At 41.9% G+C, this 51429-nt stretch carries 52 protein-coding genes and 1 pseudogene (1 of these 53 cut by a window edge); 34 read left to right on the forward strand and 19 right to left on the reverse strand.

Annotated features, from left to right (window positions below):
- The 6 genes from V7K25_RS02875 to V7K25_RS02900 form a co-directional block, all read left to right on the forward strand.
- Positions 1-82, forward strand: partial view of an acyl-CoA desaturase gene (locus V7K25_RS02875; protein ID WP_335154870.1) — the end only. 878 nt of this gene lie to the left of the window's left edge; 82 of the gene's 960 nt are visible here — the last part of the coding sequence; its start codon lies off the left edge, out of view; it ends in the stop codon at positions 80-82.
- A 25-nt stretch (positions 83-107) separates the two neighbouring features.
- Positions 108-368 (forward strand): acyl carrier protein, encoded by a 261-nt coding sequence (locus V7K25_RS02880; protein WP_335154872.1) that lies wholly within the window; start codon positions 108-110, stop codon positions 366-368.
- 31 nt (positions 369-399) lie between these two features.
- Positions 400-1635 (forward strand): acyl-CoA dehydrogenase family protein, encoded by a 1236-nt coding sequence (locus tag V7K25_RS02885; protein ID WP_335154874.1) that lies wholly within the window; start codon positions 400-402, stop codon positions 1633-1635.
- 53 nt (positions 1636-1688) lie between these two features.
- Positions 1689-2648: an acyl-CoA desaturase gene (locus V7K25_RS02890; RefSeq protein WP_335154876.1), complete on the forward strand. Its 960-nt coding sequence runs from the start codon at positions 1689-1691 to the stop codon at positions 2646-2648.
- A gap of 248 nt (positions 2649-2896) precedes the next feature.
- Positions 2897-3496 carry an L-threonylcarbamoyladenylate synthase gene (locus tag V7K25_RS02895; protein WP_335154878.1) on the forward strand — a complete coding sequence of 200 codons (600 nt, stop codon included), beginning with the start codon at positions 2897-2899 and terminating at the stop codon, positions 3494-3496.
- Positions 3497-3594: 98 nt separating this feature from the next.
- Entirely contained in the window at positions 3595-4539 is a 945-nt protein-coding gene (locus tag V7K25_RS02900; RefSeq protein ID WP_335154880.1) for a sensor histidine kinase, read from the forward strand.
- Here V7K25_RS02900 and V7K25_RS02905 read toward each other — a convergent pair.
- The 6 genes from V7K25_RS02905 to cimA all read right to left on the reverse strand — a co-directional run bounded on the left by V7K25_RS02905 (position 4502) and on the right by cimA (position 10992).
- Positions 4502-4972, reverse strand: coding sequence for a GNAT family N-acetyltransferase (locus V7K25_RS02905; RefSeq protein WP_335154882.1), 471 nt, complete (start codon positions 4970-4972; stop codon positions 4502-4504). The two genes, V7K25_RS02900 and V7K25_RS02905, sit on opposite strands and share 38 nt — an antisense overlap.
- Before the next feature lie 116 nt (positions 4973-5088).
- Positions 5089-5499: a hypothetical protein gene (locus V7K25_RS02910; RefSeq protein WP_335154884.1), complete on the reverse strand. Its 411-nt coding sequence runs from the start codon at positions 5497-5499 to the stop codon at positions 5089-5091.
- Between the two features lie 72 nt (positions 5500-5571).
- Positions 5572-6549, reverse strand: coding sequence for a protein translocase subunit SecF (gene secF, locus V7K25_RS02915; RefSeq protein ID WP_335154886.1), 978 nt, complete (start codon positions 6547-6549; stop codon positions 5572-5574).
- Positions 6546-7964, reverse strand: coding sequence for a protein translocase subunit SecD (secD, locus tag V7K25_RS02920; protein WP_335154962.1), 1419 nt, complete (start codon positions 7962-7964; stop codon positions 6546-6548). The genes secF and secD overlap by 4 nt, the downstream gene beginning before the upstream one ends.
- Before the next feature lie 138 nt (positions 7965-8102).
- Positions 8103-9086 (reverse strand): alpha-ketoacid dehydrogenase subunit beta, encoded by a 984-nt coding sequence (locus tag V7K25_RS02925; RefSeq protein WP_190892814.1) that lies wholly within the window; start codon positions 9084-9086, stop codon positions 8103-8105.
- Between the two features lie 244 nt (positions 9087-9330).
- Positions 9331-10992 (reverse strand): citramalate synthase, encoded by a 1662-nt coding sequence (gene cimA, locus V7K25_RS02930; protein ID WP_335154889.1) that lies wholly within the window; start codon positions 10990-10992, stop codon positions 9331-9333.
- A 75-nt stretch (positions 10993-11067) separates the two neighbouring features.
- Here cimA and V7K25_RS02935 point away from each other — a divergent pair, with 75 nt between their 5' ends.
- The 9 genes and pseudogenes from V7K25_RS02935 to V7K25_RS02975 all read left to right on the forward strand — a co-directional run bounded on the left by V7K25_RS02935 (position 11068) and on the right by V7K25_RS02975 (position 23227).
- Entirely contained in the window at positions 11068-11406 is a 339-nt protein-coding gene (locus tag V7K25_RS02935; protein WP_335154891.1) for a 2Fe-2S iron-sulfur cluster-binding protein, read from the forward strand.
- Between the two features lie 16 nt (positions 11407-11422).
- Positions 11423-11833, forward strand: coding sequence for a hypothetical protein (locus V7K25_RS02940; RefSeq protein ID WP_335154893.1), 411 nt, complete (start codon positions 11423-11425; stop codon positions 11831-11833).
- Between the two features lie 98 nt (positions 11834-11931).
- Positions 11932-13953: a glycine oxidase ThiO gene (gene thiO / locus V7K25_RS02945; protein WP_335154895.1), complete on the forward strand. Its 2022-nt coding sequence runs from the start codon at positions 11932-11934 to the stop codon at positions 13951-13953.
- Between the two features lie 181 nt (positions 13954-14134).
- On the forward strand, positions 14135-14314 hold the full coding sequence (gene psb34 / locus V7K25_RS02950) for a photosystem II assembly protein Psb34 (RefSeq protein ID WP_335154897.1): 180 nt from the start codon (positions 14135-14137) through the stop codon (positions 14312-14314).
- Between the two features lie 260 nt (positions 14315-14574).
- Positions 14575-16785, forward strand: coding sequence for a tetratricopeptide repeat protein (locus tag V7K25_RS02955; protein WP_335154899.1), 2211 nt, complete (start codon positions 14575-14577; stop codon positions 16783-16785).
- Positions 16786-17231: 446 nt separating this feature from the next.
- On the forward strand, positions 17232-17975 hold the full coding sequence (locus V7K25_RS02960; protein WP_335154901.1) for a choice-of-anchor K domain-containing protein: 744 nt from the start codon (positions 17232-17234) through the stop codon (positions 17973-17975).
- A gap of 561 nt (positions 17976-18536) precedes the next feature.
- Complete coding sequence (locus V7K25_RS02965; protein ID WP_335154903.1) at positions 18537-19250, forward strand: conjugal transfer protein TrbI; 714 nt, start codon at positions 18537-18539, stop codon at positions 19248-19250.
- Positions 19251-20912: 1662 nt separating this feature from the next.
- Positions 20913-21584 (forward strand): annotated as a pseudogene (locus V7K25_RS02970) (S-layer homology domain-containing protein); the annotation flags it as partial.
- A gap of 401 nt (positions 21585-21985) precedes the next feature.
- Positions 21986-23227 carry an S-layer homology domain-containing protein gene (locus V7K25_RS02975; RefSeq protein ID WP_335154904.1) on the forward strand — a complete coding sequence of 414 codons (1242 nt, stop codon included), beginning with the start codon at positions 21986-21988 and terminating at the stop codon, positions 23225-23227.
- 106 nt (positions 23228-23333) lie between these two features.
- On the opposite strand, the gene V7K25_RS02980 is transcribed toward V7K25_RS02975, so the two are convergent.
- Positions 23334-24686, reverse strand: a complete 1353-nt coding sequence (locus tag V7K25_RS02980) for a GAF domain-containing sensor histidine kinase (RefSeq protein ID WP_335154906.1) — start codon at positions 24684-24686, stop codon at positions 23334-23336.
- A 287-nt stretch (positions 24687-24973) separates the two neighbouring features.
- On the opposite strand from V7K25_RS02980, the gene V7K25_RS02985 reads away from it, so the two are divergent.
- Positions 24974-25291: a DUF3155 domain-containing protein gene (locus V7K25_RS02985; RefSeq protein WP_335154908.1), complete on the forward strand. Its 318-nt coding sequence runs from the start codon at positions 24974-24976 to the stop codon at positions 25289-25291.
- Positions 25292-25737: 446 nt separating this feature from the next.
- Here the strand turns inward: V7K25_RS02985 and V7K25_RS02990 are convergent, their stop codons facing one another.
- Together V7K25_RS02990 and V7K25_RS02995 are read right to left on the reverse strand one after the other, a co-directional pair.
- Positions 25738-26268 (reverse strand): cofactor assembly of complex C subunit B, encoded by a 531-nt coding sequence (locus V7K25_RS02990; protein ID WP_335154910.1) that lies wholly within the window; start codon positions 26266-26268, stop codon positions 25738-25740.
- Between the two features lie 52 nt (positions 26269-26320).
- The gene (locus V7K25_RS02995; RefSeq protein ID WP_229484307.1) at positions 26321-26668 is read right to left on the reverse strand and encodes a PadR family transcriptional regulator; all 348 of its coding nucleotides are present in this window, start codon (positions 26666-26668) and stop codon (positions 26321-26323) included.
- Positions 26669-27461: 793 nt separating this feature from the next.
- Here V7K25_RS02995 and V7K25_RS03000 point away from each other — a divergent pair.
- The 6 genes from V7K25_RS03000 (at position 27462) to rpsN (ending at position 32431) form a co-directional block, all read left to right on the forward strand.
- A complete protein-coding gene (locus V7K25_RS03000; protein ID WP_100899706.1) occupies positions 27462-28040 on the forward strand; it encodes a DUF3611 family protein in 579 nt (192 codons plus the stop codon).
- 311 nt (positions 28041-28351) lie between these two features.
- Positions 28352-28669, forward strand: coding sequence for a hypothetical protein (locus tag V7K25_RS03005; RefSeq protein ID WP_335154913.1), 318 nt, complete (start codon positions 28352-28354; stop codon positions 28667-28669).
- Between the two features lie 190 nt (positions 28670-28859).
- Positions 28860-30140, forward strand: a complete 1281-nt coding sequence (serS, locus tag V7K25_RS03010) for a serine--tRNA ligase (RefSeq protein ID WP_335154915.1) — start codon at positions 28860-28862, stop codon at positions 30138-30140.
- A 117-nt stretch (positions 30141-30257) separates the two neighbouring features.
- Complete coding sequence (rseP, locus tag V7K25_RS03015; RefSeq protein ID WP_335154917.1) at positions 30258-31358, forward strand: RIP metalloprotease RseP; 1101 nt, start codon at positions 30258-30260, stop codon at positions 31356-31358.
- A 23-nt stretch (positions 31359-31381) separates the two neighbouring features.
- Positions 31382-32053 (forward strand): endonuclease III, encoded by a 672-nt coding sequence (gene nth, locus V7K25_RS03020; protein WP_335154919.1) that lies wholly within the window; start codon positions 31382-31384, stop codon positions 32051-32053.
- Positions 32054-32128: 75 nt separating this feature from the next.
- Complete coding sequence (gene rpsN, locus V7K25_RS03025) at positions 32129-32431, forward strand: 30S ribosomal protein S14 (RefSeq protein ID WP_335154920.1); 303 nt, start codon at positions 32129-32131, stop codon at positions 32429-32431.
- 121 nt (positions 32432-32552) lie between these two features.
- Here the strand turns inward: rpsN and V7K25_RS03030 are convergent, their stop codons facing one another.
- Positions 32553-32882 carry a hypothetical protein gene (locus V7K25_RS03030; protein WP_012410384.1) on the reverse strand — a complete coding sequence of 110 codons (330 nt, stop codon included), beginning with the start codon at positions 32880-32882 and terminating at the stop codon, positions 32553-32555.
- Positions 32883-32989: 107 nt separating this feature from the next.
- Here V7K25_RS03030 and aat point away from each other — a divergent pair, with 107 nt between their 5' ends.
- From aat to V7K25_RS03050, 4 genes are all read left to right on the forward strand, one after another.
- Positions 32990-33565 (forward strand): leucyl/phenylalanyl-tRNA--protein transferase, encoded by a 576-nt coding sequence (gene aat, locus V7K25_RS03035; protein WP_335154922.1) that lies wholly within the window; start codon positions 32990-32992, stop codon positions 33563-33565.
- A 130-nt stretch (positions 33566-33695) separates the two neighbouring features.
- Complete coding sequence (locus V7K25_RS03040) at positions 33696-33920, forward strand: BrnT family toxin (RefSeq protein ID WP_335154964.1); 225 nt, start codon at positions 33696-33698, stop codon at positions 33918-33920.
- On the forward strand, positions 33883-34161 hold the full coding sequence (locus V7K25_RS03045) for a BrnA antitoxin family protein (protein ID WP_335154923.1): 279 nt from the start codon (positions 33883-33885) through the stop codon (positions 34159-34161). Before V7K25_RS03040 ends, V7K25_RS03045 begins: the two co-directional genes overlap by 38 nt.
- Before the next feature lie 209 nt (positions 34162-34370).
- Positions 34371-34619, forward strand: coding sequence for a UPF0175 family protein (locus tag V7K25_RS03050; RefSeq protein ID WP_335154925.1), 249 nt, complete (start codon positions 34371-34373; stop codon positions 34617-34619).
- On the opposite strand, the gene V7K25_RS03055 is transcribed toward V7K25_RS03050, so the two are convergent.
- The 3 genes from V7K25_RS03055 to V7K25_RS03065 are packed head-to-tail and all read right to left on the reverse strand — an operon-like array spanning position 34559 to position 36583.
- Positions 34559-34789, reverse strand: coding sequence for a hypothetical protein (locus V7K25_RS03055; protein WP_335154970.1), 231 nt, complete (start codon positions 34787-34789; stop codon positions 34559-34561). The genes V7K25_RS03050 and V7K25_RS03055 overlap by 61 nt on opposite strands.
- Before the next feature lie 11 nt (positions 34790-34800).
- Positions 34801-35637 carry a DUF3598 family protein gene (locus tag V7K25_RS03060; RefSeq protein WP_335154927.1) on the reverse strand — a complete coding sequence of 279 codons (837 nt, stop codon included), beginning with the start codon at positions 35635-35637 and terminating at the stop codon, positions 34801-34803.
- A 43-nt stretch (positions 35638-35680) separates the two neighbouring features.
- Positions 35681-36583: a cell division protein FtsX gene (locus V7K25_RS03065; RefSeq protein ID WP_335154928.1), complete on the reverse strand. Its 903-nt coding sequence runs from the start codon at positions 36581-36583 to the stop codon at positions 35681-35683.
- 392 nt (positions 36584-36975) lie between these two features.
- Here V7K25_RS03065 and V7K25_RS03070 point away from each other — a divergent pair, with 392 nt between their 5' ends.
- The 3 genes from V7K25_RS03070 (at position 36976) to V7K25_RS03080 (ending at position 38493) form a co-directional block, all read left to right on the forward strand.
- A complete protein-coding gene (locus V7K25_RS03070) occupies positions 36976-37263 on the forward strand; it encodes a Mo-dependent nitrogenase C-terminal domain-containing protein (protein ID WP_335154930.1) in 288 nt (95 codons plus the stop codon).
- Positions 37264-37715: 452 nt separating this feature from the next.
- Positions 37716-38279, forward strand: coding sequence for a peptide deformylase (def, locus tag V7K25_RS03075; RefSeq protein ID WP_335154932.1), 564 nt, complete (start codon positions 37716-37718; stop codon positions 38277-38279).
- Between the two features lie 10 nt (positions 38280-38289).
- Positions 38290-38493, forward strand: a complete 204-nt coding sequence (locus tag V7K25_RS03080; protein ID WP_335154934.1) for a hypothetical protein — start codon at positions 38290-38292, stop codon at positions 38491-38493.
- Between the two features lie 216 nt (positions 38494-38709).
- Here the strand turns inward: V7K25_RS03080 and V7K25_RS03085 are convergent, their stop codons facing one another.
- Positions 38710-39840, reverse strand: a complete 1131-nt coding sequence (locus V7K25_RS03085) for an EAL domain-containing protein (protein ID WP_335154936.1) — start codon at positions 39838-39840, stop codon at positions 38710-38712.
- A 741-nt stretch (positions 39841-40581) separates the two neighbouring features.
- Here V7K25_RS03085 and V7K25_RS03090 point away from each other — a divergent pair.
- The 3 genes from V7K25_RS03090 (at position 40582) to V7K25_RS03100 (ending at position 44697) form a co-directional block, all read left to right on the forward strand.
- Positions 40582-41382 carry a PD-(D/E)XK nuclease family protein gene (locus tag V7K25_RS03090; protein WP_335154938.1) on the forward strand — a complete coding sequence of 267 codons (801 nt, stop codon included), beginning with the start codon at positions 40582-40584 and terminating at the stop codon, positions 41380-41382.
- Between the two features lie 278 nt (positions 41383-41660).
- The gene (gene recJ / locus V7K25_RS03095; protein WP_335154966.1) at positions 41661-44072 is read left to right on the forward strand and encodes a single-stranded-DNA-specific exonuclease RecJ; all 2412 of its coding nucleotides are present in this window, start codon (positions 41661-41663) and stop codon (positions 44070-44072) included.
- Between the two features lie 145 nt (positions 44073-44217).
- On the forward strand, positions 44218-44697 hold the full coding sequence (locus tag V7K25_RS03100; protein ID WP_335154940.1) for a DUF4351 domain-containing protein: 480 nt from the start codon (positions 44218-44220) through the stop codon (positions 44695-44697).
- Between the two features lie 21 nt (positions 44698-44718).
- Here V7K25_RS03100 and V7K25_RS03105 read toward each other — a convergent pair whose 3' ends face one another.
- From V7K25_RS03105 to V7K25_RS03115, 3 genes are all read right to left on the reverse strand, one after another.
- Positions 44719-45594 (reverse strand): hypothetical protein, encoded by an 876-nt coding sequence (locus V7K25_RS03105; protein WP_335154942.1) that lies wholly within the window; start codon positions 45592-45594, stop codon positions 44719-44721.
- Between the two features lie 221 nt (positions 45595-45815).
- On the reverse strand, positions 45816-46454 hold the full coding sequence (locus V7K25_RS03110; protein ID WP_335154943.1) for a pentapeptide repeat-containing protein: 639 nt from the start codon (positions 46452-46454) through the stop codon (positions 45816-45818).
- A gap of 268 nt (positions 46455-46722) precedes the next feature.
- The gene (locus tag V7K25_RS03115; protein ID WP_335154945.1) at positions 46723-47397 is read right to left on the reverse strand and encodes a cadmium resistance transporter; all 675 of its coding nucleotides are present in this window, start codon (positions 47395-47397) and stop codon (positions 46723-46725) included.
- A 607-nt stretch (positions 47398-48004) separates the two neighbouring features.
- On the opposite strand from V7K25_RS03115, the gene V7K25_RS03120 reads away from it, so the two are divergent.
- Complete coding sequence (locus V7K25_RS03120) at positions 48005-48445, forward strand: Crp/Fnr family transcriptional regulator (RefSeq protein WP_229553802.1); 441 nt, start codon at positions 48005-48007, stop codon at positions 48443-48445.
- 40 nt (positions 48446-48485) lie between these two features.
- On the opposite strand, the gene V7K25_RS03125 is transcribed toward V7K25_RS03120, so the two are convergent.
- On the reverse strand, positions 48486-49907 hold the full coding sequence (locus V7K25_RS03125) for a cobyrinate a,c-diamide synthase (RefSeq protein ID WP_335154947.1): 1422 nt from the start codon (positions 49905-49907) through the stop codon (positions 48486-48488).
- 123 nt (positions 49908-50030) lie between these two features.
- Here V7K25_RS03125 and V7K25_RS03130 point away from each other — a divergent pair, with 123 nt between their 5' ends.
- Positions 50031-50669 (forward strand): glutathione S-transferase family protein, encoded by a 639-nt coding sequence (locus V7K25_RS03130; RefSeq protein WP_335154949.1) that lies wholly within the window; start codon positions 50031-50033, stop codon positions 50667-50669.
- 164 nt (positions 50670-50833) lie between these two features.
- Here the strand turns inward: V7K25_RS03130 and V7K25_RS03135 are convergent, their stop codons facing one another.
- Positions 50834-51202 carry a hypothetical protein gene (locus V7K25_RS03135; RefSeq protein ID WP_335154951.1) on the reverse strand — a complete coding sequence of 123 codons (369 nt, stop codon included), beginning with the start codon at positions 51200-51202 and terminating at the stop codon, positions 50834-50836.
- Positions 51203-51429: the final 227 nt, after the last annotated feature.

A 51429-nucleotide genomic window follows, 5' to 3' on the forward strand; every position in this document is an offset into this window, starting at 1 on the left:
CACTCTGGAAGTATTAGGTTTAGCTTGGGATGTTAAAGTTCCCACACTAGGAATGATTGAAGCGAAAAAAACTGCTAGCTGATTTTAGTCTAAATTTTGGAGGATGTATGCTTTCTCAAAAAACTGAATCTTTGAAAGTATCTACTACAGAAATCAAAGAATGGTTGATTTCTTATCTAGCAGATTTGCTAGAAATCGAACCCGAACAAGTAAATGTAGAAACCACTTTTGCCCGTTATGGTTTAGATTCGTCGGTAGCGGTGGTTTTAACCGGAGATTTAGCAGATTGGCTAGGAAAAGAGCTAGAGCTAAGGCTAGTTTGGGATTACCCGACGATCGCATCTCTTGCACAACATTTAAGCGAATAGTTTTAGTACGAATTTTATGGAGATGCTGGAAATGGTTTTATCTACTTTACAAGAAACAAAAGACTACATTGCTCTAGCTGCATCATTAGGAAAGGAGTTTGCTAAAACAGCAGTCGAACGAGATGCCAAAGGTGGTAGTCCGACCGCCGAACTAAATCGTCTGCGCGAAAGTGGTCTGCTTAAACTCCTAATCCCAGAACAATATGGTGGATTTGGTCAAACTTGGGTTACAGCCCTCAAAGTTGTACGAGAAATTGCCAAAGCGGATGGCTCCCTTGGTCAACTTTTGGGGTATCACTATGTCAATTCTGTCATCCCTGAACTAAATGGGACTCCCGAACAAAAAGCCCGATTTTACAGCGAAACTACTCGCAACAACTGGTTTTGGGGTGATGCTGTTAATCCACGAGATCCTAAGTTGGTGCTAACAGCAGATGGAAAAAATTTCCGGCTCAATGGTACTAAAAACTTTGCCACAGGCAGTACTGGCTCCGACATCATTGTAGTGACAGCAGCGCGAGGATATGTGGAGAATCTTCCCGTTAGCATTGTTGCCAAGCATCGGGAAGCGGTGGAGAATCTTCCCGTTGCCATTGTTCCCACCCATCGAGAAGGAGTGGTTCTCAATGACGATTGGGATTACATTGGACAGCGACAAACCGATAGCGGTAGCGTCACTTTTAATAATGTCTTGATTCACCGAGATGAGATTCTGGGTAATCCTAACTCTACCGATGCGCCTAGCTCGTTTGCCTCATTGGTAACTCCTGCTTTCCAGTCCGTCTTTGTCAATTTCTATCTGGGAATTGCACTGGGCGCCTTTGAGGAAGGCAAGCAATATACACTCTCAAGAAGCCGTCCGTGGATTTTTTCACCTGCCCACACGGCAGCTAAAGATCCTTATATTATTGAGCAATACGGTAATCTCTGGGTGAGTTTGATTTCAACCATTAGCCATGTTGATTATGTCAACTCTGTCTTCCAATCTGCCTGGGAAAAGGGAGAAGACTTGACAGCCACCGAACGCGGTGAAACTGCTGTTAGTATTAGCACTGCCAAAGTCTTGACTACACGAGTGGCATTAGAAGTGACAAGCAAGATTTTTGAAGTGATGGGAACTCGTTCTACTGCGACAAAATATCGCTTTGATCGCTTCTGGCGCAACGTCCGTACTCATACTCTGCACGATCCAGTTGTCTACAAAGTCCACGAAGTTGGTGACTGGGTACTCAACGAACAAATCCCACCCTTCACCATTTATACCTAAGCCAAATGGTACGAAGTTAATAGTGAAGACAAGATTGAAGGATGTAGAATCTAATGCAGTTAGATAATCAAAGTCATGGTTTGGCGACTTTAAGCAAAACAACAAAGATAATAATCCAAAATGATTACTTACAACAAGTACAAAGGCGTTTTGCTATAGCCACAATCATAATTCCTTTGATCGGGACAATGATAGCGCTGAAGTTCGCTTGGGATTTTGGAATTAATCTCATGGAATTAGCATTGCTTTTGGTCTTCTGGTTTCTCACTATGGTTGGAGGGATTACTGTAGGTTTTCATCGCCTTTTATCTCACTGTACTTTTAAGACCCACCCATCTATTCGAGTTGCTTTGGCTATCTTAGGTTCTATGGCGGCTCAAGGCCCTGTTATTAATTGGGTGAGCAATCATAGACGGCATCATCAATACAGTGACCAGATAGGAGATACTCATTCACCCAACCTTCACCAAGGAGGATTTTGGGGAAGTTTAAACGGAATATGGCATAGTCATATTGGTTGGATGCTGAACAGCGAAATCACAAATTCTACAGTGTTTGCGAAGGATTTGCTGCAAGACCCTCTGATCAAAAAAGTCAACCAACAATACCTAGTTCTGGTCTTTTTAGGTCTTTTGATTCCAGCTATTCTTGGAGGACTTTTATCAGGTACTTGGATAGGTATATGGCAAGGACTTTTGTGGGGAGGGCTTGTGCGAATTTTTGTAGTACATCATTTAACTTGGACTATTAATTCCATTACTCATCTGTATGGCAGTCGCCCCTTCAATAGTAGTGAGCAGAGTACTAATAATGTTTGGCTGGCAATTCCTACAGGAGGAGAAGCATGGCATAATAATCATCATGCTTTTCCTAACTCGGCAAAGTTTGGGTTGCAATGGTGGCAACTTGATTTAGGGTACTGGTTAATCCACACTCTGGAAGTATTAGGTTTAGCTTGGGATGTTAAAGTTCCCACACTAGGAATGATTGAAGCGAAAAAAACTGCTAGTTGATTTTAGTCTAAATTTTGGAGGATGTCTAAGATTATTTGAGCATCTCTCTCTGAATATTTAATTTAACCGAGTAATTAAATATCGTGCTACTGGTTGATAAATATTAGACATCTTGCATAAATATATTTATGCAAAAATGGGGGAAAGGATTTTGAGTCCTTTTCCTTTTTGGCTAACTTATGCAAGAATTTGATTTAAGCTCAAATCAAAATATATATTAAATTGTTCTCCTCGACTTACTTAGTAAGATGACGCAAGTTTACCTCGCAGACCTAATAGCTGGCGCACGCGCCGGTCTTTTGGTGAGCTTTCCCACGGATACTGTTCCTGCACTTGCGGCGATACCAGAAAAAGCCGGATTAATTTTTACCGCTAAACAACGTAGTCAGGATAAACCTTTGATTTTGATGGCTGCTAGTGCTGAAGATTTGTGGTTGTATGTCAAAGGTAATGAGAATGAGTATAAAGTTTGGCAAGAACTAGCTGAGAAATATTGGCCAGGAGGGCTGACATTAGTTTTACCAGCTTCAGATCGTGTGCCAAAGGTTATGAACCCTATTGATCCAACAACAATTGGTATTCGAGTTCCAAACAGTGCGATCGCTCAATCTATTTTGGCGCAAACAGGCCCGCTTGCCACCACTAGCGCCAATTTTTCTGGTCAGCCACCTTTGCAAACGATGACAGAAATTGAGGCTCAGTTTCCCAAGGTTCTGACTCTAGAATACCAGGGTGAAATGCCGGGGGTGGGTGTACCTTCCACTGTTGCTAAATGGACAGGAATAAATTGGCAGATTTTGCGACAAGGTGCGATAAAGTTAGATATTTCGAGTGATAACCAAATATAGGTGGCTATAATGTTGTCTTCCTGGTTGTAACAGCTGAACAATTCGGAACTTTAGTTTGTGCTGTTGTGGTCAATTAACAAGTTAATAATTGCCAAATTATGAATTGGAGCAACTGGATATATCTAGGAGCAGGAATAGCACTAGGTATGGTTTTCCGTCAGTTATTTGTGCGATGGCTACGCCCAAAGCAGGCATCGCTTAATGTTTCATCAAGCTCATCCCCAGTAGCGCCATTAGATCAACAGGAGATGCCACCCATATCGCAACAGCTACAGCAAACTCACCTGGCATACCTTATGGCAAGGGAAATGAGCCAGTTTAAAGGTGGTTTTTTGGCGCGGACTACCCATGAATTGCGATCGCCCCTCAGTGGTTTGATAGGTTTACATCAGTTAATTTTGTCGGATCTCTGTGAAGATCCGGCTGAAGAGCGAGAATTTATTGCCCAAGCTTACGAACGAACGCTGAAGCTACTCAAGTTGATGGATGAAATTCTCACCGTTGCTAGAACTGAACACGGTACTAATAAATTAGATATTCAGCCTGGATCATTAGCCCAAGTTTTGGAGGAAGTTTATGAATTAACTTATATGCTGGCGGCCAATCGCAATCTTTCCTTGCAATTTTTACCCGCCGACCCAGAAATTTATGTTTTGGCAGATTTCCTCTGGCTCCGCCAAATATTGATAAGTTTAATAGACACTGCCATTACTCAAATGGAGGAAGGCAGCATCTGTATTTCCAGCAACACAGTGCCTACAAGTAATTTTGTAAACATTTGGTTCGATGTACCAACCCATGCCATACCCTGGAGCGAACCGATTGATTTAATTAAATCTGAAGATCAGCCACCCGGTATTGGCCAAGAAAACGCTGCTCTTTCCCCAGGAATGAGACTATTAATCAATCAAACTCTGGTGAAAGTTATGGGAGGTAAGTTAGAAATCCTGCCCTCGACTATTATTACGAAGGAACCACATCAGGAGATTAGCAGACTACAAATCTCTATCCCCCTAGTGATTCCTGAAAGTGAACTTCCGTAGTAGGAACAAAAGCAAGGTTAGGTTGGTTGTGTAACACCATCGTAGTAGTGGTATTGGGTTGAAAACCAATTTTTTTGTAGAAACCCTGCTGGTGAGTAGTCATCAAGTAAACGCGCTCAACCGACCTCATGCGGGGATGACTCAAAACGGTTTCTACTAATTTGCTTCCCAGCCCACTACTTTGATACTCTGGATGAATCACAACATCCCAGATTGTGGCGCGATATATAGCATCAGATGTTGCTCTAGCAAAGCCAATGAGTCGATCGCGATCGCAGACAAAAATCACTGGCTCACTGTTGGCAATGGCTATACCTAAATCTTCAATACTGCGACCTTTTGCCCAGAAAGCTGAAACGTTTAACAGTTCTTGAAGTTGGTAAAGGTCAATTTCAGACTTGCAATCGCTAAATTGAATCTGAGACTTGTTCATTATGGCATCCACTTTTGGCAATATCTTTGTATATTTAAGCCATATTTTGCTAGAAAATGCTGTACGTGTAGATGTATATGCAACGAGAAAGAAAGTTTAATCATCTATCCCAATATTTAATGACAAACCCACTTCCATAAAGGATGAGTTGGCCCCTGCTGACGTATCCGATAAACTTGTTTTTCTAAACGTTGTTTTTCCTGTTCTGGCAGTCCGAGTAAGATATTTCGACTTTGCCAAACTAAAACAGCAGTAGTCATTCCAATACAAAAGGCTAAACCAAAGGTAGACAGTGGATGGTAGAAGAGTCCATATCGCACCGCTACCCAAGTAAAATATTGTTGCCACAGAGAAATTTCTGTACGTAGACCCCACAAGGAGACAGGCGCAATCGTCAGCCATAAACAGCCCACAAACAGCCACCTGCCATATATTGTTAGCTGATGTAGCTTTTGTACTTGTTGAGCAAAGGATGGGTCAGATTTATCATCTGGGACAGGAGTTAATGGTTCTTCGGGTTGATCCATAGGTGAATAAAATTGCAAGGTGTGGGTGAGCAATTCAAAATGCTTTTACCCAATTGTGAAATATACACAAGTTTAACCATCCTGAGAACTGGCAGATGTATCAATCGGCTCTGCGTTGTCTAGCCTCTGAGATTCACCCCTGCGCTCTCGCCACCAAGCAAGGAGAGTACTGGCGATGAAAATACTTGAATATGCACCCATTGTAAATCCAATAATTAAGGCCAGGGCGAAGTTTCTCAAGGTTTCGCCACCAAATAGAAACAGGGAAAATAATGTTAGCAAAACGGTTAACGTGGTATTAATCGATCGCGTTAAAGTTTGATTGGTTGCATCATCAACAACTTTCTCAATGCGATCGCCAGGATGTTGATTTAGTATTTCCCGAATGCGATCGTAGATGACCACGGTATCTGTTACCGAGAAACCAGTAATAGTCAAAATAGCAACGACGAAAAGGCTATCAACTTCAATACCTACTACTAATCCTAAGATGGAGAAAGCACCCAACGTAATCAAAACATCATGGAACAAAGCAATAATTGCAATTACCGCATAGTCCAGCTGGAACCGCACACTTAAATAGATAACGATCCCAGCAAAGGAGACAACCAGAGCTAATAACCCTTGAGAAAATAACTGACGGCCAAGTGTTGGTCCAACGGTATCAATTTGAGTGCCTTTTGGGTTAAAGACTCCAATTTTTTCACTCAAAGCTGTTTGCAACTGGGTGCGTTGATCGACATTTAATGTCTTTGTCCGAATGGATATTCCCTGTTGTTTTTGACCAACAATTTGGATGCTACTATTATTTAGCTTCTCGGCGTCAACTACTTCTCTGACATCAGAAATATTAATCGGTTGAGTACAGCTGTTTGGTTGTGTACAATCGCGTTCAAATTGTAGTCGCGTACCACCAACAAAATCTAAACTGGGACGTAGTGGTGCGCCTAGTTGTTGCCAAGAAATCACCATTGCCACAATGCTAACGATTATTAGCGTGGCAGAAACTGTCCACCAAAGTCTCCGACGTTTGATGACACTAAATTTCATGACTGCACCTCCGCACGAGACTTAATTGACGTTGAGAGATTGGGACAAAACAACTCTGGCTTACGCAAGTTAGGAAATCCCAATGTTAAGAACAGCAGCGTGCGACTACAAGTAATGGCAGTAAACAAATTCACCCCTAACCCTAGCGCTAATGTTAAAGCAAAGCCTTTAACTAAACCTGCTCCTAAGAAAAACAGTGCTGCACAAGAAATTAATGATGTGACATGACTATCTAAAATGCTAGACCAAGCTCGGTAGAATCCTGACTCTACAGAACGATATAAACTTTTACCACCACGTAATTCTTCACGGGTGCGCTCAAAAATCAATACGTTAGCATCAACTGCCATGCCGATACTAAGGATAAACCCAGCAATACCGGGGAGAGTTAATGTAATGCCTAGCAAAGCGAAGGTGGCATAGGTCAATAGCGCATAGATAATTAAAGAAAAGTCGGCAATTAACCCTGGTAATCGGTAGTAAACTAACATGAAAATTAATACTAACAGCAATCCGCCGATACCAGCATAAATACTGCGTTGAATACTATCTTTACCTAAAGTTGCACCGACGGTACGGTTTTCAACTATTTCTACTGGTACGGGTAATGCGCCACCACGTAGCTGCACGCCTAAATCATTGGCTTGTTGGGCGGTAAACCTTCCTGTAATTATGGCAGAGCCACCAGTAATACCAGTGGCGGCAAATTCTATACCCACGGTAGGAGCGCTGATCAGTTCATTGTCCAGAAAAACACCAATGCTACGCCCAGTACCGGCAAGATTTTTTGTCAAATCGGCAAACAGTTGACCACCCACTTGGTCGAAGCGAATGGCAACATGCCAGTTGTTACCTTGACTGGGTTCACCATAGGCATCCTTGAGGTATTTGCCAATTAGGGGTGGATTGGTGCTTTCAAACAATTCTGCGATCGCTTGATTATTTTTTTGTAAATCTTCTTGATTCTTGACAATTGCTGCTTTATCTGCACTCTTTTTTAACTCTTCTTGCTTGGCTTTCAATTCGGCTCTAGATGCTTGGAAAGCAAGCAGTTGAGTTTCTGTATTCGCCTTTTGGGTACGAAATTCTAACTGCGCCGTACCGCCTAGCACCCGTTCAGCTTGCGCCGGATCGTTTACTCCTGGTAGTTGCACCAAGATTTTATCTGAGCTAACTGTTTGGATCACTGGCTCAGAAACACCCAGACCATTAATCCGGCCTTCGACAACTTTCTTCACACCTTCCAATTCTCGTTCGGTGATTTTGGGAATATCTGCTGATGGTTTCACCTGAATTGTGAGCTGTGAGCCTCCGCGCAAGTCCAGCCCAAGAGGTATCGGAATTGTGGCAATCACCGTAATAGCGGCAATTATCAGGACTAAAATCAAAATTAATAGCGATCGCTGTCTTTGCATACCATAACTCGCAACTGACAAAGGCTATAATAGCGCTCTTTTATGGAGTTATGAGTTGGGAAATGGGGAGTAGGGAGTGGGGAGTGGGGAGTAGGGGTTGAATTTATTACCTATTCCCTACTCCCTATTCGTTACTGCCTATACTCGCAACGCTACCATTTTTTCCACAGCTTCTACGATTTGCTCTGGTTGGATGATTGTTAGTCGTTCTAAGTTGCCGTTGTAAGGTGTGGGGATATCTTGGGAAGACAGGCGCAGTACTGGCGCATCTAATTCATCGAATAAGCGATCGTTGATTGAGGCAATAACTTCTGCTCCAATACCCGCAGTTCGCATCGATTCTTCTACAACAATGACTTTATGGGTTTTACGTACTGATGCACCAATTGTATCAAAATCTAATGGTTTGAGAGATATTAAATCGATAACTTCTGGATCATATCCTTGTTTTTCAAGAGTTTTTACTGCTTGTAGCACATGATGCCGCATTCGAGAGTAAGTAATAATTGTGACATCTTTTCCCTCACGCACCATTTCTGCTTTATCTAGGGGTAGTAAATATTCTTCTTCTGGTAAATCTTCTTTCAAGTTGTAAAGCAAAACGTGTTCAAAGAACAACACGGGGTTATCATCGCGGATAGCGGATTTCAGCAATCCTTTAGCGTTTCTTGGTGTGGAGCAGGCAACAATTTTCAACCCTGGCACAGCTTGGAAGTAAGTTTCTAGTCGTTGGGAATGTTCTGCGCCTAGCTGCCGTCCGACACCGCCAGGGCCACGAATTACCATCGGAATTTTGAAGTTACCGCCAGAAGTATAGCGCAGCATCCCAGCGTTGTTGGATATTTGGTTGAAGGCGAGCAGTAAAAAGCCCATATTCATGCCTTCAATGATGGGACGCAACCCTGTCATTGCTGCTCCCACTGCCATGCCGGTAAAGCTATTTTCGGCAATGGGGGTGTCTAGAATGCGGAGTTCGCCATATTTTTGGTACAGGTCTTTGGTAACTTTATAGGAACCGCCGTAGTGTCCGACATCTTCACCGAGAACGAATACGCTGGAGTCACGCGCCATTTCTTCATCAATAGCTTCGCGTAAGGCGTTGAAGAATAGTGTTTCTGCCATTTAGACCTTTTATTACGATTATAGTTTTAGAATTTTATCGTGCTGCTGTCGCAAATACGGTGAGCGATCGCACTAGTTAGACTTTAGGTTGTTAAAACGAACCGCATATAGCATAGAACGAGTAATTGCCATAACTATATCAAAGCTATTTTCCCGTGAGCTAGAGGTAATTTAGAAGCTGGAATTACCTCTAGCTACAGCTAGGTTCTCATGTAACCTCCAATACACTAAATAGTAACTTTGATCAACTAGGAGCTTTCAAAGCTGCCTCTGCTTGAGAGTGCAATAACAAACCATATTCCAAGCCTTCCACCACAGCTTGATAAGAAGCCTCTAAAATGTTGGTGGAAACCCCTACTGTAGTCCAGCGTTGACGACCATTGCCTGACTCTACCAACACACGAGTTTTCGCCGCAGTTCCCGTATGTCCGTTGAGAATCCGCACTTTGTAATCTGTCAAATCAAAGGTTGCTATTTGGGGATAAAAATTCACTAAAGCCTTGCGTAAAGCCGCATCCAAAGCTGCCACAGGGCCATTACCTTCCGCCGCCTCCAAAATATTTTTCCCGTCAACAGCGAGTTTAACCGTGGCTAAGGCATTGCTAGTTTCTTTCCCCTCAATCAAGTCACAGTGGACTTGAAAACCTTTGACTTCAAAAAACTTCTGGCGGCCTCCCAAAGCTTCATGCATCAACAGCGCAAAACTGGCCTCTGCTGCTTCAAATTGAAATCCTTCACTCTCCAAATCTTTGAGGCGCTGGAGAATTTGCTTGGCTTCAGCCTTCTGTTGATCGAGGTCAATGCCAAAACTGCGGGCTTTGGCTAAAACATTGCTAAGTCCAGACTGTTCAGAAATAACGATGCGGCGATGATTCCCGACTTGTTCCGGCTGAATATGTTCGTAAGTTAGGGGATTACGTTCCACGGCTGATACATGAATACCGCCCTTGTGGGCAAAAGCCGAAAGTCCGACAAAGGGAGCGTGTTCATCTGGCGCGAGATTAACCACCTCACTCACAAAACGACTAGCTTCTGTAAGTTGTGTTAGCTGGTCTTCTGTGATACAACTGTAACCCAGCTTCAATTGTAAATTGGGAATTAACGAACAGAGGTTAGCATTACCGCAACGTTCACCATAACCATTAATTGTCCCCTGTACCATCTTTGCCCCTGCCATCACGGCGGCTATTGCGTTAGCAACCGCCATTTCCGAATCGTTATGAGTATGAATTCCAATTTGGGGAAGTGTCCTTTGTTTTTTGTCCTTTGTCATTGGTTCTTGACTAATGACGAATGACAAATAACTACTGACATCTTGAACAATTTGGCTAATTTCATGGGGTAAAGTACCACCATTAGTATCACAAAGGACTAACCATTCAGCACCAGATGCGATCGCAGCCTCTAATGTCTGTAAAGCATAATCTCGATTGTGCTTGTAACCATCAAACCAATGTTCGGCATCGTAGATAATGCGACGCCCTTGAGAACGGAGGTACTCAATTGTGTCGCGGATCATCGCCAAATTTTCTTCTAATGTCGTCTTGAGGCTGGTTGTGACATGTAAATCCCAAGACTTACCAAAAATCGTTACCCAGCGAGTCCCCGCAGCCAAAATATCCTGTAGCATCGGTTCAGTTGCGGCAGTGGAATTGGGGCGGCGAGTCGAACAAAAAGCCACAATTTCAGCTTGTTTTAGCGGATCTTCTTGAAGTTGCCAGAAAAATTGTACATCCTTGGGATTGGCACCAGGCCAACCGCCTTCAATAAAGGGAATTCCCAGTTGATCGAGTCTACGAGCAATGCGTAACTTATCTTCTATCGATACTGATAGCCCCTCGCGCTGAGTGCCATCTCGTAATGTAGTGTCATAGAGCCAAAGTTGAGGTGAAGAATTTGTGGTCATAAAACTGGGACCGACGAGACAACTTTCGAGGCAATGTGTAAATATACAACAAAACGCCAGTTTGGCAATTTAAAAATGCCTAAGGTACTAGCTCAAGGTAAAACAATTGAGTGCATAAGCAAAAGCAATCTCCGAACAATTTTGCTGCAAAATGGAATTGAACTCTACAATGACGGTGCTAAGTTAATAAACTGTCGGGGCATTGGCAGTTGCGGAACTTGCGCGGTTAAGGTAGAGGGTGAAGTATCAGCAGCGAATTGGCGCGATCGAGCACGGCGTTCGCTTCCTCCCCATTCTCCTACAACAGACTTGCGTTTAGCCTGTCAAACTCTGGTTTTAGGCGATGTGAAAGTGACAAAGTTTGATGGATTTTGGGGACAAGGTTCTCGAATAGTGTGGACACCAAAAGGTTAAAAAGGAGTAAGACAATATGGGTAGATGGACACCCTTAATTTTAATGGCTGGAGGTTTAGCCATTCTGCTTGGTACATTACTGGGCATCAACTTTCCTATGGGAGTACAAACCGCTAACGCTCCAAGTGATAAGAAATCACAAGTCCTGCCAGCTAATATCAATGTTAATAGCAGTGCTGGCAGCAAGAATGAAGAAACTGCAAATGAAGGAAATGAAACAACTGAAACAAACGCAAACAGACGCGGTATTGTAGCTCCAAGACCTGACAACAGAAGTAACGTTGCTCAAAATTCTTCTGATGACTCAACATCACCTGCTGACACTACAACAGACAACAATACAGATTCTTCACAAACAAATACGCCATCTAACGAGACAAATCAAGGCAATAATCAAGGCAATGAACCAATTCGCGCTTTATGGTAACGATAGATCCGTCTATAGTTACGAGTTATAAGTTATAAGTTATGAGTTATTAGTTATGTACTAATGACTAATGACTAATGACTAGTGACTAATGACTAATGACTAGTGAGATTGTAATTATTGGTGGCGGCGTTATTGGTTTAGCGATCGCCATTGAGCTAAAACTGCGCGGGGCAAGTGTCACCGTGCTTTGTCGTGACTTTCAGGCTGCCGCTACCCATGCCGCCGCCGGGATGTTAGCACCAGATGCAGAAAACATCCCTAATGGGGCAATGCATTCTTTGTGTTGGCGATCGCGTGCATTATATCCCGACTGGACGCGCAAACTAGAAGAACTAACCGGCTTAAATACTGGCTACCGTTCCTGCGGTATCCTTGCACCCGTCTTTGAAGAGGCAGGGGGGCAGGGGAGCAGGGAGCAGGGGGCAGGGGGAGCAGGGGGAGCAGGGGGAGATAGGGAAGTAAATTCTTCCTCATCCCCCTCATCCCCGGCTTACTGGTTAAACAAAGAGGCAATTCATCAATATCAGCCAGGATTGGGAGCAGAGGTAGTTGGTGGCTGGTGGTATCCTGAAGACGCACAAGTTGATAATAAAGCTCTAGCTCAAGTATTGTGGACGGCGGCTGAGTCTGTTGGTGTTGAACTCAAAGACGGAATTACAGTAGAAGCATTTTTACAGCAGCAAGGGCAAGTGGTTGGCGTGCAAACCAACGCGGGAATAATTCGCGCCGCGCACTATGTTTTAGCTTCAGGTGCTTGGTCAAATGAGTTATTACCAGTACCCGTGCGTCCCAGAAAAGGACAAATGCTGAGTGTGCGGATACCAGAAATTGCGCCGGAATTGCCCTTGAAGCGGGTTTTGTTTGGGCAGGATATTTACATCGTACCAAGACGCGATCGCCTTGTTATTGGCGCAACCAGCGAAGACGTTGGCTTCATTCCCAACAACACCCCAGAAGGCATTCAAACATTACTACAAGCTGCCATCCGGCTGTATCCCCAACTTAAGCATTATCCCATCCAAGAATTCTGGTGGGGATTTCGCCCAGCTACCCCCGATGAGTTGCCCATCCTTGGGACTAGCCACTGTCAAAATTTAACCCTTGCTACAGGTCATTACCGTAACGGGATTCTACTTGCACCCGTAACAGCCGCCTTAATTGCCGATTTCATCTTAGAACAAAAGTCTGACCCTCTACTTGCTGATTTTCATTATTCGCGCTTCCAGTCCAAGCCATCTACCTCCACACCAATGCTGACTCACTCTGCCAATTTCTCCAACGGGAATCGTCCTGCCATATCCCCCCATTCCCGACTCCCGACTCCCGACTCCCCACTAATTATTGCTGGCAAAACTTTCCAATTCCGCTTGATGACTGGAACTGGCAAGTATCGCAGCATTGAAGAAATGCAGCAAAGCATCGTCGCCAGTGATTGCCAGATTGTCACCGTAGCAGTACGACGGGTACAAACCAAGGCTCCCGGACATGAAGGTTTAGCTGAAGCCTTAGATTGGACAAAAATCTGGATGTTACCCAATACCGCAGGTTGCCAAACTGCTGAAGAAGCGATTCGGGTGGCGCGTTTAGGGCGAGAAATGGCGAAATTGTTAGGGCAGGAAGATAATAATTTTATAAAGTTAGAAGTAATACCTGACCTTAAGTATTTACTCCCAGATCCCATTGGGACGCTGCAAGCCGCAGAACAATTAGTTAAAGAAGGTTTTGCAGTATTGCCCTATATTAACGCTGACCCCATGTTAGCCAAGCGTTTAGAAGAAGTAGGCTGTGCTACAGTCATGCCTTTAGCATCACCAATTGGTTCTGGACAAGGGCTAAAAACAACCGCCAACATCCAAATCATCATCGAAAATGCAGGTGTACCAGTAGTGGTAGATGCCGGAATTGGTTCACCCTCAGAAGCCGCCCAAGCAATGGAATTGGGAGCAGATGCTTTATTGATTAATAGTGCGATCGCACTTTCTCCCAATCCGCCAGCAATGGCTCGGGCCATGAATTTAGCAACAGTTGCCGGTCGTTTGGCATACCTTGCTGGCAGAATGCCTATCAAAGACTACGCTAGTCCTAGTTCACCTCTGACTGGGACGATTACTAGTTAGGGAATAGGGAGTGGGGAATCGAAGGGGCAGAGAGCAAGGGAGAAGAATTTTTCCCTCTGCCTCTTTGCCATGTCCAATCCCCACTCCCCAACCCCTAATGTAACGATTTGTCTAGCAGTTTAAGGGCGGATTTAGCATTTATGTAACATTAAATGAACGATAAACATAAAGGAATTAATTCATGCCCTATACAAACGAAGAAGGCGGCCTTCTAAATAATTTTGCCCGGGAACCAAAGATTTATCAAGCAGAACCCCCCACAGAAGGGCAAAAGCGAACTTATCTTTTACTAGGAATAGTCGCTACAGTTTTGGTTGGCGGCTTGATTCTAGTTGCCTTCTTTGTTTCTAAAAGCATTTGATCGTAAAATATTTTAATAAAACTTCATTTTTTGATAGTTTTTCAGGTTCCGATTTTAAAAGGAGCCTGCTTTTTTATTTTTGTTAAAATTGATTAAAAATTAGAGTATCATTATATACTAATTTATTTTACTATACCTGAAAAACTCAATTTATCCTAAGCAGCACAACGTTAGCTTAAAAATCATTTCTATGATGATATTAGCCGACTTGGATATGCCGAGAAAGGTGATATGTACTGTGTTTTGGCTCTTTAGCCGTCATGAGCGTGAATGATACTGCACAAAATGATAATTCCACTTGGAATCGGCAAGTATACCAACGATTGAAAATTGCCCTAAGTCTTGGCTTACGACGGCAACTTTTTTTAGCAGTATGTGATGATTTACACTTGAGAAATCAAGTAGCGACTCGTTTGCATTCTACATTGGCTTATCCTATTGGACAAGTGCTATCTCAGCCATCAAATGCCCAAGAAAATAGCACTCTAGCTTATCCGCGATTAGTTACGTTGCGTTTGAATTTAAATGATCCCAATCCCATACTTCAAATAAATCAATGGTTGGTAAACTATCCACCGCCAACTGTTGGGGCATCAAAGGATTCCCCTGGAAGACCTTTTCCAGTACCAGCATTTCAGATTGTCGGCGTGGAACATCTCACCAAGCAACCAGTCGCTACACAACGGTTATTTTTGCACCATCTCCGCTTAAGCGAACAATATTTCTCTGTACAAGAATCTAGCCGATTCCTAGAATCTAACTTGCTGTTATGGATACCGCGTCCTTGGTTATCTGCTATCAAGCAATCAGCGCCACAGTTTTGGCGTTGTCGGACTGGGGCATTTGTATTTGCCGGAGAACCTAAACCAGCGACTCAGAATTCAGGTTATCCAGAACGTTTTTCTAATCCCAGAAGCTTGGATTTAGGCTATATTGAGCAGTCGATTGTAGATAAATCAGTTACCCAAACAGAACTCAGAACCGCAGGTACTGAGTCAAAGTTGAAGAATAATTCCGATTTTCCGGCAGAAACACAAGGGAATAGCGTACATAAAACCCAGGAATCGCCACCGACAGGAGATTTATTAAAGACTGCGCCACAACAGCAGGAATCTACTAATAGGTCTGGTAGCGGGAGTAATAATCAATCTCTGTCGTCTTTATCTCATATTAGTAGCGAGTTAACGGAGCTAGTAATAGCAACAATAAATACAAATATTGCCCAACATACAGAGGATTACTGGCAACCGCAGCAGATTTTGTTGGAGATTGAAGAATTACACCAAAAACAAGTTCTAGGGGAAGTACTGGCAGAAGCTTATCATCGCTTGGGCACTTTATACCGCCTTCGTATTGAGCAAGGAGAGTCAACTTTAGAAAATTTGATGGTGGCAATTATTGCCTATCAGGAGGCAATTAGCTATGACGAAACCTCATCACAACTCCCAGATATCTTAAATGATTTGGGTACACTCTACTGGATGCTATACCATACACCGCCCAATTCTGAGGAAGGACAAACTTATATAGAGCAGGCAATAGAATTTTATCAGTTGGCGTTGAAGATGATCTCGCCCCAGACACATTCAGAAACTTACGCTCGTGTGCAAAATAATTTGGGGACGGCTTATGGTGATTTAGCTCGTTTTTCTCACCCATCTGAAAATTGGCAGCAAGCGATTTTAGCTTACAATGAAGCACTGAGCTACCGTACAGTCGAGATGGATTCATTAAAGTATGCGGCTTGCCAGAACAATTTAGGTACTGCTTACTGGCATTTAGGGCAATATAACCAACCAATTGTGCATTTAAAGAAAGCGATCGCAGCTTACAACGAAGCACTTGTACACTACAACCCCGAACAGGAACCGCTCAAGTATGGCATGATTCAAAACAACATCGGCACCGCCTGTTGGAATCTAGCACAATACGAACAACCTGCCCAAAATCTCCAGCTAGCTATAGATGTCTACACCGAAGCTCTCAAGTATCGCACTCCAGCTAATGTTCCCAGCGCCTGCGCTGCTACACAAAATAATCTCGGTACTGCCTACTGGCATCTAGCAAACCTATCTCAAACAACTAAAGAGGCACGGCAAAACTATCTGCAACTATGCATCAGCGCTTACGAAGAGGCCATAGCCTTGGCTCACTCACTTAGCGGTATTGCTTTAAGTTTTGATTTGCTTGCCTCTTATAATAACTTGGGACTAGCACATTATCAGCTAGTAATAGATAAGTCGTTTAATGATAACAAAGCAACACGTTCTCAACATCTAGAAGTAGCATTAGACAACCATTTACAAGCCTTAAACGGATTAAGCAAACAGCCAGAGGTTTATCAAACAACCTTTAATTATATAGTTAAAACTATTCGTGCTTTTCATAATGAATTAGGCATACAGGGACAAAATCTGGCTTTATCTAAAGTTCCTAGTCAGTTGTTGCCAGAAATTTTGTCAAAGCTATAAAGCATATACTGAAAATCCTTGAAAAAGAGGTAAGGGAGGCAGAGGCAGAAAAATAAGTAAGTGTGTTTAGGGGTATTTTGGTAGTAAAAAATACTAAATATTTCTCTTGGTTATCCTTGAATTCGACCAACGAATCACATTCATCTCAATAGTGTGGAGAATGTAAAAAAAAGTAACTTTATATTGACTTGACAACTGATCAAAGAAGCAAGTAAGGTAACGATGTCTACTATGGGCTACGCCTACGCAATTACTGTTTTACCAATTTGTAATTATTAAAATATTTTTTTACTATCCATAATTTAAAATTAATAAAATAATTTTTTAGATAATATTTTGTAATATATAAATCCAGTAAAATACTAGTGCGTTTTAAGGAAATTTACTAATTTAGACTGGAAACATAGTTTAAAAAAGCTCCAAAATTAGATTTGGATACTTAATTTATGAAACTAAGTTTGGTTTTTGCGACTGCTATATCTAGTTTTTTTGTGGGTGCGACTATAGCACTTGGTTTCTCTAACCAAGCAGATGCTCTAACTTTTTCTGGTATCTCTACTGGTACATGGGGAGAACCTACTCCAGGAAGCACTGATATCAATCCCAATCCCATATACACAGGTGTGGGAAACAACATATTTACTTGGGGTGATGTTAATGTGTGTCTACCAAGTCCAAATCCTAGTGGGTGTACAATAACAGGCTCAAATAAACTTACCTTTAGTGGAAATTCATTTTTAACTGACATTAACTCTGTATTCAAAATCGCTGATTTAACTTACTTTAATGGAACTGTAGTTAAAGGTACAAGCGTTGAAGAGGTGCCTTTAAATCTCAATGTATCCTTCAGCCCTCCCGTTGGAATCAGCCAAGTTTTTGACTTGAAATTGCATCTAGTAAATACACCTAATAGCGTAACAAATTCTGAAGAAGAGAATGCAGACCTTGTATTTATAGACGAAAACTTGAGTAATCTGACTTTTGCCTTTGAAGGCAATAAATACACGCTTGAACTAACTGGTTTTAATTCAGACGTTGGGCAGATAAGCATTAAGGCTCTTGAAGGAGGCACAACTAAAACAGCTATTTATGCCAAAATTAAAACCATACCTGAACCTGCAACAGTAGCGGGTCTATTCCTGGTAGGCATGTACCTGATATCTAGTAAAAAATTGCTGGAGAAGAAATAGTCAGAGCTTTAGCGTTCCTGTATTTTATGCAATTGAGAACCGCTACATACTCATATTCCATAATTAATAAATTTTAACCCAGCACAAGAATTGCTGCGATCGCATCAAAATTTATTCCCATAGAAGAATTCAGGAGCAAAGCCAAAGACGCTCTCTACAAAACGTGTAAGGTACGCAGACTCGCTCTAAGCGAACGCGAGTGTGTCTTTAATACCACTTGCCTATGGCACGCTCCGCGAATGTGGAAGCAAGCTACGCGCAGCAGCGACCATAGAAGAAGGAGAAGAGAAGGACATAAACAATAAAACAACTTTGGCAACAATTAGATTAATTTTGCGTCATATTGAGAGTATCTCACCATCTATTTAGTGACGCACATTAGCAAGATACAAATTCTGAGGAGCCATATCTCCGATAGGACTAGTTGCAACACAAACTCCAGGTTATATTAAACACCTTCATATTCAGAATGCGCCTATAAACAGGTTTCATAAATTTTAGAAACAAACTAAGTGAATCAACGTCATTAAATACATCACATACACAAAGGTTTACCCACTCATGACTCGTCTACATCAATGGAAATCTGGAACTGCTGCACTCATGGCAATAGCCGTTACTGCAAGCGTGACTGCCCCACTGTTAAGTTTAGCTCCGGCTAATGCACAATACAGAATTGGGCAAGACAGAATTGGACAATATGGAAACGTTACCATTCCTTCTGGGGTTGCTTTACCTGTTACCTACGATAAAGAGACAATCACTATTGCTCCTGGGGAAAGTAAATCTCTAACCTTGAGAATAGCCAATGACATTATTGACAGAAATAGAAATGTCTTGATTCCCGCCGGTACTAAAGTAAATGGACGATTAGAATCTGTTGACCTAGATAGTTATTATTCAAGAAATACAGATGATAATCAAGGGAAAGGTGTGCGGTTTGTAGCTCAAGAATTAGAATTTTCTAATGGTCAACGTCAGCCAATTAATGCAAGTTCTCGGACATATACCACAACTCAAAAAGTTTCACAGGGGCCTAGCACAAATCAGATTTTAACTGATGCAGCTATCGGTGCGGGTGCTGGTCTTTTAGGTTCACTAGTGACTGGTAACCGCAAAATTGACGATTTAAAACCTGTTCTCGGTGGGGCTGCGGGTGCGGGAGCAAGTGTGCTGTTGAGGAAAAAACAAGGAAATGCCTTTGTTCTTAGACCCGCACAAGATTTGAAGCTTACACTGAATTCTAACTTGAATTTAGTACCACAATCCCGCTAGTAGATTTCACTCAATTGTAAGTCGTGACTTTAATCACCCCTAATAGGCGATCGCAATTTTCAACTATACTGTGCGATCGCCTTAATTTTTAATAGGAAAAAATTATATTTAACAACAACCATTCTACCTTTATATCGTTTTAATAATTATTAATATTTATTAGAATTTTTATTTAATTGCCCTATGTGAGGAGCTAGAAAAATCAGCACTATTTTATTCTCTATCCAAAAGAGTATTCAAAATTACGTAATATCCTGATATTTTTATTAAATAGTGGCAGTAAAGGAGCTTTTGCTTGTGGAAATTCAAGGTTTCGGTATAGGTACATGTCTTGCAATTCCCGTAGTATTAGGTCTTTTAACTCAGGGAGAAAGGATAAAAGAATTTTTAGTTCAAAACACCCATCAAATATCCACTAACAAGGAAATGAGCCTATCTAGCCGCGAGCTAATTAGCGCTACTTCAAAACCGAAAACATACTATGTTAGTGGTAGTGGAAATGACGAAAATAACGGACTCTCTACTTCATCCGCTTTTAGGACAATTCAAAAGGCAGCAGACCTTACCAACCCTGGCGATACAGTATTGATTATGAACGGCGTATACAAAAATATAGCCAAAGCTGTGAGTGTAGTAAATATTAAACGTTCTGGAAAAGCAAATGCATGGATTAAGTATAAAGCATATCCTGGGCATTCCCCAAAAATTCAGCACAATACATGGAATGGTATCTTGATTTCAAACGGAGCTTCATATATTGAGATCAATGGGCTGGAGGTGATAGGGAACAATGCCAATATCACCCTTGATTATGCGATGAGTCAGAAGACTAACAAAGTAAACCCACTAACTAATGGAAACTGCATCAACGTTGACGGACGAACCAATAGTCGTAGTCATCACATCCGTATTCTGAACAACAAAGCGCATGACTGTGGAGGAGCGGGTATTTCAGCGATTCAATCCGACTATGTGACAATAGATAATAACGTAGTGTTCAATAATGCCTGGTATAGCATTTATGGTAACAGTGGCATTTCATTGTTGAACAATTGGAATTCTGACAATAACCAGGGATACAAGATGTTGGTTACCAACAACAAGAGCTACAACAATCGCATGTACATCCCTTGGATTGCAGTCGGAAAGATCACAGACGGAAATGGCATCATTATTGATAGTTCAAAAAATGGCGATCAGAATTTAAATATGAGTCCATATACAGGACGTACTTTAGTTAAAAATAATCTTTCATTTAATAATGGTGGTTCTGGCATTCATTCATTTTTAAGCGAGCATGTTGATATTGTAAATAACACTGCTGTTTTAAATAATCAGAGTCCAGAAATTGAAAATGGGCAAATATTTGCTATTAGGTCATCTGATGTCAGAATTTTAAGAAACATTCTCTATGCTTTTCCTGGCAAGATGATTAACAGTAATTATCAAGCTCAAAATGTTAGTTATGACTATAATATCTACCTCAACAGTTCTAAGATAAGTATTAAGGGGCCTCACGATGTTGTTGCAGACTCAGAGTTTTTAAGTAAGCATCCCACTATTGAAAAAATATTTAGCAATTGGAAATCAAAGCTAGATAAACAAAATCCGCCAACGCGGAATAATGTAGAGTCTAAGTCGGCAAGTTTAGTTTGTCAGCCAATGACTTATACTTTGCAAAGCAAACCCATCCAAGCGGGATGCTCCTCGACATCTTTGGCTCAAACTCCTGATTCATCTTCGGCTCCAAGTACTGCTTTTTCTGATGTTTCATCTAACTATTGGGCGGCACAATTTATTCAACAATTGTCACAGCGAGGTGTAATTGCCGGATTTCCTGATGGTAGCTTCCGCCCTGAAGAACCTGTGACACGCGCTCAATTTGCCGCTATGGTCGATAAAGCTTTCCAAAAATCACAGCAACGGCAGGCGATCAAATTTTCTGATGTGCCTAGCAACTACTGGGCATCCAGTGCGATTGGGAAAGCCTATAGCATTGGTTTCTTAGCAGGATATCCTGGTAATCGCTTTGGGCCTAACCAGGCTATTCCCCGCCAGCAGGTTTTGGTGTCCCTCGCCAACGGTCTGGGATATACTTCTGGTGGCAATACCCAAAGCACTCTAAGGTATTTAAACGATGCCTCTAACATCGCTAGCTACGCCCGTAGCCCGATCGCAGCAGCAATTGAAAAACAAATTGTGGTGAACTATCCTAATGTGAAGTCCTTGAATCCAACCGCAACTGCTACTCGCGCCCAGGTAGCAGCTTTTATCTACCAAGCACTGGTTAGTTCTAATCAAGCCCCAGCAATTAACTCACCCTATGTCGTGTCAAACCCCAGGAATTAACTGCTTCATGTCGTAACTCAATTCAAGTCGTGACTTTAATCACCTCTCATAGGCGATCGCCACTTTAACTATAGTGTGCGATCGCCTTCATTTTTAAGCCGAAAAAATCTATTTTTCAGCAACTATTTTATCTCTATATCGTCTCACTCAGTATTGATATTTTCTCAAATACTTATTTAATAGCATTAATCGGTAATGGGCTGATTCAACTATTACCTCTTTCTAGCTGAGTTGGCAGATATTTTATGAATTTGACTATCTAATTACTATTGTATGTCGGAAGTAATGGTTTTTACAAAAACCATAAATAATTGGGAACCTAATACTTCAGCAAAGGTCTAATTAATTAACAGTAAAAAAAGTAATTTTCTCGGAATTAAAAATTAATGTTTACTTTAAATATTTTGCAATCTAGAACAGCTGCACTCATGGCTTTAAGCGTCACAGTAGTTACTGTAGCGCCTTTCATTACAGCTTCACCATCTTTTGCTCAAACTACTTTTTCTGATGTTTCATCTAACTATTGGGCAGCCCAATTTATTCAACAATTATCGCAACGAGGTGTGATTGCCGGATTTCCTGATGGTACTTTCCGCCCTGAAGAAGCGGTGACACGCGCTCAATTTGCCGCTATGGTCAACAAAGCTTTTCAAAAACCAGCGCAACGGCAAGCAATCAATTTTGTTGATGTGCCTAGCAACTATTGGGCATCCAGTGCGATTGGGCAAGTCTATAACATTGGTTTCTTATCTGGTTATCCTGGAAATCGTTTTGAACCTAACCAAGCTATTCCCCGCCAGCAGGTTTTAGTTTCCCTTGCCAATGGTCTGGAATATACTCCTAGCGGCAATACCGAAAGCACTCTGCAATACTTCAACGATGCTTCTAACATCGCTAGCTATGCCCGTAGCCCGATCGCAGCAGCAACAGAGAAGCAAATTGTGGTGAACTATCCTAATGTGAAGTTCCTGAATCCAACTGCAACTGCCACTCGCGCCCAGGTAGCAGCTTTTATTTACCAAGCGTTGGTTAGTTCTAATCAAGCCTCAGCAATTAACTCGCCTTACGTTGTAGCTGTCGGGTCTACTACCCCCAAACCTGTTGCTGTGACAATTCCCCAAGGGACTGCTATCCCTGTGAAGTATGACAAGGCAGAAAAAATTCTGGTTACAAAGGATGAAACAGCGCCTTTGACATTGACAGTATCCCAAAACGTGGTTACGCAAGACGGATCTGTAGTGATTCCGGCTGGTAGTCAGGTTATTGGTCAACTCAAACCTGCTACAGGTGGTTCTCAATTCGTTGCCGAAAAACTGGTTTTGGCCAATGGTCAAGAGTATCAGCTTAACGCTACTTCAGACGTGATTACTAAAACTGAAACCGTCAAGAAGGGTACTAGTATTGGTTCAATTATCAAAGATACTGTGTTAGGCGCAGGTGCAGCAACTGCGGTATCTGCTGTCACAGGCGATCGCGCCATTGCCACAGAAGAAGTCTTGGGTGGTGCTGGTATCGGTGCGTTGGTTGGTCTGTTCTTCGGCAAGAATAGTGTTGACTTAATCGCCATTGACCCAAATACCGATTTACAAATGACCATCAATCAAAACTTGTTGGTTTCACTAAAATAGTCATTGGTCATTGGTCATTACTATTTACATAGGACAAATGACCAACTCTCAACTTCAGTTATTAGCCATTAGTCTTTACAAATTACAAATTACAAAGGACTAATGACTAATTCTCAACTTCCGGTAACCAAATAATAAACGTAGTCCCCGGCGCATCGGGTGAAGTTAGCTTAGAGTTGATTGCAGGGCTGAAAACCTCGATTTCGCCCTGCATTTGCTCTATTAATTGTTTTGCGATCGCTAACCCCAAACCAGTGCCAGGGATTTCTGTTTGGGCTTGTACACCCCGATAATGCCGTTCTCCAAGATGTTCTAAATCCTGGGGGGGAATGCCAGGCCCGTTGTCACTAATGACAATTCCCTGAAAATTAGCCTTTTCTTGCCCCGCCTGAATTAAAATTTTGCCACCAGGGGGAGTATATTTCAAAGCATTATCAATAATGTTAGTTAATACCTCTCGTAATGCTTTGACGTTGGCACGTACTAGAGGTGAATTCTGTTGAATTTCAGTTATTAGTTTTAGCTTTCGCTCTTGTGCGATCGCTTTAGCTGATATTAATAAAGGTTCTAATATATCTGCTAACGAGCAGTCAACTGCTTTATCTCCCGTTCCCGGCAATAATAACGGCGGTTTAGCGTCTTTTTGGATAGTTGCTTCCACAAATACTTCTTCAGGGAGATGTAGTGGTGCTAAATCTGCTTCTGTCAAGTCAATTACTTGATCGAATTGTTGCAGCAATTCTTGGAGGCGATCGCTTTCCCGCACAATACTATTTGCCACATTTCGGTTGGTGTCTGCTGGTCGTAACCTTTTCAATAAAAGTTTACCAAAAGTCCGCAATGCTGTTAATGGGTTACGAAACTGATGCAACAGATTATCCAGCAAATCTCGCTGTTTTTCTTGGAGAACTTGTTGCTCATGCAACTGCTGCTCAAACCATGCTCGCCGTTGATCTAAAATACAAGCGATCGCCAGTGTTTGGGCTATCCGTTGAATCTGACTTTCTTCGTGTTCATTCCATGCCCGATCTTTCCTACCCGTCACTAATAACCCCATCATTACACCTTCATAAACCAGAGGTAAAACAATTTGGTTACCACTAAATAAATATTCCTCTTTTAGATGGGGCCCTGACGCATTTGGTATCTCAGACTCTGGTAACGAGGTGGGAGATTCTGATCCTGCTGTCAATAACCTTCTCTGTTGATTGGGTAATATCAACACATTTCCAACTTGAAGTTGCTTGTGTTCTGTTGCTTCAGCAGTCTCCTCCCCTGGTGGTAATAATGCTGTTTCCGGGTAAATTACCACAGGAATCAGTTTGGCCTCATCTGAGGGAGTCTCTACCAATTCTTGTGTCAGGTACACAATACTTAAAGTTGCTCCCAGCCCTTGGGTTAGTAGCGCTATTTGCTCTCGACATAGAGCAAGAAAATCGGAACTGGCAGACATTAACATTTTTTAGCTTTTGCTCAAGATTACAGATTTTGAGGCATCATGATTAAGAGAGAATACTAGTTTATACCTCACCCCTTTAATAAAGCTTAACTAAAGTTTTCTACATGAAAGGTTTGTACCAAGGGATTATATCCTTAGGTGGTTTTGTTTTCCCTGTCTCCAAAGATATTAATTTTATTAAATTAAAAGGTTAAAAACTATTGATATTTTGAACTAGAACCTATATAATTACGACTGATTTTGTAGCTATCACTACAATCTATAGCTTGAAAGAGGAGGACAATAGATTGGCAAGGAGACGCAAAAGGAAAAGTCGTCGTCGTCAGGAAGGACGGCGGATTTTGGAACATGTGCCTCAATATAGCATCGAAAGTGGCGAAGAAAAACCTGTGACAGCAGCGAGAAGATTCATTCAAGCTGAAGGTATTTTGCCACCCGCCTTGTTACTCGTAAAGCGAAATGAACACACCACAGACCGCTATTTCTGGGCAGAAAAGGGACTCTTTGGTGCTCAATACGTAGAGGAAAACCATTTCTTGTTTCCTAGCTTGAGGGTGTTAGAACCTTCGCCAGGTCAAGAACCTGTTGCTTTAGCTAGTCGGTGAACCATAAACAGTCATCTTAGGCATTGATGTGGCTCCTGACTATACATTAACTGGCAAAATTGCTAAGTTTATGCAAAATTTAATTTTTTTTTAGTTTGGAGCTGATTTGCTTTTTAAGGCTAGTCCAGGTAGTTGGAAAATCAACTTGTGTCAAACCACGCTAGATTGCATGGATTGATACTATTTTGAAGATTCAGAAGGGAGTGGGTATAGAGCCAAGCGCCTCCAAAAGCGCTAGTGAAGTTGCGTTTTATGCCGTAAATTGTTAAACCTTGCTCTGTCAACAAATTTAAGTTAATGAATTTAAATTTTTCCCCACACTTTTGTCGTGGGGATTGACAAAGCAGAAGTCTTAATTTGCTCCTTCCTACTTTCCAGTGCGTAAAAAGTACGTCAGATCAGAAGTCTGCATATCATAGTTAAGAGATGGTCATAAAAACCAACAATTATTCAGCAGCCTTGAGCTGTAGAATCCTCTGTAACTCGCCCAGTTCATCTCGATGGGCGACTACAGTGATTTTACTTGAGGAGGTTTGTTCGCTCTGAGTTGTTTCTACTTTGAGCGACACCTTCTCAAGTCTTCCAGATTTTTTCCAATAAAATAGACCACTCAAAGGCGACAGCAGTACTATAGGCAGAACAAAGGTACTGAGGTTAGGAAAAAGCAGGTACACGACTAGTGATAGACAAACAATACCAGTCGCAGCCAGCAGAGTTAAAAATATAGCTAAAAACCAGCTGGGGCGAACAAAACCTTCAAAAGTTACTTGGTTTTGTTCTCGGTCTACCTCTGCGACTCGATAAGACCGCGAGCGAAAATACTCTTTTAATTGAGACATTAAAGCAGCTTCGTCTTGCTCAGATACCAGTTGTGCTGTTTCTATGCGGTCTTTAGTCGAGGCACGAATAAAGAAAAACAGCCCAACTGATAACAACAAGGTTAGCAGGAACGTAGATGGCAAAATAGCAGTATCCATAACTAATTGTTATTGCTTGACTGGAGGAGACTTATTCATTATCAATTATTCGTTACTTTGTCCTCTTGTTGATGTAGTCAAGCCATTGAAAAGCTAAATCCTGCGCTTGAACTTGCCATTCTGGAGAAACTTGGTACATTCGCCTGGGGCGTCCTCGTCCTTCGAGTTTCTTCCAATATCCAGTGATTGCCCTTTCATCTTCCAGAAATTTGATTGCACTATAAAGTACGGTATCCGAAAGTCTATAGGTTGGATATTCAGTTTCTAATTGCTCAATCAACTCGGTTCCGTAAGATTCACCTTGTAATAAAACAGACAGTATGTAACAAACTGCTACTTCCTGACAAAGGTAAGTTGGCGGAGGATTCTCAAAGAATTGATATATATCCTCAAGTTTCATGGTTAGTGAATGGCTAAAAAAATGCCTTAGGGTAGGGTCTACAATCCTTGGAGTCAGTATATATTACTACTATTAAACAAGTAGTATATATAAAGCTACTTAGAATAGATATCTATTACGTAAATACGAAATAATTACCCACAACTTTACAGGTGTGGGACGAGTTTGGGAGTTTTAGGGGCACACAATAGTGTATCCCTACTCAAGCTCGATACGGGTGGTGAGGAGCGAACAGACTGTGACTTTGCCACAGTCTTAGTGTTAAGTGATGTCGAGCTAGTTAGAACTGCTGAAGCAATAAAATGCCATCGAAGAAATTTTACAGGTAAAATGCTATTTTGTCTGTAAAAGTTCATAAACACTTTGTTTTACAGTGATTTTCCCAATGCGAATTCTGAAAGCTTACGCTAAGGCATATGTCTGGGTTAAAGCTGCTACGGCAGTGGAAACACTTAAGTAGTAACCATTACTGATTTTCTCAACAAGAGAATCTTTTGTCTCTTATGGCAGGTGTGATAGTAGATTTATCAAAGAAGACCTCAAGGTGAGGGAAGGAAGACCTGATTTTCACGTTATATGGAAAAACCTAACCCCCTAACCCCCAACTCGTAGCGGGAAGGGGGAAAAATTCAAAGTCTCTCTCCTAGAAGGAGAGAGACTTAGAGAGAGGTTTTCTAAATACCGTAAAAAGTCAGAAAGAAGACGGGGAAATGCTCTGACGCGGGTAAAGAACTCTTCGCGTCCCCTTCTCCTCGCATCCCTTAATCAAGCGCCCAGCATATTAGTTCACTCTATGTCACAAACTCCCGATGCTCCATCATCTTCCTCAACTCTGCGGGCAATTGCCCAAACTTTTCGCCTTACAGGTTGGATTAGCTTCTGGATTCAGCTAGTACTAGGTGTTGTTTCTAGCATAATTGTGTTGCTGTTCGCCATCTTTAATCAAAGAACTGGTAGTCCTAGTAATAATCCTGGGACTGGCTTTGGTGTATTTTTAGCAATTTGTGGGCTGGTTATTTTGGGCGGAGGTATTTATTTAGCTTACCGTTACACTAGAATTGGCAAGCAATTGGAATCCTCCAATCCCAGCAACCGCCCTCGGAAAAGCGAGACTGTGCAAGTATTACGCTTAGGGCTGTGGGTGAATTTAGGGGGAACGCTGGTAACTCTTCTGGGAGCACAAGCGATCGTTGGTACACTGGTAGCAAGATCCATTTCTCCCCAAGCTATAACTACCCAATTTTTTGACCCCACCCGGATTATTAGTGGTCTAGATATGCTTGTGGTACAGGCAAACACTAATACTGTCTCAGCACATTTTGCAGGGGTTATTGCCTCACTTTGGCTACTCAATCGGATTAACCGACCCTAATATGAGTGCTGAGTTTTCAGGAGTCAAACGAAATTAATCATACTTTTCCGAAACGGACAAAACTGGGTGTGAAGACAACTACATAATCCTTGAAAGACATCCTGCTAATACAGCACAGCATAATTCAAATCAATGGAACGCTTGCGGTATAAGAATTACAAATTACGTTAGCGAGTCAGGAGGCGGCTCACTTGCGCCAAGCAAGATCCCTGTAAGGGTACGAGGTCATACGAATTTCGCCAAGCTGTAATAGTAGGTGATGCTAAAACTAGCACAAGGATGATATATACCTTTTTTGGAAGTCTGACACCATGAGTAATCAACCAGCACAGAAATTTAATCAAGACGTATGGAGATTTGGCGTACAGGTTTTCTTTAGTAGCATCGTGTTGGGGCTGTGCATTTTCAAGCTTGGTTCGCCAAGAGATGATAAGAATATTGCGCTTTACTGGGGTGGTTTATCAAGTGTACTCGCATACTGGTTACCTTCACCTGGACAAAATAGAGATGATAAGGAACCACCGAATATTACTCAAAGGACGTTTGCAGCCACTGATAACAATAATAGTAATGGTCAGAGTCTTGCTCAGGTTTCTGAAACGACAGTAACTCAAAATACGAGTTCATGATTGGTTTAATGCATTATTATGGTTTATTAGCCTGGCACTGATGCTAGAAAATCTCGATTAGAGATTGAAACTGATTTTTCTAATAAACTTTGTTTTTCCAGTTACAGCAAAGCAAAATTACTATATGCTAAATGCTTATATGTTAACTGGATTGACAAGAAGATTTTAGACTAAAAACTGAGAAAAATCTGTGCTGGATATTAAGCAAATACGGGAAAATCCGCAATTAGTTCAAGAACTATTGAATAGTCGTAGTGGTAAATACGACATTGAACCGATTTTACAGTTAGATCGGCAACAGCGAGAACTAGAGGGGACACGCAGTCAACTTCAAGCTCGTAGCAACGAAATTGGTAAAATTGTTGGGCAAAAGATTAAATCTGGGATCAATCCTCAAGACCCAGAAATTCAAACTTTGCGGGATGAAGGTAACTCTGTCAAAGCTACATTGAGTGAACTAGAACCCCAAGAAAAAAACCTCAAAGCTAAAATTGCCCAACTTGTGTTGGCACTTCCCAACTTACCAAGCGACTCTACACCCCTTGGTAAAAATGAGGAAGATAACATAGAAGTACGCCGTTGGGGTGATGAGTACATTCCTCAAAATCCGAATATTCTCCCTCACTGGGAAATTGGCGAAAAGCTGGGTATTCTCAATGTTGAACGAGCTGTAAAAGTTGCCCAAAGCCGCTTTGTGACATTGATGGGCGCTGGTGCGGCATTGGAGAGGGCATTAATTCAATTTATGCTGTCTCTCCATACTCAAGCTGGTTATGTAGAAGTCAGTCCGCCTCTGTTAGTTAATACCGAGTCTTTGACGGCGACCGGTCAGTTACCCAAGTTTGCGGAAGAAAGCTTTAAATGCGCTGATGACGATTTGTGGCTGATTCCGACGGCGGAAGTTCCAGTTACAAATCTTTATCGAGGTGAAATTCTGGCTGCTGAAAACTTACCTATTTATCATTGTGCTTTTACTCCCTGTTTTCGCCGCGAAGCTGGTAGCTATGGGCGCGATATGCGGGGATTAATTCGCCTGCATCAATTTAACAAGGTGGAAATGGTGAAGTTTGTCGAACCCAGTACGTCTTTTGATGAACTGGAGAAATTGGTCGGAAATGCAGAAGCTATCTTACAGGCGTTGAAGTTGCCTTATCGTGTAGTAAATTTAAGTACTGGAGATTTGGGATTTGCCTCTACCAAAACTTATGATTTAGAGGTTTGGTTGCCCTCTTCTAGCAAATACCGCGAAATTTCTAGCTGTTCCAATACTATAGATTTCCAGGCGCGACGGGCTGATATTCGCTTCAAAGAGGCGGGGAAGAAAGGCACTCAGTTCGTACATACCCTCAATGGTTCGGGTTTGGCTGTGGGGCGGACTATGGCAGCAATTTTGGAGAATTATCAACAACCTGATGGGACAGTGAGGATACCAGAAGCCCTGCAACCTTACTTGGGGCGTGAAGTATTGTAATTAGTCATTTGTCATTAGTCTTTTACCAATGCCCCATACCCAATGCCCAATGCCCAATGCCCAATGCCCAATTAGAATGGAGATAACTATAGCTTAATATTTTCACTAATTTACTCTATGTCAGTTTTAGCAGCGATCGCAGTTTTGGCTGTTTTAATCTTGGTACACGAGTTGGGACATTTTGTTGCAGCCCGTTCTCAAGGCATTCTCGTTAACCGTTTTTCTTTGGGTTTTGGCCCAGTTCTTCTTAAGTATCAAGGAAAGCAAACCGAATATGCTATCCGCGCTTTTCCCTTGGGCGGCTTTGTGGGCTTTCCCGATGATGACCCCGATAGCGATGTTCCACCCAATGATCCAAATCTACTGCGTAACCGTCCAGTTTTAGACAGGGCGATCGTTATCAGTGCCGGAGTGATCGCAAATTTAATATTTGCCTATTTGGTGTTGGTTCTGCAATTGGGTATCGTCGGTATTCCCAAGGAATTAACCTATAAAGCTGGTGTCGCCGTACAGCCTGTTAATCAAGAATCTGTTGCCTATCAAGCAGGAATTCGGGAAGGAGATATTATTCTGGCTGTTAACGGTCAAGAACTCCCGGCTTCTGAAAAGTCAACTCCTTTGCTGACAAAAGAAATTCAAACTCATCCCAATCAGCAAATCGAACTGAAAATTTTGCGTGAAAACCAACAACAATCCCTGAAATTAACGCCAAAACTGGGAGCCGATGGTAAAGGTGTAGTTGGTGTAGCACTTAGCCCAAATGCTACAGCAATTTATCGCCGTCCTAATAGTGCTTTTGAAATTTTTGGCATTGCTGCTAACAGATTTCAACAATTATTTGTTGGTACACTTAGCGGTTTTGGGCAGTTAATTACCAACTTTCAACAAACTGCTGGACAAGTTTCTGGGCCAGTTAATATTGTCAAAATCGGTGCAAAATTAGCTGAGGACAATAGCGCAAATCTATTGTCTTTTGCGGCAATTATCAGCATTAACTTGGCTATTATCAATATTTTACCTTTACCAGCTTTGGATGGCGGACAACTTGCTTTTCTGCTGATTGAAGGTTTACGTGGTAAGCCTGTACCAGCCAGGATTCAAGAAGGTGTAATGCAAACCGGTTTGGTGTTACTGTTAGGGTTAGGAATTTTTCTGATAGTCAAAGAAACTACTCAATTAACTAGTCAATTAGAGTGGGTGCAAAGATTGTTTCAGTGAAAATAAAGAGTGGAGAGTAGGGAGTGGGGAATAGGGAAAAGGAAGTTTTACCTTTAAAGCAACGGGCGATAGAAATTTTAGCTAGGCTGAAGTGTCTTTATCCAGATGCTACTTGCTCTTTGAACTACTCAACGCCAGTACAATTGTTGGTGGCAACGATTCTCTCTGCTCAGTGTACTGATGAGCGGGTGAATAAGGTGACACCAGCTTTATTTGATCGGTTTCCTGATGCTGAGAGTTTAGCGATCGCTGACTTGGTAGAATTAGAAAGCTTGGTGCGTTCAACAGGGTTTTATCGCAATAAAGCTAAGAACATTCAAGCTGCCTGTCGAATGATTGTTAGCGAATTTGACTCTGTTGTGCCTAACCAAATGGAGCAATTATTAAAGCTTCCAGGTGTGGCGCGGAAGACAGCCAATGTAGTCTTGGGTCATGGTTATGGCATTAATGTTGGAGTGACGGTAGATACTCACGTTAAACGCCTTAGCGAACGTTTGGGTTTAACCCAAGCAAAAGACCCCGTTCGGATTGAGCAAGATTTAATGGGTTTATTGCCACAGCCTGATTGGGAAAATTGGTCAATTCGGCTGATTTATCACGGTCGTGCTATTTGTAAAGCCCGCTCTCCTGTCTGTATTGCTTGTGAACTTGCCGATTTATGTCCTGCTGCTAATAAGCCAGTGGTTGTAGGGTAAGCAACACAAGTAACCCCAGAATTGATGGAGAGACTGTAGAATGGAAAACGGTGTCTTTAAATAAGTTAGAAAATAATGGCAAAAAAGAGCATGATTGAGCGCGAGAAAAAGCGCACTAAGTTGATAGAAAAATATGCTGACAAGCGGGAAGCTCTTTTGGAAGAGTTCAGAAGTGCAGCATCTCCCCTAGATAAGCTGGAAGTCCACCGGAAGATTCAACAGCTACCCCGGAATAGTGCGCCCACCCGCCACCGCAATCGTTGCTGGTTGACTGGTCGTTCTAGAGGTGTTTACCGCGATTTTGGACTGTCTCGGAACGTGCTGAGAGAATGGGCGCATGAAGGTCTATTGCCTGGAGTTGTTAAGTCTAGCTGGTAGTTAAGAGTCATTAGTCATTAGTCATTGGTAAATAACAAAGGACTAATGACATAGACGCTTCTGCGGCTACTCTTCGAGAATGCCAAGGGCGAACCCGCAGGGTAGGACAAATGACAAAATATTATTGACCACAACACTTATCAATTCCCAGACTTTCTAAGAGTAGATCGCTGACGGCGTTAGCGATCGCAAACTCTCCATAGAAGCTATTAGAAAAATCATACGACTGCATCTCTGTGACAATGGCAATTACCAGAGAACCAAGGTCGTTTTCTCCTTCCATGCGTTGACGCACAAAAATCTGTGCGGCTCGTTGGGCGATGTTTTGGTTGACTGCTTCGGGGATAAATTCTGTATCTAGCCACCGTTGTAAGCGTTCTCGTAACCATTCACCTTCGAGGAGAGGGTTTTCAGGTGGTGGTAGGGTAATGGGTGGAATTGGTTGAGTCATTTTTTTTATTTTAAACGCAGAGGGACGCGGAGGGAAACGCAGAGGAACGCGGAGGATGATTGATAGGATCAAATGGCGTTTCTAAGAGTGTTTTTTTATATTTATTTATGGAATATGATATCGCGGCTATTGTTGAGGGTTATGCACAAGGCTATTTTCTCATGGCTGATGATAGCGATCGCCTGAGTTGGTACGGAAGTCGCGATCAAACTTTTATTCCTTTGGATGAACGGTTTCACTACCCTAAGTCTTTGCAGCGTGTCCTGAATCAAGAGCGTTTTAGTGTGGCTATTAATCGGGACTTTCAAGCTGTGGTGGCTGGGTGTGCTGACAGAGAGACAACTTGGATTTCACCGGAATTACAAAAGATTTACTGGCTACTTTACCAGAGTGGTTATGCTTTTAGTTTTGAAACTTGGCAGGGTGAGGAGTTAGCTGGGGGAATTTTAGGGATTGTTATTGGTGGGGCTTTTATTGGCGAGTCAATGTTTTATCGCATTCCTGAAGGTTCGAAGGTAGCGATGGTAAAGTTGGTGGAAAGGTTGCGTCAGAGGAAATTTGTGTTTTTCGATGCCCAAATGATGAATCCGCATTTGGAGAGGTTTGGGGCTTATCGGGTTGAGGATGAAGAATATCAAGGTTTACTTAAGCAAGCATTGGAACGTCGCTGTTTTTTACTATAAAAATAAATGGATTTCTCATTCATCTGTAATAAGCGATAATGGGCTTAACTGTTTATGTATTGTTCATTAAGCCTTCATGCAGTTTGAGTAGGACGAAACAAAGAATCTTGAAAATATTCGTAAACATCGAATTGATTTTGCAGATGTCCCCGGAATGTTTAATAATTCCATGCTAATTGAGCTTGATGAGCGTTTTGATTATGGCGAAGATCGCTGGATCGGAATCGGCTTTTTAGGCAACGGTGTAGCGGTTGTCGTTTGGACAGAACGGCAGAACAACATAGTCCGCATTATCTCAGCACGAAGGGCAAACCGATATGAGCGTCAACGACTTGAAAAATACCTCACGTACTGATTGGGCTGCATTAGATGCGATGACGGATGAGGACATTGATTACTCAGACATCCCACCATTGAGCGATGAGTTTTTTGAAAATGCCACGCTGAGGATTCCCGCAACACGAGCTAGTGACCTGATTGAGTTAGATTCAGAAGTGATAACGTGGTTTCGTAAACAAGGTGCAGAGTACAAAACACTGATTAACTCAGTTTTGCGCCGTTACATTGAAAACAGTGGCGATCAAGGCGCAGGCTAACAATAACTTTACAGCGAACGGTCTACCACTTACTTTTAAAATATAAGGTTGGGAAGAAGGATGGACTTACCCAACATATTCTTGCACTCACAATCTTAAACATTCCAGCATAAGAAGTGCGATCGCAGTTTAACAAACCTACTGCACCATAAAGTAGTTTGAGGTTTCTTGGGCTACCTTAAAAATATAATCGGTAAACTAGCCTTGTTATGAGTGTTGTAATCTCAGACGAAATTTTACAAGCATCTCGGCTTACTCCAAGCGAATTTTGTCAAGAAATTGCGCTGTTCCTATTCCAGACAGGACGCTTAACGATAGGCTACGCCAGTCAGCTAGCGGATATGCAACCTAATACCTTTCGCCAACTCCTCAAGCAGCGAAACATCCCTCTGTACTCCTACGACGTTGAAGACTTGGAATTGGATTTGAAAAAGCTGCGAGAGCTTGGAAGGCTTTGATTGTTATCAGCATAATCTCTCTGAGATGGATAGAGCGATCGCTCTATTTTCTCTTCAGGTACGATGGAAATAGGTTCTAGTGCGATCGCTAATATTGTAGGTTCGGTTGACGCTAGGAAACCCAATATCATAAAGTCTTGATCGAAGTTACTAGAGATAAGCGATCGCACTCTCAAATCCCTTACACTTTTTCTTCAGTAACTAATGTTAGACTAACCCATTCGCCTTTCTCGTTATAGCTGCGAATCATCCTCTGACGTAGGTTTGACTGGATTAACCAACCCGCTTCCAAAAATAAGGGTTGACGTAATTGCACCTTTAGAGGAGAAGTTGCAGAAGCACCATCAGGTAACAATAATACTTGTATTTGCTTTTGGGGATCTTGGTCAAAGAGAACAATGGAACCTTTGATGCTAGCAGTTGAGGTAATTGTACGTAGACGCGAAGCGGCTTGTCGTAAGACATCGCCAAAAGAGGTAGTTTGAATTAATCGCCCAGTATCATCAAGTTGTATTTTCAAAGTTGTAGAGTAAATATCAGGCGATCGCAAATCTCGATATATTGTCACTGCTTGGCCTTGCCATTCACCCAATAAGTCATTTATCTGCAAAGGTGGACGTTCTGTTGCTGGGGTTCCAGCTAGATGTTCTCGAATGAGAATTAGTCTATTTAGATGACCGTTTTTATCAAACAGTTGCACCAGACGGAAGCGGCGATTTTCATGAACAAAAGCGAGTTCTGCACCGAATTCGGAAAATGGCCCCAGCTGAATTAAACCTTCAGAAAATGAACCATTTTCAAAAAAAAGTAGACCCCCTCCCACAGACCGAAATTCTCTGATTACATCATCTGCTCCCGAACGGCTCAGAGTTAGGCGTACTGTCTGGTTATTATTCAAACCTTCCAGGGAAAGACGGCTAGGAGTATCGTTCAGAAGTGTACCTTCGGGAGAAAAATTGGTAAATGAACCTTCCCATACACCAAGATTTTGCAGAAAACATTCCCATTGCGATTTCATAAGTTTTTGTCATTAGTCCTTTGCAATGACCAATGATTAATGATTAACCTTTGGCAAAACGTCGGACAGCGAATAAGCTTCCCATTAATCCTACAGCTGCACCGAAACTTAAGAGAATTAGGGGCAAGAGTAAAATTTGGGCTGGAGTGAGTTGCACCCCGTTGGTGATAGCTTGAATAAATTCAGGTTGATTGGCTAGTAACTTACCGAGAAACTGTTGAATCAGAGAAATGAAACTCCAAGCGATCGCACCACCAACCAAACCGAAGGTAATCCCTTGTAAAATAAACGGGAGGTAAATCCAAGCAGACGTTGCTCCCACTAGTTGCATAATTTCAATTTCCTGGCGTCGCGCCATCACAATCAGCCGAATTGTCGTAGTAGTTACTGCGATCGCTGTTAAAGTCAGAATAATTGTAATTGTTAAAGTAATCCAGTTTAGACCTTGGTGCAATTGGGCAATGCGTTTAACTGCTTCATCCACATACTGCACCGTATCAACTCCCGGCAATTTAGCCAACTGCGTTGCTAAAGTTGGTACAACTTGAGAATTACGCGCTTTTACCTTCATCTCATCAACCAGAGGATTCTCACCTAGCTGCTGCGTAGCCCCCTCTATATCAGAAATTCTCATTTCCTTAACTAACTTAGTCCAAGCTTGCTCTTTGGTAATGCTTTGTATAGCCGCCACCTCTGGCATTTGTGCGATTAGTGGTTCAATGGTTTCGACTTGCGTATCTGGTTCGAGATAAACTGAAACTTCTAGCTGACTACCAAACTGATAGAGGAGTTTTTCAACTTGCCAAGAGGTTTGCAAACTCAAGCCAAATAAAAACAGTAAAACCGTAACAGTACTTACAGCTGCCCAATTCATCCAACCTCCCCGCAGTAAACCGAGGAAAGTTTCTTTGAGCAGGTAGTCAAGTTTCGTAAAAGATTTAAACACACATCACCTCAAAAATTGAATGAACTTAGCGTGTTGACGTTAAGTTCAGCTTTTACGTCTTTGTGTCAATAACATCACTATTTATAATCAATAGTGCAAAGTTTGCCAATACATCAGCTTTTATACATTTCTACTTCCTTGCTGCTCCTTTGCTCCTGCTGTCTCGACGATTTACCTTGCCCTCGTGCTATTCACTATAGATAGACTCACTGTCACTCCCACAGTTATTAATAAGAATTGGCTACTTATTCTGCTTCCTAAGCAATTTTACTGTTTTTACAACTGACTTAAAAAAAGGGGGAAAATAGTTTGGTAATTCTACGATGTTTACTATCTGAGGGGAGGTGTAACTTTAAAGGAACAAACAAGGTTGATTGAAGGAACTTTAAATTATGAACTTCTTAAATAAAGCCAATGTGAATAATAACTTCTTAAGCCAAATCCAATATCAAATTGAGTCCGTAGAAATACATGATTATCATCTAGCTAAACTATTGTGCAAAGTAATTCCCTCCAATTGCCCTTTTGAAAGAACTGTTACAGTTTTCGGTCGGACTCTGTTACAAATTCCACCTTTGTGTAAAATTAACCCCCTCTATGAACAAATAGTTGGTCTTCGTTTTAAGTGTTTATTATATTTAGTTAATGAATGTGGTGAGGATGCAAGAAAATATTGTTAAATATAGGTTTATTTCAATAAAAAATAGATTGAATAAATCTTTTTACTAAAAAAATATTGTATAGAAATCCTAGTTGCAATCAGAGGTAAGTCAGAAATTGGCGGCTTACCGCACGCTACCACTCCAGACGCAGAGAACACAGAGAGAGAAGAAATAGAGAGAATTCTTGCGTCAGTTTTGAGATATTTTTGTATTTGGAAGTTCCTAAAGATTTTTGGCTATATTTTAGTCATCTTCGCTACTAGACGCACTCGCGTTCGCTTAGAGCAAGTCAGACGCTCGTTTCGACGCTCGTTCCTCTCTACGAGACGCTACGCGAACGCTAAGGCTATCGCTATCGAGTGTCGGGAACCTCCGTAAAGCACTGTCTCCCTACATGTATTTCAAAAATTAAATATGAGTCTTATAGAATAAAGATAGTAGGAATTTTCACCATCTAGCCATCAAGACTCATGCCTTCTGAAATTGCTGTAGAGAAAAAAAAGTTAAAAAATCCACCTTTGGAGCTTCATTATTTAGGCGATCGCGTCCTACGTCAAGCTGCAAAGCGAGTTACGAAAGTAGATGACGAACTCCGCCAAGTGGTGCGCCAAATGTTGCAAACTATGTATAGCAAAGATGGCATTGGTTTGGCTGCACCCCAAGTGGGAATTCACAAACAATTAATTGTCATCGACCTGGAACCAGAGAATGCAGCTAATCCACCTTTGGTGCTGATTAATCCCACTATTAAACAAGTAAGCCGCGACATCTCCGTAGCTCAAGAAGGATGCTTGAGTATTCCCAACGTATATCTAGACGTAAAGCGCCCCGAAGTCGTGGAAATTGCCTATAAAGACGAGTACGGTCGTCCCCGGACATTAAAGGCTAATGACCTTTTAGGACGCTGCATTCAGCACGAGATGGATCACCTTAACGGCGTGGTATTTGTAGACCGTGTGGAAAATTCCTTGACTTTAGCCCAGGAGCTATCTAAGAATGGCTTCTCGTATCAAGCGGTGAAACCAATAAAATAGGGGGCTAGTTGTGTATTTAACTCCAAAAAGCGGTTTATTTCTGGGTGGTTCTTGTGTAAGTGCGATCGCATCTGTTGGTTCGATTTTTGAACTCAGTTACGGACGACCAGATTTTGGTTTCACAGCCACTGCGATTATCCTGGCATTGAGCATTCCACTCACAGGATTATTTTTTTTCGCCGCAGTGAAGGACGCAAGGGCTAACATGAAATAAGCATCAGGTACATAAAAAAGGTAAAAGGATGAAGTAAAAAGGCAAAGTTCATTCTTTTACCTTTTATTTTTACTCTGCATTTTCCACTGTCCCTAAAGTTTTTAGCGTTACTAACTGCGCTGCGGTTAACCCTGTAACCCCGGTGATACAGCGCTTCCCGCTATTATGCAATAGGCTGGTTTATCTTAACGACATCTTAGCTTTCATGTCGCCCCCTTAGCTAAGATGCAATACTACAGATGATGTTTCTGTCTTCAAGTCAGGTAATAGAGTCACAGGTATAGCACTGGGTTTGGCAATAAAATACCCTTGAGCGAAATTTGCGCCTCGTTCTCGCAACCAGTTTAGTTCTTCAATGCATTCAATCCCTTCAGCAATAGTAAGAATGTTTAACTTTTGTGCAATTTCTAAAAGTTTTTCAGTAATCAAACCTTTGTACGGGTCTAGATGTACATTTCTAATTAACTCCATGTCCAGTTTAATCAAGTCTGGACGTAACTGATGCAGTAAGTTAAGGTTAGAATAACCCGAACCAATGTCATCAAGGGCAATTGAAAAACCAGTATCCCGATAATATTTGAGAACAGCTTTGAGATGGTCTAAATCTTGGGGAGAGTCTGACTCTACAACTTCAAAGACAACCCGATCATAAGAAATACCCGCTCGCTCGATGGCTTCTACAGTACTGCGTAGACAAGAAACAGGGTCATAAAGTGCGGTTGGTGCAAAATTGATGAAGATTTTTCCACTGGTTTGATGGTTCCTGAACTGGGCGATTGAACTGAGGCGCGCAATGCGGTCGAGTTGGGGTAAAACTCCGGCTTCGGTCGCTAACTCAATGATTGCTTTTGGCAGTACTAAATTACCTTGTGCATCTATCCCCCGTAAAAGGGCCTCATATCCATAAATTTCCGATGTATTCTCTGTAGAAACAATTGGTTGGAAGTAACTGGTGAATTGATCCCTTTCTATCATTTCCAGCAACCAGTCGGACTCATTGAACTTGATAAAGCGCTGCAATGAGGCCATATCACTAAAGTCTTGGAGTTGAGGTTGGATATTACCTCTAATAAAGAGGACTTGTGTTTGGTTTAATTCTCTAGATGTGAGGAGTTGAGACACCTTATGGGCAATGTCTTGGGCTTGCCCAATTTTACAGTCTAAACTCAATCCAGGTGGCTGATGCACTAATTCATACTTAATGACAAGCGGCTGTAAGAAGTTAATAACTTTGTTCAACGTATGTTGAACGGGGAACCAGAAAAAGAGTTTACCTGCTTCCTTAGGGTGGCAGCGTGCAATATTGTGACAGGTACAAGCTTTAAGTTTTGGTGATACTTTACTCATAAATAACCAATATCAATAATTAGCGTTTCTCTCTTCATGTTATATTTATTTGATAGTGTTTAATTGCAGTGTAAGTACTGAAAAATAATTAAAGATTCTATCTGAAAGATAGAAAAAGCATGACTGCCTTCCACAAATGAGCAAAGAAATATCGAAAAAATTAAGCTGAGAAATCAATATGACTTGACAGTAGTAGAATAGAAAGTCTTGTCTTTCATTAGAGGTTGTTTGAAAAGTATTTCGCTGTGACTTTAGGCACTTTTGATCCCCCCTAACCCACGCCAGTCGCTCCACTTGGGGAGACCCCAAGACCGTGCTGGCTCCCCTTAAAAAGGGGGGAACCAGAATCAAAGTCCCCCAATTTATCGGGGGATTTAGGGGGATCTAAAACGTTTTGCTACCAACAACAGGACTTTTCAAACATCCTCTTAACTTTAAATATATAATTTTTTATGAGTTAATAACTAATTTATGTTAAGTGGGAAGGATCTCTTAATTTTATTAAGAAATAATAACCTACCGATCTTCATTTTCATTTAAATTAACTTTATATAAGTCCAGTAAACCTAATCTAGCTATTGCTTACTCAAAGATTTTAAAAAATATAGATAAAAAAATTCACGATTTGGTACTTAATGCAATTAATCAAATCAGTGAGTATCCAATGGAAGCGCTGGGTGATACGGTAAAACCTTTAACAAGAGAAAAAAGGTCTAAAGGATTTTGGCGTAAAATAGAAGAATGCTGTCAACTCATACTCAACTACTGCGACTGTCTCAAGGACAACTCAACTTACTAGAAGTTTGTCCGCGTAAATTTCAACATACTTATCTAGAAAAACTCAATTCGCCCTCAAATCCAGAACAAGAAGAACGACAAACTTTGGGTAGTCGTTTTCACTTGCTCATGCAGCAGCGAGAAATGGGTTTACCAATTGATGGTTTTTTGCAAGCAGATGCTAAACTGCAAAGCTGGATGCTAGCTTTTGCCGATGCAGCCCCAGAAATTTTAACGCCTGCATCTGATAATCAAACTTTCCGTGAGAGTGAACACTACCGAACTCTGCAAGTTCAGGATTATTTGCTGACGGTTGTCTATGATTTATTGATTGCAGATAACCAACAAGCGCAAATTCTCGACTGGAAAACTTATCCTAAACCACCCAATAAACGCAAATTAGAATCCAACTGGCAAACACGGCTTTATCTGTATGTATTAGCAGAAACTAACGACTATTTGCCAGAAAATATTTCGATGACTTACTGGTTTGTCCAATCTGAGGGAAAACCACAAAATATTAAATTTAATTACAATACTGCTCAACATACACAAATAGCAAAGAAACTTAATCAATTATTAAGCCAGTTAAGTATTTGGCTGGAAAATTACCAAAATAACCAGCAGTTTCCTCAAGTGGTGGAGGGTAGCAAAACCTGTGATTATTGTCAGTTTGCTAAAAGGTGCGATCGCATCCAATCTACTGAAGAAGCAGTGAAAGATTCATTGCCCAATTTTGACAGCATTCAAGAAGTCTCAGTTTAATTTTATCCGCAGGATTGTTTTATCGAACTAACAGTTAAAAGTTAGTTAGTAAGTCGGTGCCAATATTTCCAGCTATGTTAAGAAATTTTAATGTAGTTATCGCAGAGCGCAACGCACCGTCAACAATTCCAGGTGCGTTAGCCTACGGCATAACACACCCTACAGCTAATTTATATTTCTTCATATACATTGAATTTTTCTCACCGACTTACTTAATTAAGAGTTATCAATTAAAACTCTTAACTCCTAACTTCTTACCCCTAACTCCTAACTTTAGTATGCCAGAACAACAACAGTGGACTATAGCAGCAACCGAACAACCCCCGGAGTCGTTCATCCATGCGGTGAAACAGTATACACCCGCATCAAGTGGAATATATGCAGCACAATTGTTGTGGCAACGGGGAATTAAAGATCATCAACAATTAACAGCTTTTATCAACCACAAAGCTTATCAACCAGCGAGTCCCTTTGAGTTTGGGCAAGAAATGCACTTAGCGATCGCCCGGTTGCAACAAGCATATAACATCAAAGAAAAAATTGCCATTTGGGGAGACTTTGATGCTGATGGGATTACCGCTACATCTGTACTTTGGGATGGATTGGGGCAATTTTTTAAACAAAATACTCAGTTAATTTATTACATTCCCAATCGCCTAAAAGAATCTCACGGACTCAATAATCAAGGGATTGATAACCTCGCAAAACAAGGTTGCAAATTAATTGTTACTTGCGACACAGGCAGCACAAACACTGAGGAAATTAGCTATGCCAAGCAACTAGATATAGATGTAATAGTTACAGACCATCACACCTTACCCACGGAACGTCCACCCGTCGCAGCAATTATTAATCCTCGTTATTTGCCCAGAGAACATCAGCTGTTCAATCTGTCTGGGGTAGCGGTAGCTTATAAGTTAGTCGAAGGATTATATCAAAGTCTGCCTAATATTGCAAAAAATCCGTTAGAGGATTTATTAGATTTAGTAGCAGTAGGATTAATTGCCGACTTAGTGCAGTTAAGTGGAGATTGTCGCTATTTAGCACAGATAGGAATTCAACGACTGCAAGTAGATTTTCAACAGCCGCCAGCAGCGCGTCGGCGTCCGGGGGTGGGGCGATTATTAGAATTGTGCCAAAAAAGTGGCGATCGCCCCACAGATATCTCCTTTGGTTTAGGGCCAAGAATTAACGCCGTTAGCCGCATCCAAGGCGATGCTAGTTTTTGCGTTGAATTATTAACTAGTCGGGATGCCAAACGTTGTAACGAACTAGCCGAAGTTACAGAACTCGCAAACACCCGCCGCAAATCTCTGCAAAAAGATGTGCAAGCGCAAGTAGCACAAAAACTTACCCAATTAGACTTATCAACCACCAGCGTCATTGTCCTAGAAGATGCCCAATGGCCTGCGGGTGTCTTGGGCTTAGTCGCCGGACAAGTAGCACAAGAAACAGGTCGCCCGACTATTTTATTAAGTACCGAAGGAGCAGGGGGAGATGGGGGAGATGAGGGAGAAAATCTTACTTCCTCATCCCCCTCATCCCCTACCCTCGCCCGTGGTTCCGCCCGTTCGGTGAATTCTGTGGATTTATACCAACTGGTAAAAGACCAAGCACATTTGTTACATCGCTTTGGGGGACATCCCTTTGCAGCAGGTTTGAGTTTGTTAGTAGAGAATATTCCTTTATTTACAGCAGCGATTAATCAGCAGTTGCGGCAATCTTTAGGTAGTACAACCCTAACACCAACTGTGCAAGCAGACTTGACGGTAACAGTAGCAGACTTGGGAAAAGAGTTATTTTTAGAATTTAAAGTGCTAGAACCTTGTGGAATGGGTAACCCTGTTCCGAAATTGCTAATTCAAAACTGCTGGTTTGAAAATTCTTGGCATCGCAATCAGCAGGATTGGCAAGGGAAAAAGGTACAGTACATTAAAACCGAGTTTGATATTCGGGATGATTCCAGCAGAAGTGCTTTTCCTGGTATATGGTGGGGGCACTACAAAGATGAATTGCCCATAGGAAAGTGTGATTGCATAGCAGAATTAGACTATAACACTTTCAAAAAACGTTATGAAATTAGATTAATTGCCGTGTGTCCCAGTGTTAACTCAGCACTCAACACTCGGAATGGGCTAAACGCCCCGCTATCGCTAACCCCATTCATCTTAGACTGGCGTAATTTAACCACTCCCCACTCTCCACTCCCCACTCCCCCACTCTTGCTTGAAGATTGTCCTACAAACTGGGATGATTTACGCGCATGGTTGCGGCGATGTCTAACGATAAGTAGTTCGCAACAATTAGCGATCGCTTGGTCTAAACCCAACCTCCAACCACCCAATCAAATTTGGCTGACTCTTGTAGGAATTGCGAAATATCTTAGTCGTACAAATCAACTAGTTACCCGCGTTCAACTTTTAGAGAAAATCGGCATTACCGACCAAACCTTACTTGTAGGAATCAAAGCTTTAAAATATTTAGGGTTCACAGTTAAGCGACAAGACCGTTATTTGCAAATCACCTGGCATCCAAGCGATAATGCAGAAAACTTGGCACAGGCAGCAGTGGAACGATTTTTAGCTGCTGTCAGAGAAGAACAATTTCAGCGACAATATTTTGCTGAAGTACCTTTATCTACTATTGTGGCGATCGCAAGTTCTGACAATTACATGGGTACAAACTTTTAAAACGTGAGTTCGACTGCTATTTTCGTGCAAATCCCTTCTATATTGATGAAAATCGCCAGCCTCAGATCCCCGACTTCTCCAACAAATCAGGGATATTGTTGTTCACAAATGATTTAGGATTACTAAATGGTATAACAATCAACTGATGACCGAGGAACTGGAAAGAGCAGATAATGATAGCCCGTGGAAAGAAATTTTAGAAGCTTACTTTCCCCAAGCAATGCAATTTTTCTTTCCCCAAACAGCAGAACTAATTAATTGGGAACGTCCCCACGAATTTCTCGACAAGGAATTTCAACAAATAGCCCGCGAAGCAGAACTTGGTAGGAGATATGCAGATAAATTAGTTAAAGTCTGGCAAATTCAAGGACAAGAAACTTGGCTATTAATCATGAGCTACATTACCACAGGCGAACGCATTGGTTACGAGCGGGGAAAACAGGAACAGGGGCAAACACTTGTGCTACGGCTACTACAAAAACGGGTAGGAGAGTTACCACAAGAGGTTCGGGGGCGCATTCAAACTCTTTCCCTAGAGCAATTAGAAGCACTTGGTGAGGCTTTATTGGATTTTACAACCCTTGAGGATTTACTTAACTGGTTGGAAGCAAATCAAACAGCGTAGAACATTTATTGATGGAAATGATTAGAAAGATTCATCCTCATCATCTTCAGACAGAGGCTCAGGTGGTAGCACGATAACGGGATGAGGATTGTACGTAGTTGGAGGTTGGAAGTACAGCAAACGTACTCCTTTGGCTTCTAAGCTCTGTGGTTTTGTGTAGACATCGTAAGCTAAATCTACATACCAGGATTTAGATTTGTCTATTACTTCCGCCAAAGCATTATCAATGCGTTCGGCATAACCCTTAAATACTTCATCTTCTAAGTTAAATAATAACTCTGAATCTGGAGCTTCTACCAACAGCCGCTCGTACTCAGCTTCAATTCTTGCAATTTCAGGATCTACGTTGACTCGCATTGCCCACTCCATCAATTGTGGCACATGCAATAGAGAAAACTGTGGGGGCAAGCCTGGTGCATCAACTTGTTCATCATAAAACTGATCGCTTTCACTTTCTTCAGCATTAACACAACCAGAAATGAAGATGTGACCTGTTGCATCAGTTTCTAGCAGGATACCGTTGTCGTCACGAGTCACCCTAAAATGAAAAGCATCGCACCCTAGTTCCATTGCCAATGCCGACAAACGAGGGCGACTAGCACCTTCTGCGCGCACACAAAGCAGATCGACTGGCCAAGTCTTAACAATCGTCCACCCGCCCTCACCAGCAAAAAAGCCAACAATCCACCCACCCGTTCCATTAAAAAAGCATACAATTCCCAGTTTGCGTACAATTACTTCCCACAGATATTCATCCAGATTGCATACAAGCTGAGGAGGCTGGGGAATACGCAGACAATCTGGCTCCTGTTCTAACAAGCGTGTCACTTCCTGTTCGATCGCATCAAAATTGTCTGAACGAATACAAGTGGTATAATTCGCGTATCTAAAAAACACCTCAAATCTCCCCTACTCAAAACATAGTTTGGTTTTTTCACGCCGACTTACTCAGGTTGAAAGTACAATAGCCTGTCTGAAAAGTAAAAAAGCCCACGTAACGGTATCCTGTCAGTAGAAAAATTCCGTCGAACTCACATTTAAAAAAGTAAAGCCTGGATTCATATTGAATTAGGCTTTTGAAATTTTTTATTAAATTTGCACAGAGAACTTCAGTTTAATCACTGAACAGTGAATCCTTCTGGTCTGATTGCATCTTCCAAATCAACCCCCATCAGGTTAACCCCCTGGATGTTTGCATTTGTGAGATTTGTCTTTTCTAAATCTGCGCCCTGTAGGTTAGCGGTTTGCAGATTTGCTCCCAGCAAGTTAGCTTTCTCTAGGTCTGCATCAAATAGGTTTGCTCCCACAAGGTTTGCTCCCAAAAGGTTTACCTTACCTAAATCTGCCCCTTGAAAGTTTGCCCCTTGTAAATTTGTTTGCTGTAAGTTAGCCCTTTCTAAATCTGCATTTTGTAAGTTAGCACCCTCCAAGTTTGCCGCTTGCAGGTTTGCATCCTTGAGCATTGCTCCAGTCAGATTACATCCGATACATTCATTGGTTTGTAATAAACGTCTAACGTTTTCTGCTACAGACACTATTGGAGATGTAACCGGAGATATTGCTGGGGCAGTAACAGACTCCATTGGAGATGTAACCGGAGATATTACTGGAGCTAGTTCAGATTCCGTAGGTATAGATGGTGTTAGTGTTTGAGCTTTAACTGCTTGCTGGTCAAGGAGCGAAAATCCTATTACAAGTACCAGAAATACTGCTGTTACAATCCACTGAGTTAATTTTTTTGGATTTGGTTTATTCATTAATTCCTTCCTTTGATGATTCGTAGTGCTGGGCTTGCTTTTATAAGAGCCATCAATAATGTGCTTTATTCTCACTTTAGATAACTTGATTGATAACATCAAATATTATTGTGATTCAAATTGATAAATTCAAGTGATTAAAAAATATTTTTGGATGGGAAGCGATCGCTGACTTTTTTGGTTACATGACGGAGATAGCACCCATCAGGAATTTCGAGTTTTCAGATCGGGTGCCGCAGCTACGCCCGTCGTAGACATCGCCTCATACCTAATTAGAAAGCATTGCCAGACTAGGTAAAAGCCGATATGTTTCACTTTTAATTAAGATAGAGAGTCCCAAGTAAATTAAGACAAAGGGGAAAATTTTGCGACCGAAGCGAGTTAAAACGGGAGCCATGAGAGGATTACGAGTCAGGTTGTAAGAGAGTAAGCACCACACCCCAACAGTAAAGTAGCAAACACACAGAATTACACCCAAACTTGGAAGATTGCTAGTAGCAAACAATGGTACATAGATCCCAATGTTGTTTCCTCCATTGGCAATGGTGACAGCAGAAACGCGGTAAGTTTGCGGATCGCGGATGGTTGCTAATAGTGATTTCTTCTGCCGTCCAGATTTGACAGGAGAGGTTGAGTCAATTGACACAGCTTGCACTGTCTCTGTTTCCGCTTCTCGACTGATGAGATTACTGATACCAATAGTAATGGGAAGCAAACCCAGCAAACCAATCCAGGTGGTTGGAACAATCAGACCGCCGAAAAAACCAGGGAGACTAGCGCATACTAAGGCTGTGAATCCCAGAAATTCACCAATAATAATATGCTTAGGACGAAAGCTGCGATTGACTTTTCCGAAAAAAGCTGTCAAATATAAATTGTCGTCAAAGGTGGTTGCAAAAGCGGCAGAGATTCCAATAATTATTGTACTAATTAACCAACTCATAATTGTTGCTCACGATAATTCAATGCTGTTTGTCCTAGTCCTTCTCTGCTCCCTATGTCAGGGCAGTTCAGGAGATTTTGTGACTGTTTTACCTAACGACCACCGATCGCGGTTCGTTAGCCATTAGCCAGTTCCCCAGTTTTTAGAAGCTATTGCCTCTAATGAAATTGGTGATTTTTGTTTCTCAGCAAGGTACCTTGGAGTTCATGAAATAAATATTAGGGCTTACAACCAAATAAGAGCAAATACTCTTGTTTTTTAAAACGATAAATAAAAGTGATTAATAACTCAACCATTTATGTTTCCCTCGTTCATTTGCTCTGCATGGGAATGCATTCATTGAGACTCTGACTCAATATCTGACCCGAAACAGCCTTAATCAGCCACAGAGCATGGGAACGAGAGAATACCTAATACTGAGTTTGAAGACTTTCTGTGCGTAGTTTACTGCCGTAGGCATCGCTCCTATTAAAGCAATGCTAAGTGGTTTTCTGTCGGTAAAGTTTAAGATATTCTTGACCGCTAGCGTTCAACATCGGTTAATATGACTAATCGCGTGGCTTCAGTTTTAAAATTTACAGTAATATTTAATATTTAATTTGTAATTATGCTAACCAGTGTTGACCGTTTATTATTTGTCCGGCGAGTCCCAATTTTTAAGGAATTGCGGGATGATTTTATTGTGCGGCTCACTTCAGTAATGAACGAATTGTCATTTCCAGCTAATTACACGATTTTTCGCCAGGGAGAAGAAGGGCGATCGCTCTATATTGTCGTCTCAGGCCGAGTTAAAGTTCACATCGGAAATAAACAGTTGGCAGAGGTGGAACAGGGAAAATACTTTGGGGAAATGGCAGTATTTGATACTCAACCTCGTTCCGCCAGCGCAACGACTTTAGAACCTTGCGAATTTTTAGAACTGACGCAAGAGCAGCTGTATGATGCGATCGAAGAAACTCCCGAAATTGCGGTGAATATCATTCGTGAGTTATCCCGTCTGATTCGCAAGTTGAATGACGATCTGAGTGTCACCTCTTTACGGAGTTAATTCACTGATAGTTTTTAATTCACCCTACTGGTTTTTGTGCTTATTTCCATGTTTCTATAGATGCTAGTTTTCGACATTCTTGAAGAAACTGCTGGGGAATTTCTCTACTTTCTCCCCAGTGCGAATGCACATAAGAAGCATGAACATTTGCAGGTAAACCCCATCCTTCGCATCCCATATTTTCCTCAGAATCGTAGCGAGAAGTTTCAAACAGGGGCTGAGTAGGATTTAAGGTTAAATGGGAACGATGAAACTCGTGTCCGTAAACAGTTGTACCTGCCTTGACTAACAAATTATCTTGCAAAGCTACTGCCCGACGATAGCCTAAAGTTAAACGGCCACCCATTACAGCAGATGTCGGTAAAACTCCCGCCATCGACCAAGATTTACCCTCAAAATCGATAATCTGCTCACATAAATACATTAATCCTCCGCATTCAGCGATCGCAGGCATTCCTTGAAGAATTGCTGTTTTCACTGCATCACGAACGCTAGTATTTTCTGCTAGTTGCTGGGCAAAAATTTCTGGGAAACCTCCACCAAAATACATTCCCTGCACATTTTTTGGTATTGCAGCATCTTCTAAGGGACTCCAGAAAACCAGTTCTGCGCCAAGTTGTTGCAGCAAATCGAGATTGTCTTGGTAGTAGAAATTAAAAGCGCGATCGCGGGCTACTGCAATTCTGACTGATAATGACGGGGGATAAGGGGGATAAGGGCGATGAGGGAGAGGTTTTGATTTTAACAGGGGTAATAAGTGTTGCCAATCGAAGCAGGTATCTCCTAAATCGGCGAGGCGATTAATTAAAGCGTTGAGTTCGGGAAGTTCTGCTGTGGGAACTAAACCTAAGTGGCGATCGGGAATTGTGATGTTATCTTGACGGCGCAGTCCGCCGAGAATCGGTAATTTTAAGGGTTCGAGAGAATCTTTCAGTAGAGAAAGATGGCGATCGCTCCCCACGCGATTTAATACTACTCCAGCTATTTTAATTCGGGGATCAAAAGATCGATAACCGTGAGCGATCGCAGCTACAGAACCAGATAAACGACTACAATCAATCACCAACACCACAGGTAAATCTAAAAGCCGCGCAATGTGTGCCGTACTCGCAAAGTCTGTTGGGCATTGGGCATTAATCAATAATTCTTCTTCCCCTGCTCCCTCATCCCCACTCCCCTTCACTCCATCAAATAATCCCATTACCCCTTCCACTAGGGCATATTCACTTAGTTGGCTATTACGGGCAAAACATTGTTGAACGTAGGCTTCGGAAGTCAACACTGGGTCTAAATTCCGACAAGGACGACCAGTTACGTGTTGATGAAACATCGGATCGATGTAGTCTGGGCCTACCTTGAAAGATTGCACCAGGCGATCGCGACGGCACAAAGATGCTAAAAGTGTGAGCGTAACTGTTGTCTTGCCCACCCCACTACGTTCTCCAGCAATAATTAAAGCCATAAATGAAATCAAATGAGGTTTTTATACCAATTAGGGGAGTTAGCCTGAAAAAGATTGTCTAATAATATAGCTAGAGATTAGCCGACATCGGATAGTAATGAGCCATCAAAAGAGGAACGTTTTATGATCGTTGTTCATCATCTTAACAACTCGCGATCGCAGCGTGTGCTGTGGCTGCTTGAGGAATTAGGTATCGAATACGAGATCAAATTCTATGAACGCGATGCAAAAACGATGCTAGCACCGGAGTCGCTGCGCCAAGTCCATCCGCTTGGCAAGTCACCAGTAATCACAGATGCAGACCTCACCATTGCTGAGTCAGGCGCTATCATCGAATACCTCGTTAATCGCTACGGCAATGGTCGGCTAGTTCCGGCATCCGATACACCGGAGCATCTGCGCTATACATATTGGCTGCATTACGCCGAAGGCTCTGCAATGCCTCCTCTGGTGATGCGATTGGTCTTGAATAATTTCGGGGAAGGAGACAGCAGCGTTGTTAATGGATTCGTCGCGCCTCAGATCAAACTTCATTTTGACTACATAGAAGGTGAACTTCGTAAGAGTACGTGGTTTGTAGGGGAGGAATTCACCGCCGCCGATATCCAAATGAGCTTTCCCCTCGAAGTAGTGGCTGTGCAAAAAGAAGAGGCCGAGAACTGGCCAAAGATCAAAGAATTTGTCGATCGCATTCATGCCCGACCTGCTTACAAACGTGCGCTTGAGCGTGGAGGCAGATATGACTATATAACAAAGACGTGATAAATCGCCGTCTCTACAAAGGAATTATTGTACAGACGGCGATTTATCGCGTCTCTTCCCCTTGCCTTAAACAAAAACAAGGGTGGGCAAATAGTTGCCCACCCTTGTTTTTGTGTAAATATATAGAGCGATCGCACATCTAAAATGTGTCAATTTTTCCTAGCTCATGATGCGACTAACTTTTTGCGGCTGGGACGCTTGTATTCTGATTTTTTCTTCAATCCTACCGCTTGGGCTTGGTCGCTATCTAATCCATATTGTCCGCGCACAACTTCTTTCATGGCTAATACTGCATTATGAAATTCCCATTCTGCTAATCGCGCAGCATCAGCAGCAGCACGGTATAAAGCTAATTTCTCGGTTTCGGCTTGTTGCTGGGCTAACATAGCTTGATAAGCTTGCTGTAAGTTGGTAGCAGAGGCATCAGCACGGGTTGTTTGGTAAGTGGCGATCGTTTGCAAGCCGTGCCATGAAGTAACATCTTCACTAATTAATTGAGGGCGCAAACGGCGTGTTGTATCTTGGGTAGGCATATCAGCATACTGTTGTAATGTATATATTTAATGTGCCCATTGTGACTTTTAAACTAACAGTAAGGTGAAGTTTTTAGATAAAATAAAGTTAAGCAAAGGGTAAGCTCATCTTTGCAGGTCGATGCATCTAAGTTGCAGGTCGATGCATCTAAGTTGCAGGTCGATGCATCTAAGTTGCAGGTCGATGCATCTAAGTTGCAGGTCGATGCATCTAAGTTGCAGGTCGA

Origin of the sequence: Nostoc sp. (assembly GCF_036919495.1) — a bacterium.
Taxonomy (GTDB): Bacteria; Cyanobacteriota; Cyanobacteriia; order Cyanobacteriales; family Nostocaceae; genus Nostoc.

Bases quoted from the DNA above. Each gene is read 5' to 3' on its own strand.
- V7K25_RS02880 (WP_335154872.1), top strand. From the start codon at position 108: ATGCTTTCTCAAAAAACTGAATCTTTGAAAGTATCTACTACAGAAATC.
- V7K25_RS02885 (WP_335154874.1), top strand. From the start codon at position 400: ATGGTTTTATCTACTTTACAAGAAACAAAAGACTACATTGCTCTAGCT.
- V7K25_RS02890 (WP_335154876.1), top strand. From the start codon at position 1,689: ATGCAGTTAGATAATCAAAGTCATGGTTTGGCGACTTTAAGCAAAACA.
- V7K25_RS02895 (WP_335154878.1), top strand. From the start codon at position 2,897: ATGACGCAAGTTTACCTCGCAGACCTAATAGCTGGCGCACGCGCCGGT.
- V7K25_RS02900 (WP_335154880.1), top strand. From the start codon at position 3,595: ATGAATTGGAGCAACTGGATATATCTAGGAGCAGGAATAGCACTAGGT.
- V7K25_RS02905 (WP_335154882.1), bottom strand. From the start codon at position 4,972: ATGAACAAGTCTCAGATTCAATTTAGCGATTGCAAGTCTGAAATTGAC.
- V7K25_RS02910 (WP_335154884.1), bottom strand. From the start codon at position 5,499: ATGGATCAACCCGAAGAACCATTAACTCCTGTCCCAGATGATAAATCT.
- secF (WP_335154886.1), bottom strand. From the start codon at position 6,549: ATGAAATTTAGTGTCATCAAACGTCGGAGACTTTGGTGGACAGTTTCT.
- secD (WP_335154962.1), bottom strand. From the start codon at position 7,964: ATGCAAAGACAGCGATCGCTATTAATTTTGATTTTAGTCCTGATAATT.
- V7K25_RS02925 (WP_190892814.1), bottom strand. From the start codon at position 9,086: ATGGCAGAAACACTATTCTTCAACGCCTTACGCGAAGCTATTGATGAA.
- cimA (WP_335154889.1), bottom strand. From the start codon at position 10,992: ATGACCACAAATTCTTCACCTCAACTTTGGCTCTATGACACTACATTA.
- V7K25_RS02935 (WP_335154891.1), top strand. From the start codon at position 11,068: ATGCCTAAGGTACTAGCTCAAGGTAAAACAATTGAGTGCATAAGCAAA.
- V7K25_RS02940 (WP_335154893.1), top strand. From the start codon at position 11,423: ATGGGTAGATGGACACCCTTAATTTTAATGGCTGGAGGTTTAGCCATT.
- thiO (WP_335154895.1), top strand. From the start codon at position 11,932: ATGACTAGTGAGATTGTAATTATTGGTGGCGGCGTTATTGGTTTAGCG.
- psb34 (WP_335154897.1), top strand. From the start codon at position 14,135: ATGCCCTATACAAACGAAGAAGGCGGCCTTCTAAATAATTTTGCCCGG.
- V7K25_RS02955 (WP_335154899.1), top strand. From the start codon at position 14,575: ATGAGCGTGAATGATACTGCACAAAATGATAATTCCACTTGGAATCGG.
- V7K25_RS02960 (WP_335154901.1), top strand. From the start codon at position 17,232: ATGAAACTAAGTTTGGTTTTTGCGACTGCTATATCTAGTTTTTTTGTG.
- V7K25_RS02965 (WP_335154903.1), top strand. From the start codon at position 18,537: ATGACTCGTCTACATCAATGGAAATCTGGAACTGCTGCACTCATGGCA.
- V7K25_RS02975 (WP_335154904.1), top strand. From the start codon at position 21,986: ATGTTTACTTTAAATATTTTGCAATCTAGAACAGCTGCACTCATGGCT.
- V7K25_RS02980 (WP_335154906.1), bottom strand. From the start codon at position 24,686: ATGTTAATGTCTGCCAGTTCCGATTTTCTTGCTCTATGTCGAGAGCAA.
- V7K25_RS02990 (WP_335154910.1), bottom strand. From the start codon at position 26,268: ATGGATACTGCTATTTTGCCATCTACGTTCCTGCTAACCTTGTTGTTA.
- V7K25_RS02995 (WP_229484307.1), bottom strand. From the start codon at position 26,668: ATGAAACTTGAGGATATATATCAATTCTTTGAGAATCCTCCGCCAACT.
- V7K25_RS03000 (WP_100899706.1), top strand. From the start codon at position 27,462: ATGTCACAAACTCCCGATGCTCCATCATCTTCCTCAACTCTGCGGGCA.
- V7K25_RS03005 (WP_335154913.1), top strand. From the start codon at position 28,352: ATGAGTAATCAACCAGCACAGAAATTTAATCAAGACGTATGGAGATTT.
- rseP (WP_335154917.1), top strand. From the start codon at position 30,258: ATGTCAGTTTTAGCAGCGATCGCAGTTTTGGCTGTTTTAATCTTGGTA.
- rpsN (WP_335154920.1), top strand. From the start codon at position 32,129: ATGGCAAAAAAGAGCATGATTGAGCGCGAGAAAAAGCGCACTAAGTTG.
- V7K25_RS03030 (WP_012410384.1), bottom strand. From the start codon at position 32,882: ATGACTCAACCAATTCCACCCATTACCCTACCACCACCTGAAAACCCT.
- aat (WP_335154922.1), top strand. From the start codon at position 32,990: ATGGAATATGATATCGCGGCTATTGTTGAGGGTTATGCACAAGGCTAT.
- V7K25_RS03045 (WP_335154923.1), top strand. From the start codon at position 33,883: ATGAGCGTCAACGACTTGAAAAATACCTCACGTACTGATTGGGCTGCA.
- V7K25_RS03050 (WP_335154925.1), top strand. From the start codon at position 34,371: ATGAGTGTTGTAATCTCAGACGAAATTTTACAAGCATCTCGGCTTACT.
- V7K25_RS03060 (WP_335154927.1), bottom strand. From the start codon at position 35,637: ATGAAATCGCAATGGGAATGTTTTCTGCAAAATCTTGGTGTATGGGAA.
- V7K25_RS03070 (WP_335154930.1), top strand. From the start codon at position 36,976: ATGAACTTCTTAAATAAAGCCAATGTGAATAATAACTTCTTAAGCCAA.
- def (WP_335154932.1), top strand. From the start codon at position 37,716: ATGCCTTCTGAAATTGCTGTAGAGAAAAAAAAGTTAAAAAATCCACCT.
- V7K25_RS03085 (WP_335154936.1), bottom strand. From the start codon at position 39,840: ATGAGTAAAGTATCACCAAAACTTAAAGCTTGTACCTGTCACAATATT.
- V7K25_RS03090 (WP_335154938.1), top strand. From the start codon at position 40,582: ATGCTGTCAACTCATACTCAACTACTGCGACTGTCTCAAGGACAACTC.
- recJ (WP_335154966.1), top strand. From the start codon at position 41,661: ATGCCAGAACAACAACAGTGGACTATAGCAGCAACCGAACAACCCCCG.
- V7K25_RS03100 (WP_335154940.1), top strand. From the start codon at position 44,218: ATGACCGAGGAACTGGAAAGAGCAGATAATGATAGCCCGTGGAAAGAA.
- V7K25_RS03110 (WP_335154943.1), bottom strand. From the start codon at position 46,454: ATGAATAAACCAAATCCAAAAAAATTAACTCAGTGGATTGTAACAGCA.
- V7K25_RS03115 (WP_335154945.1), bottom strand. From the start codon at position 47,397: ATGAGTTGGTTAATTAGTACAATAATTATTGGAATCTCTGCCGCTTTT.
- V7K25_RS03120 (WP_229553802.1), top strand. From the start codon at position 48,005: ATGCTAACCAGTGTTGACCGTTTATTATTTGTCCGGCGAGTCCCAATT.
- V7K25_RS03125 (WP_335154947.1), bottom strand. From the start codon at position 49,907: ATGGCTTTAATTATTGCTGGAGAACGTAGTGGGGTGGGCAAGACAACA.
- V7K25_RS03130 (WP_335154949.1), top strand. From the start codon at position 50,031: ATGATCGTTGTTCATCATCTTAACAACTCGCGATCGCAGCGTGTGCTG.
- V7K25_RS03135 (WP_335154951.1), bottom strand. From the start codon at position 51,202: ATGCCTACCCAAGATACAACACGCCGTTTGCGCCCTCAATTAATTAGT.